This is a genomic window from Sphingomonas echinoides ATCC 14820, assembly GCF_000241465.1.
GTDB lineage: Bacteria > Pseudomonadota > Alphaproteobacteria > Sphingomonadales > Sphingomonadaceae > Sphingomonas > Sphingomonas echinoides.
In genome coordinates this window covers 690,588-746,897 of the sequence record NZ_JH584235.1, presented here as the reverse complement: position 1 = coordinate 746,897, position 56,310 = coordinate 690,588, and the positions used below count along the sequence as shown (strand labels likewise).

Below are 56,310 nucleotides of genomic sequence, written 5' to 3'. Positions count from 1 at the left end.
CGAAAAGCCCCGACAAGGTGACGCTGGAGGGCGGCTGGAGCGGCCAGCCCTTCGCGCTGCCGATTCCCAACGGCACGGCCACCGCGACCGTCACCGATGGCGGGAATTGCTTCAACCTCAACAGCCTGGCCATTGAAGTAACGCCGGGCGTCTACGCCGCTTATACCCCGGCGCGGACGCAGTTCGCGCGCTTGATCGCGCTGGTTGATCCGACCGCGCGCTCGCCCGATGCGATTGCGGCGGCGGCGGCGGACTGGATCGACAGCGACAACAGTCCGCTCGATGGCGGTGCCGAGGATAACGTCTATGGCGGCGGTAAGCTCGCCTATCGCACCGCCAACACGCTGATGACCGATCCCAGCGAATTGCGCTCGGTCGCCGGCGTGACGCGGCTCGATTATGAGCGGCTTCGACCTTGGCTGTGCACGCTGCCCGTCGCGACGCCGTCGAAAATCAACGTCAACACAGTGCTGCCGGAACAGGCACCGTTGATTGCGATGCTGGGCCAGACCCTGTCGGTCGAGGCCGTGCGCCAGGCGCTGTTGCAGCGCCCGCCAAAAGGATTCGCCAATGCGGGGGCGTTCTGGTCGCAATCGGCGCTCGCTGGCGGGGCGGGCGCGACCGGTGCGGGGCAGACCGATGTCAAAACGACGTGGTTCGCGCTGCGCGTCGATGTCGCATTGGGCAGCACTCGGCTCGAACAAACTGGTCTGATTGACGCAACGGCCCTTCCCGCGCGGCTGGTATCACGCCAATGGGGTGAGCGACCATGACCGACACGCTCGTCCTCTTTGTTCCGACGCATGACACCGCGTGGCGCTGGCTGCGGATCGCGGGCGATGGGGTGACCGGGCGGGGCGAGGGGATGCCCGTGTTGGCCGCAGACGGCGAGGAGCACCTCGTCGCAGTGGTGCCCGCCGACGCGGTGACGCTGCACTGGGCCGAGCTGCCCGATCGCTCGCTTGCGCAGGCGGTGGCAGCGGCGCGCTTGCTCGCCGCCGATGCCAGCGCAACGCCGATCGGCGAAATGCACGTTGCGGTGGGGCGCGAGGATGCGCTGGTCGAACGGCCGATCGCCGTCGTGGCGGTGACCCAGATGCGCGACTGGCTCAGCGTCCTCGCAGACTATTGTATCGATCCCGATGTGCTGCTGCCCGCGCCGTTGCTGTTGCCGCGACCGGAGACGGGTTATGTCCGCGCGGACATTGGCGGGGCGGGCGTGGTCCGCGGGCCGACCAGCGGCTTTGCCGACGAGGCCGGGCTGACCGATCTCATCACCGGCGGGGTCAGGCCCGAGATTTTGCCGCGCGACCAAATGGAGGCTGCGATAATCGCGGCGGCCCATGCGCCCGTACTCAACCTGCGGCAGGGGCCGTTCGCGAAGGTGGTGGCCACGGCGATCGATTGGGCGTTGATCCGGCGGCTTGCTTGGCTGGCCGGGGCGGTGCTGGCGATGACCTTGCTCATCACCTGCGTTCAACTGCTGACTTATTCGCTCGCCGCCGATGATCTCGAACGCCGGGCCGATGTGCTGGCCCGCAGTGGCCTCGCGCGCGGCGAGGCGGTGAACGACGCTGACCGGCAGCTTAGCGCGCGGCTGGAGCGGTTGCGCGGCGGCGGGCTCGGCTTCAGCCGCACCGCCGCGACCGTTTTCGCGGCGATGCGCGCGACGCCCGGTACAGAGATCCGCACGCTGTCCTTCGATTCGAACGGCGCGATGCGCGTGACAGTGGGCGTTCAGAATGAGGGGCAAATCCTCGATCTCCAGCGCCGGATCGAGGCGAGCGGGCTCGGTGCCACGCCGATGGGGCAGTTTCAGTCGGTCGGCGGGCGCGTGACGGGGGACATCATGGTGAAGCCGCGATGACCGAGCGCTTGCTCCTCTGGTATCGCGCCCGCTCCCGGCGCGAGCAGTATCTGCTGCTGGCTGGTGCGGCGATGGCGGTGCTGGCCTTATGCTATTTCCTGGTCGTGCCGCTCGGCGATGCGCTCGAATCGGCCAGGACGCGCCATGCCGATGCGGTGATTCGCCTGGGCGAGACGCAAGCGCGGGTCGATGCGGTGAAGGCCGCGCAGGCCGACCGCGCCGCGCCGCTGGCCGGGCCGCTCGAAGCGATGGTGCGGACGCGCGCCAACGATGCCGGTTTCGCACTCGCCAGTGTCGTGCCGCAGGGGGGCGACCGGGTGCAGATCACCATCGCCTCGGCCAGGCCCGGGGCTTTGATCGGCTGGATCGCCGATCTCGAAGCGTCGGGCATGCTGGTCGATCGCTTGGGAACGACCGACAATGGCGATCGCACGGTGGCAGTGCAAATGACGTTGAAGGCGCAGGGGCAATGATCCGTCTGCGCACCGGACCGGCGGCGCTGTTCGGCGCGATCTTTGTGCTGGCGTTGATCCTGCTGTTGCCGCTGCGGTTCGCGCTGGCGTGGTTCGATCTGGATGCCACCGGCTTTGCCGCGCGGGCCGCCAGTGGCAGCGTGTGGGCGGGGTCGTTGCGCGAGGCGCAACTGGGCAGCATCGCTTTGGGCGATGTCGATGCCGCATTGTCGCCATGGGCGTTGCTCGCCGGGCGGGCGCGACTCGCGCTGGACGGCCATCCGTCGGGCACCGGGCGTGCCCTGCACGGGGCGGTCAGCGTCTCGCGGCACAGCGTGGGAATCGAGCAGATGACCGCTGGCGTACCCGTCGGGGACGCGTTCGCGCCGCTGCCCATCACCGCCATCGATCTGGACGATGTCAGCGTGCGGTTTGTGGACGGGCGGTGCGAGCGTGCCGAAGGGCGCGTCAAGGCAACGCTGGGTGGCGATATTGCGGGAATCACGCTGGGGCAGGGCCTGGCGGGCGCGGCGCGGTGTGACGCGGGTGCGCTGCTGTTGCCGCTCGTCAGCCAAGCCGGGACCGAGCAAGTGACGGTGCGGTTGTGGGATTCGGGACGCTTTCGCGCCGAGTTTTTGGCCAAGCCAAGCGACGCTGCGGCCACGCAAAAGCTGGAGCGCAGCGGGTTTCAGCACATGCCCAATGGATATCTTCTCGCGGTTGAGGGGAAATTTTGAGCTTGTATTCTTGACGCTGGCCCCTGCCGCCCGCTAGGGGCGCTTGCTCTGCGGCGATCGTAGTTCAATTGGTTAGAGCGTCGGCTTGTGATGCCGGATGTTGCGGGTTCAAGTCCCGTCGGTCGCCCCACTTCTTCAAGCAGCCAGGAATTCTAGCGTGACCAGCGGCTGGGGCTTCCCCGATTTCGACGATCATGAGGGCGTACACCTCTTCACCGATCCTGCCTCGGGGCTTCGTGCGGTCATTGCGATTCACTCGACCAAGCTGGGTCCTGCAGCGGGCGGCGTGCGCTTCTGGCATTATGCCGATAGCGACGGCGCGATCACCGACGCGCTGCGCCTATCGCGCGGGATGAGCTTCAAGAATGCGATGGCGGGCCTGCCCATGGGTGGCGGCAAGGGCGTCGTGCTGGCGGCAAAGCCGGGCGATTCGATCAGCCAGGCGCAACTCGAAGCCTTTGGCCGCGTGGTCGAGTCGCTGGGCGGGCGCTACGTTACGGCAGAAGACGTCGGCATGTCCGAAGCGAGCATGAAGACGATCGCGACGATGACCAAGCACGTGTCGGGCCTGCCGGTCGCGGCGGGCAGCGCAGGTGGTGATCCTGGACCTTATACCGCGATGGGCGTCTATCTCGGCGTCAAGGCTGCCGCCAAGCGCGGTCTGGGCGCGGACGTGATGAAGGGCGTGCATGTCGCGATCCAGGGTGTCGGCAGTGTTGGCGGCGGTCTTGCGCGTTTGCTCGCCAAGGATGGCGCGCGGCTGACGTTGGCCGACGTCAATGCCGATCGTGCCAAGGCGCTGGCGGCCGAACTGGGCGCAGAGACGGTCGCGGCGGACGCGATCCTGGGCATCAAGGCCGATATCGTCAGCCCCAACGCGCTGGGCGCGATCCTGACGCCCGAATCGATTGCGGCGCTGCAAACCACGGTTGTCGCCGGTGGCGCGAACAACCAGCTCGCGACCAAGGCTGAGGGCGCGGCGCTGCAGGCGCGCGGGATCCTCTACGCACCCGATTACGTCATCAATGCAGGCGGCATCATCAATGTCGGGCTCGAATATCTCGGGCAGGGTGACCAGGCCGAGGTCAACGCCCGCATTGCGCGGATTCCGGATCGCCTGATCGAAGTGTGGGACGAGAGCGACCGCACTGGCGCGCCTGCCGCCGACGTGGCCGACAGCATTGCGCGCCGCTTGATCGGTCGGGGCTAACGTTTCGGCAGGCAGGCGATCATCGCCCGCACGGCGGTGGCGGTTTCCGCCACGTCGCGCACCGCGATCGTGTCCATGCCCGCCGCGCGCACCGCATCGTCATTCCCGCCGGGATAGATCGCGTCGCCCAGGAACAGCATGTCCTCGGTCACGATGCCCGAATGTTCGGCGAGCCGCCGCATCGCATAGGCCTTGTCGATTCCCGCATGGGTGATGTCGAGCGAGGTTGATCCACCGATATTGACCGAGAGATCGGGCAGGGCCTTGCGCAGCAGCACCTGCATTGCCTTGCGCTTGGCGAAATCGGGGTCCCAGGCTTTTTTGGCGTCGAGCGGGGCTTCCTGACCAAGCCCGGAAAAGGTGATCTGGCTGCCACGATCCTCGACGCGCTCGCCCCAGATTTTCTCGTCGGCAAAGCCTGCTTTCTTTGTCGCTTCGGTCAGCGCGCTGAGGATGTGGTCACGCTCGGCCGGCGCGAAGATTTCGGCATAGACCGGGCGCCATGTACCATCGCTAAAGCGATACAGCTTGGTGCCGGTGGTTGGCATAATGAACAGATGCTCGATCGCGGCGGTGGCGGGCAGGGCAGCAACCACCTGCTTCTCGAATTGCGGCCAATCCCCGCCGGAAATGACGGCAACCGACACGCGCGCGAGCAGCTGGTCGAGCAGCCCGGCCATTTCATCCCCGACCTTCTGCTTGCTCTCGGCCAGCGTCCCGTCGAGGTCGAAGGCGATCAACTGTTTCACGATATCGATTCCTTGCACCGTTTGGGGGCGAACGCGCGGGGCCGACATGGGGTTGCGCGTCGACGCGACGACAAAATGGCCTAAAGTGGCGCGATGGCAAGCGCGATGGGTCTGATATGAACGGCTGGGTGTCCTTGGTGCTGATCGCTGCGCTGGTCGCGCTCATCCTGTGGCGCGCGGGTGTCTCGCGGCACGTATTGGCGATCGCTGCGCCGGTCATTGGGCTCGGCATATTCGGCTACGCCCTGCAGGGCCGGGCCATGCTCCCGGGCAGCCCCGCGCAAGCGGATGCCGCAACGGTTGCGATCGATCCCTCGATCGTCGATCTGCGCGGGGCGCTGCTCGGTCGATTTTCGGGGGATGGGGCGTATCTGATCGCATCCGATGCGTTGATGCGGCGTGGCAGCCGCGACAGCGGCGTGCAGGTGGTGCTGATGGGGCTGAACCATTATCCGCGCAGCCTTACCCTCTGGGTCGGGCTCGGCACCGCGCTGGCGCAACATGACGGCATGGTTTCGCCTGCAGCCCGCTTTGCCTTCAACCACGCGACCCAGATCGCGCCCGATCACCCAGCGCCTCCCTTTTTCGAAGGCCTGGCCTATGTCGAGGCAGGCGATTTCCGCGCCGCGCAGCCTTATTGGGCGCGGGCGCTGGCGCTATCTCCGCCTGCGATATCGTATCGCCGCGACATTGCGGTGCGGCTGTACGCGCTCAATATCGCGCTTGCGCAGCGCGGTTATTGACCCAACGAAAAAGGGCGCTCCCCGCGAAGGAAGCGCCCCATTCGTCAGACTGGGGTGAAACGCCCCGACAGTCTTACTTGGTAACGTTGTCAGCCTTGGCTGCGCCTGCGTCACGGACGTTGTCCGCCTTGTCGTGCAGTGCGTCAGCCGAGTTTGCGATCACGTCTGCGGCTGCAGCGTTCGAGGTGTTCGACGCAACGTCGTCGAGGACCGAAGCGTTGTTGTCGATGCCGTCGGCGATGACGTCGGCATTGTTCTCGATGGCGGCAGCTTCAGGGTTCTTGTGGCACGCAGCGAGCGACAGGGCACCGGCGGCAACGAGAACAAGGGCGATCTTCTTCATGCAATTGCTCCCAAGCAAATTAGCAGTTTCACGAGCGGCCCAACGCCGTCGCGAAGGCTGGTGGCATAACGTCCTGTTGCGGTGCGTCAATCTTAAATTCGCCATAAGTTACCGCAAATGCCACCTTTCCGCCACATTTGCGACGGGTTGAGTTATGGTTACTTTTTCGGGGTTACCGGCCCCATCGCTTCGGGCGCGTCCGCCACGATGGCGAGCATCGTCGTCCAGGCCGCGACGTTCTGCCGCAATTGTTCGGGGTCGATCCGGTCGAGCGTGTCCTCGGGCGTGTGGTGATAATCGAAATAGCGCAGGCCCGATTGGTTAAGATCAACCGCCGGAACGCCGGTCTTGAGCGTCGGGCCGACATCGGTTCCGTCGCCGCCGACACCCGCACCGCGCACGATGCCGAGCGGGGCGAGTGCGACCGCGAGACGATCGCCAACCGCTTTGGCGCTTTCCGGCAAATTGGTCTCGAAACGCCACACGCGATCCGCCCCGAAATCGGATTCGGAGGCCAGAGCATGGGTTTCCCCGGCATGCGCCTTGGCATAGGCCGCGCCGCCAAAGCCGCCCGTTTCCTCGTCTCCAAACCCCACGACGCGGATCGTGCGGCGATGCGGGCCCGAATCGAGCAGATGCTTGGCCGCCGCTGCGGTGATCGCGATGCCCGCGCCATCGTCGATCGCGCCGGTGCCAAGATCCCAACTGTCGAGATGCCCGCCGATCAAGATCGTGCCCGCCGCAGGATCGGTGCCGGGCACTTCGGCGACGACATTGCCCGACATGCGGCTGGGCACCACCGTCGGCGTCAGCGTGAGGTGCAGCTTAACTTGCTTGTCGAGTTTGACGATCCGCTCGAGATTTTCGGCGTCGGCAACCGACAGCGCGGCGGCGGGGATCGGCGTTACGCCGGGCGCGAAGTTGGTCGTGCCCGCATGCGGCCCACGGCCATGGTCGGTGCCGATCGAGCGGATCACGATCGCGCTCGCGCCCTTGCTGGCGGCAATATTTGGTCCGACGAAGCGCGCCATGCCCTGGCTGCCATAGCTTGACCCGTCCTGCGTTGGTTGCATCGCATTGGAGACGAAGGCGATCTTGCCAGTGAGGCTGCCGGCAGGAGCGAGCAGCAAATCATTGAAGCTGGCGAAATAGGCGACGGGCAGCGTCAGCCCCGCAGCGGGCGTGGCACCCGAATTGCCGAGAGCGGTCAACCGCAACGGCTGCGCATAGCTGCCCAGAACTTCTGCGGTTTCAACGCCGCGCACCCATACGTTCTTGAGTTCATAGGGTTCGATTCGCACGTTCTTGAAGCCGAGTGCGTTCAGTTTTGCGACGGCCCATTGCCGCGCGCGTTCTTCGGCGGGGGAGCCATCCGGGCGCGGGCCGACCTCGGTGGTGATGCCCGATACGATATCATAGGCAACATCGTCCTTCAGCGCCGCATCGCGCAGCGCGGTCACCGTCGGTGCGATCGCCACCGCAGGCGGCGCGACGCGCTGGGCGAGCGCGGGTGTCGCCAGCACCGTGGTGGCGAGAAGCATCGTGGCAGGGGCGAAGGCGCGAAGCTTGATCAAGGGCGGTTCCCGTCTGTTGGCAAAGGGTTGATGCGGAAAGCACCGAGCGGCGTTGCCGCGCGGCGGGTGGAAGGTTGGTCAACACCAGAGTAAGACCAAGACACGCGGCGGTTGCAACGGGAATCGCATGGGACCGTTGAAATCCGCCTTTGAAGATTGCGCCCCTGTCGCTGAGCGGTACCTCTGTCGTCGGCGCGTTGCCAATCGCGCTGGCGGTCGCTATCTGCCGCCACTCAAATCCATCCTTCTCGATCCCGGAGCCCGCAGCCGATGGCCGTGCAGTACAGCTATGTAATGAAGGGCCTGACCAAGACCTTCCCCGGTGCGCCCAAGCCGGTGCTCAACAACATCCATTTGCAGTTCCTGCCTGACGCGAAGATCGCGATCATCGGGCCGAACGGCTCGGGCAAATCCACGCTGATGAAGATCATGGGCGGCATCGACCCCGATTTCACCGGCGAAGCCTGGGCGGCCGAGGGCATCAAGGTCGGCTATCTGCCGCAGGAGCCGCAGCTCGACCCGACCAAGACGGTGATGGAAAACGTCAAAATGGGCGCGGGGCCGATCGCCGACATGGTCGATCGCTATAACGAGATCGTCGCGATCATGGGCGATCCGCCCGAGGATTGCGATTATGACGCGCTGCTCGGCGAAATGGGCGAGTTGCAGGAAAAGATCGACGCCGCCGATGGCTGGAGCCTCGACAACCAGCTTGAAATCGCGATGGAAGCGCTGCGCTGCCCACCGGGCGACAGCGCCGTCACCAACCTGTCGGGTGGTGAAAAGCGCCGTGTTGCGCTGTGCAAGCTGCTGCTCGAAAAGCCCAACATCCTGCTGCTGGACGAACCGACCAACCATCTCGACGCCGAAAGCGTTGCGTGGCTGGAAAATTACCTGCGCGATTATGTCGGCAACGTGATTCTCGTCACCCACGATCGCTACTTCCTCGACAATGTCGTCAACTGGGTGCTCGAGCTCGATCGCGGGCGCTATTACACCTATGAATCCAACTACTCGGGCTATCTCGAAAAGAAGGTGAAGCGGCTCGAGCAGGAAGAGCGCGAGGAGCAAGGCAAGGCCAAGGCGATCGCCGACGAGCTGGCATGGATGCGCCAGACCCCCAAGGCGCGCCAGACCAAGTCCAAGGCGCGTATCCGCGCATTCGACGAGCTGATGGAGAAGCAGGAAAACCGCGCCGTCGGCAAGGCGCAGATCCTGATCCAGCTGCCCGAACGGCTTGGCGGCAAGGTGATCGAGGCCAAGGGCCTGACCAAATCCTATGGCGACAAATTGCTGTTCGAGAATCTCGACTTCACGCTGCCGCCGGGCGGCATTGTCGGCGTGATCGGGCCGAACGGCGCGGGTAAGTCGACGCTGTTCAAGCTCATCACCGGCCAGGAAACGCCGGACGAAGGCACGATCGAGGTCGGTCAGACCGTGAAGCTCGGTTATGTCGACCAGTCGCGCGACGACCTCGACCCGAACAACAATGTCTGGGAGGAAATCTCGGACAAGCTGGAGGTCTTCCGCTTCGGCAAGCAGGAGCTGGGCACGCGGGCTTATGTCGGCGCGTTCAACTTCAAGGGGCAGGACCAGCAGAAGAAGGTCGGCCAGCTTTCGGGCGGTGAGCGCAACCGCGTCCACCTCGCCAAGATGCTGAAGGAGGGTGGCAACGTCCTGCTGCTCGACGAACCGACCAACGATCTCGACGTCGAGACGCTGCGCGCGCTGGAAGAGGCGCTCGAATCCTTCGCCGGATGCGCCGTGGTCATCAGCCACGATCGCTTCTTCCTCGATCGCCTCGCCACGCACATCCTGGCGTTCGAAGGCGACAGCCATGTCGAATGGTTCGAGGGCAATTTCGAAAGCTATGAGGAAGACAAGCGCCGCCGCTTGGGCGATGCGGCCGACCGACCGACGCGGCTCGCCTACAAGAAACTGACGCGATAAGGTCCGGAGGAGCGGCGTGGAAGTGCCACGCCGCTCCCCGCGCTGGTCATGCGGTGAAGCGCTTGGTGAACCCCTTGGGGACGCGCTCGCTATCGGCATTGGCTTCCAGATGATCGACCCGCGCGAGCGGAGGGCCCTGTCGGCACGCCTCGGTCATGGCGGTGACGGCGTCGTCCTCGCCCGCGATGAGCATTTCGATCCGCCCGTCCTTCAAATTGCGCACCCAACCGGTTACGCCACATTCCTGCGCGCGGCGCACCGCCCAGTCCCGAAAACCCGTATTTTGAACCTTGCCGGTGACGAACACCCGCTGCACCACTGCCATTGTCATCAACCTTATATTCGCCGCATCGTCTTACGCGCGATCACCGTGCTGTAGCATCACGTGCGCGAAGTCATCGTCGTTCCTGCCGGTTCCGTCGTAAATCCTGCAGTTTCCGTCGCGTGTTCGCGTTTCTTCACGGATAGGAGATCGCAATCACCTCATATTGTCGCTCGCCCGCCGGGAGCGTGACACGGCGCACGTCGCCGATTGCGGCCCCGCGCAGCGCCCGCGCGATCGGCGCATTCCAGCCGATCCGTCCCGCAGCGGCGTCGGTCTCGTCGTCCCCGACCAGCGTCAGCGTGCGTTCGGCGGTGTCGCTAAAGTCTTCAGGGTCGGCGATCGTCACCGTCGCCCCGAACCATACGCGCCCCCGGTCCGGCTGCGCTGCTGGGTCGATCACCTTCGCCGCCTTCATCCGCCGCGCCAGAAACCCCAGCCGCCGGTCGATTTCACGGAGGCGCTTGCGACCATAGATATAGTCGCCATTCTCGGAACGGTCGCCATTGCCCGCCGCCCAGGAGATGACGTCGACCAGCTTGGGGCGCTCCTCGCCCAGCAACTGCTGATATTCGGCACTCAGCGCGGCATAGCCCGCCGGAGTCATGTAATTTGGGCGATCGTCCATTGTGGATGCTACACCACAGGTGCCGGTGCGCTGTCATCCCCAAGATCGGGTGTTTCAGCCCGGTATGGTCTTGCCCAGATACCAACTGATCCGGTTCGCACCCGAAGACCGCGCGCGGCTCGGGTTCATCAAATCATAGACCACGGCGTTTTCGAGCACGCGCTGCACGTAATTCTTGGTCTCGTAGATCGGGATCGCTTCGATCCAGTCGACCATGTCCACGCCCGGCAAGCGCGGATCGCCATTGGCGCGCAGCCACTTGTTCACATTGCCGGGTCCGGCATTGTACGCCGCGACGGCGAGCGGATAGCTGCCGTAAATCCCGTAAATGTGCCGGAAATAGGTCGATCCGACCATGATGTTGTAATCGGTGTCGGTGGTCAGAGCCGACGGATCGTAGCTGAGCCCGAGCTTGGTGGCGGTGTCGCGGGCGGTGCCCGGCATCAACTGCATCAGCCCGCGCGCGCCGGCATGGCTGATCGCGGCGCGATCGAACTGGCTTTCCTGGCGGGCGATGGCGTGGATCATCGTCCAGTCATCCTGGCTGGCCACAGGCACGCGGACATTGGGGAAGCCGACGGTCGAGTATTCGCTCAGGCCGTTTTGCAGGGCGCTGCGCCCGACCATCACGCCCAGATCGGGGCGCCCAAGCGTGCGCGACAATTCGGTCGACAGGACATGGTCGCTATCGGTCTTGGCGTCGATCGCGATCTGGCGGACGAAGGCGGTCTGGTCGACCCATGCCGCCGTCGTCCCAAGATATTGCGCGGCGCGTACCGTCTCGCGGGCGTAGAAAGCCGCGCGCACATCCGGCCCGACCGGGCGCAGGATCGGGTCGCCCGGCGGGTTGAGCGGCTGGCCGATGCGTTCGCTCGCCAATTGGCCATAGAACAGGTCGCGGAAGCCCGCTGCGCGTGCATAATAGCCATTGGCCTCGTCGCGGTGCCCGGCGGCTTCTGCCGCGCGTCCGGCCCAGTACAGCCCCTTGGACTGCGTCGTCGGCGTGCGCGATGCGCTGGCGTAGAGCAGGAACAGCGGTACGGCATCGGCAGGGCGGGCGAGTTGCTTCAGCGCGGTCTGCCCGGCCAGCCAGGTGAGGCTCGTATAATCGTCGCGCTCGCCATAGGGGCGGGTGCTGACATCGGTGCCGGCGGGATAGGCATCGCTGACCTTGCGCGCGATGTCATAGGCCAACGTCGCCTGACCATCCGCAGCCGCAGCCTTGGCGTTGGTCAGCAGCACTTCGAACCATTGTCCCGGGCTGCCGGGCGTCATCGCCAGCGCGGGGCGCTGCGCCAGCAAGGTGCGCGCGCTGGCCGAGGCACCGGTGCTCCGCAGCCAATTGGCGCGATCCGCCAGCCAGCCCGGATCGGCCGCGCCATATTGCTGGGTCGCTGCGGCACGTTCGGCTGCATCAGGGGCGTTGGTGCGGAAGGCAAGGCGGGCGGCGAACACCGGCTGCCACGCAGGGCTGACCAGCGCCATCTGCCGCTGCGCCGCTGCAAGCGCGCCCTGCCACAGCAGCATGTCCATCCGCGCATTGTGATCGGACGGGGTCAGCGCATTCGCAAAGCCGGTGATGATCCGCGCTTCATCGGCGGTCGAGAGCGAGCCCGCGACCCAGGCCGCACGCGCAGCGGCATTGGCCTCCTCACGCGAGCCCGTGGCTGCCAGCGCTTCGGCAAAGCGCGTGCGGCCCGACCCCGTCAAGGCCGGGAAGCGGTGGAAAAACGATACGACGGTCGAGGGTGACCAGCCGCCCAGATCGAGCGACCGCTCCGCCGCGCGCCGCAGCCCCATCTCCCCGGGCCAGCCGGGATGGGCGAGCAGAAAACGGGCATAGCGTTCGAAGCTATACCCGCTGGGCTGTTGCAGCGCCTTCCACTCGACGATCGATGCGGCCAGCGCGGCGTTATTTGCGGTCGTGCCCGCCAGCACCTGTGTCGCACGACCCCAGCCAAGCTGATCCTGTGCGTCGCTCGACGTCACCGCGATGGTGGAAACCCCTGCCAGCAACAGGGCTGATTTAAGGAGCGAAGCAATCATATAGACAGAATATGCCTTTCGTCCGTATTTGTCGCGCGACAAATCTAAAAATGCGACGGAATTCCGTCTCTCAGGAGCAGCTTAACCATGTTTTCGGGATCGATCCCGGCGCTCGTCACGCCGTTCTCCGCCGACGGCGCGTTTGATGAGTCGGCCTATCGCGACCTGGTTGAATGGCAGATTGACGAAGGTTCGACGGGTCTGGTGCCGTGCGGCACCACCGGCGAAGCGGCCACGCTGAGCGCGGAGGAGCATTTCCACATCGTCGGCATCTGCGTCGACCAGACCAAGGGCCGCGTGCCGGTGATTGCGGGGGCAGGCTCCAACGATACGCGCGTGGCGATCCACAATATCAAGGCGGCCAAGGCAGCGGGTGCCGATGCCGCGCTGATGGTGCCGCCTTATTACAACCGGCCCAATCAGGAAGGCATCTTTCGCCATTTCGAGGCGGTGGTGCAGGCGTGCGACTTGCCGATCGTGCTCTACAATGTGCCCGGTCGCACCGTAACCGACATTGCCGTCGAGACGGTCGCGCGGATCGCGCATGCTTTTCCCAGCGTGGTCGGCATCAAGGATGCGACGGGGGTGATCCAGCGCGTATCGGCGCAGCGTGGGGCGTGCCCGGCCGGGTTCGTGCAGCTTTCGGGCAATGACGACATGGCGCTGGCGTTCAATGTAACGGGCGGGGTGGGGTGCATCTCGGTGACCGCCAATGTCGCGCCTGCGCTATGCGCGGCGTTCCAGGCGGCGTGCGCGGCGGGGGAGTATGCGGCGGCGCTGGAGTTGCACGACCGGCTGTTTGCGCTGCACGTGGCGCTGTTCACCGATGCTTCGCCGGGGCCGGTCAAATATGCACTGAGCCGGGTGCGGCCCGACTTTCCGCAGGCGTTGCGCTTGCCGATGACTTGGCCGAGCGAAGCGAGCCAGCGCGTGGTGGATGCGGGGCTGGCGGCGGCTGGGTTGGTTTGAGGGCGGGGGCGTAGCGGTTGGGTGGAGAGCCGACGCTGTGGCTTAGCCGTCAAAGCGGGACGAGGCTCTGGCTATGAATAAGATCGGTCTCTTACTTAGCGTGATGATGTTCTTGGGCGGCTGTCATCACCAGACGACCTACGCCGAGGGATGTGGTCGTTTGCCTGCGAACTGGATAACTCCGCGTGATGGACGGGGCGTGATGTCGCTTATGAGTGTCATAGCGGTTCGCGCGGACGGCTCACTACAATGGAATGGGATAGGCGTCTCGGATGCTACGCTCAAAGATTATTTAAAGGAAACTGCGACGCTGAACCCCGTGTCGGTGGTGCAGATCAAGTTTGCGCCGGACGTTGATTGCGACGAAGTGGCTCGGCTGCGTCGGCTTGTATCCGACACTCTAGATTGCAAGTTTGGTCAGTGTGCAGAAGGTAGTGGGAAATGGTGGCGCATTGGCGACGTCGGTCCCCCCTTTAAAGCCTACGATCCGCAACCAGTGGTGCCTCACGAGCAATAAGCAGCCTGTCCGCAACTGGGCGAAATTATCCATGCTCGCTTTGGCAATACCGCACCGCAGCAGATCGCCCTACCTTCACCGTTCGTTTCGAGCGTAGTCGAGAAACGGCAGCTTGCGTTGCGCGGGGTTTCTCGACTTCGCTCGAAACGAACGGTCGAGGGGCGTTACGTGCGCGCCCAGCTCAATCCTTCGCGAAGAAGCGGTCGATCACGTCGCGGGCGAGGCGCGCCGGGCGCAGGGTGGTGGCGTCGAGGCAGCACCAGCTGGATTTCACTTCGGCGAGCACCTCCTCACCGCGCTTGATGATCGTTTCGTAGAAAGCACGCGCGCCCTGCACCTTTTCGAGCAGGACGGTGGCGATCACTTCGTCATCAAGGAAGGTCGGTTTGCGATACGTAATCTCGTGCTTCAGCGCGACCCAGGCGTGAGTCGCCAGCGCTTCGGCCGGCGCAAAGCGCTGCCAGTGACTGATCACCGCGTCCTGCACCCATTTGAGATAGGAGGCGTTGTTGACATGGCCCATGAAATCGATGTCGGCGGCATCAATGGCGATGGCGAAGCTGTGCGTCGCGAATTTGGGGCTCAGGCACTCGGTCATATCATCACCTTATAGGATTGGTGCGCGCATAGCGAGCGAACAACGCGCGCGACCGGCGCAAAATGTGCGATCTTGCGCCGTGTCGTTGCTAATCCGCGCTTGTGGCTTTTGTTTCGCAGCGACAGCGCCTACATCGCCGCTCTTATGGCCCGTCCAAAGCCCCCCGTTTTCGAAAAAACCAAGATCGTCGCCGAGAACCGGCGCGCCCGCTACGATTATGCGATCGACACCGTCTATGAGGCGGGCATCGCGCTGACCGGCACCGAGGTGAAGAGCTTGCGCAGCGGCACCGGCTCGATCGCTGAAAGCTATGCCGAGGTGAAGGACGGGCAGGTGTGGCTGATCAATTCCAACGTGCCGGAATTCAGCCATGGCAACCGCTTCAACCATGAGCCAAAGCGCGCGCGCAAGCTGCTGCTGCATGAGCGCGAGATCAACAAGATGCACGGAGCGGTGGCGCGAGACGGCATGACGCTGGTGCCGTTGATGGTCTATTTCAATTCCAAGGGCCGCGCCAAGGTCGAACTGGCGCTGGCCAAGGGCAAGAAGGCGCATGACAAGCGCGACTCGATCAAGGAGCGCGACTGGAAGCGCGAGCAAGGGCGGCTGATGCGCGACCGTGGTTGAGGCCGTGGCCCGGCTTAGCGCGATGGCGCGGCTGTCCCGCTGGGTCGGTCGCCATGTGCCGACGCGCGAAAGTGTCGAGGCCAACCGCTATCTGCGACCCGTCGCCCACCGCATCCTCGCACCGGCGCTGTGGCGCTTTACCCGGCGATCGGTGCCGCGCGGGGTGGCATTGGGGCTGTTTACCGGGGTGCTGTTTCCCTTCGCGCATATGCCGCTTGCAGCAGTCACGGCCTTGCCCGTGCGCGCCAACGTGCCCGTCGCGGTGGGCACGACGCTGCTCCACAATCCGATCACCACCGTGCCGCTATTCTGGGCGGCGTATCAGCTCGGGCACTGGGTCTTGCGGTTCGATCGCAGCGTGCCCGGCGCGCCGATTGCAAGCAATGTGAAGGCCAATGTCGGATTGTTGCACTGGCTGGTGTCGCAAGGGGGGCCGTCGACGATCGTCGGGCTGGTCCTCATCGCCGCGATCCTTTCGGTTTTGGGCTATTTCCTGACCGGGCTCGCCTGGCGGATCCGAATCGGCCGAAAATGGCGCAAAAGAGCCGCGCGAAAAGGGCCGAAACAAGCGATTTGACGGAATGTGTCTTGGGGTTACAACACGCTCCATTCAATTTTCGATGAGAGGATTTTTGCATGCGTCGTTCGTTCGTCATGGTTTCCTTGCTTGCCTCTGCGGCCTTGGTGGGGGTGACCCACGCAAATCCGGCACCCAAGGCCAAGGTGGCGGCAAAGGCGGAGCCCGCGCCGAAGGCGACCGGGGCTGAAATCGGCGCATTCGGGCTCGATCTTGCCGGCATGGACACCAGCGTGCAGCCGGGTGACGATTTCGTGAAGTTCGCCGGCGGCAAGTGGGAAGCGGCCACCGAGATTCCCGCGGACAAGGCGACGTACGGCATGTTCAACCGCTTGGCTGACCGCTCGCTGGAACAGACCCGCACGATCCTGGATGCGGCGGCGAAGCGCCCCGGCGACAAGATCGGCGATTTCTATGCGAGCTTCATGGATGAGGCCGCGATCAACGCCAAAGGCATCGATCCGATCAAGCCCTGGATCGCCGAAATTCGCGCAGCGGGGGACAAGACCGCGCTGGCGGCCGAAATGGCCAAGCTGCAGCGCACCGGCGTCGGCGGCCTGTTCCGCATGGGCGTGGGCCAGGACGACAAGGCACCCGACACCTATATCGTTGGGCTCAGCCAGTCGGGCATCGGCCTGCCGGACCGCGATTATTATCTGAAGGACGATCCCAAGCTCGCCGACACGCGCGCAAAATATCAGGCCTATCAGGTGCAGATGCTGGGCCTGGCGGGCGTCGACGATGCCGCCGCGCGCGGCGCAGCGGTCTATGCCTTTGAAAAGGCGCTGGCGACCGCGCATTGGGACCGCATCAAATCGCGCGATTCCGATCTGACCTACAATAAGTGGTCGGCGGCTGACTTCGCGACCAAGGCCCCGGGCTTCCCGTGGGAGGTCTATATGAAGACGGCTGGGACCGCAGGACAGGCCAATTATCTGGTCGGGATGCCAAGCGCGCTGACCGACGAAGCCAAGGCCTTTGCCGATGCCCCCGTCCAGGTGGTGCAGGATTTCCTGATCCTGCGCTTGCTGCGCAGCTACGCCGGCGTTCTCGCCAAGCCGATTAACGACGCCAATTTCGCTTTCTACGGCACGGTGCTGAGCGGCGCGCCGCAGCAGCCGGTGCGGTGGAAGCGCGGCGTGGGGATCGTCAGCGGGGCGATGGGCGAACAGGTCGGCCAGGCATATGTCGAGCAATATTTCCCGCCCGCGACCAAGGCGGCAGCGGACCAGCTCGTCAAGAACATCATCGCGGCGATGAGCGTGCGGCTCGACAATCTCACTTGGATGGCCCCGGAAACCAAGGTGAAGGCCCATGCCAAACTGGCGGCCTTCACCCCCAAGATCGGCTATCCGTCCAAGTGGCGGGACTATTCGGCGCTGACGGTCAAGCGCGACGATATCGTCGCCAATGTCGCGGCGGCGAACGCGTTTGAATATGAGCGCGATCTGCACAAGCTCGGCCAGCCGATCGACCGCACCGAATGGGGCATGACCCCGATGACGGTGAACGCCTATGCCAATCCGCCGATGAACGAGATCGTATTCCCGGCCGCGATCCTGCAGCCGCCGTTCTTTGATGCCAAGGCCGATCCTGCGGTCAATTATGGCGGCATCGGCGTGGTGATCGGGCATGAATTGAGCCATCACTTCGATGATCAGGGCCGCAAATATGATCCGACCGGCAAGCTGACCGATTGGTGGACGGCTGAGGACGTCAAGCGCTTCACCGCGATGACCGACAAACTCGTCAAGCAATATGACGCCTATGAGCCGCTGCCGGGCCTGCACATCAAGGGCGGGCTGACGCTGGGCGAAAACATGGCGGATCTGGCCGGGTTGGCGCTGGCTTATGATGCGTATCACCGTTCGCTCGGCGGCAAGCCCGCGCCGGTGATCGATGGGCTGACCGGCGACCAGCGCTTCTTCCTGGGCTACGCACAGGTCTGGCGGATCAAGTTCCGCGAGCCCGCTTTGCGCTCGCAAGTGATTTCGAACGAGCATTCGCCGGGCCCGTTCCGCACCGTCGAAGTGCGCAACGTCGATGCCTGGTACAAGGCGTTCGGCGTGAAGGCGGGCGAGAAGCTGTATCTGGCCCCGGCTGACCGCGTCAAGGTCTGGTAAAGGCCATATGCTGCACCGCGCCGCCCGGCATGGGTGGCGCGGTGTAAGCGTGTCTGGCCGCTTTGCCCTTGACGCTCCCGGCGCATCGCCCAATGCAGGGGACGATGGCATCGCTTCCAACGTCCCCGACCGCGTCGCGCGGCGCAGCCTTGATCGCGGTCACCTGCGGCTGCGCGGCTGCGGCGATCATTCTGGTGGTGATAGGCAGCGCGCCGATTGCGGCAGCGTTTCTGGCGACCGCACTCGTCGCGACCGGGGCGATGCTGCTGTTCCGTCGCCTGTTCCCGCGCACGACGGAGCTTGGTGCCGAGCCGGACTGGAGCGTCGCGCGCACGGTCGCCGAAAGCAGCCCCGATGCGATTGCGGTGACCGATCGTGCCGGGCGGCTGGTATGCGCCAACAATAGATACGAAACGCTGTTCGGCGGTTTTGCGACGCCACCGGGCCTCCCCTTCGACGCGACGGGGGTGGAGCTTCTGGGGGCGGCCGGGCGCGCGGCATGGCGCGACGGGACCGCTGGCGTCGCGCGTCTCCTGATCAAAGGCGCGCAATTGTCCGCCGAAGTGACGCGGGCCGGGGAAGACGGGAATCTGCTGGTCTGGCGCTTCCACGCCACGCAGGGCCTGGATCTCGCCCAGACCATGGAAAATCTGATCTCAGGGGGAACGGGCGATCGGCTTGGCAGCGCCGGGATCATGGCGGCGCTGATCAATCCCGATGGACGGATCCGGGCGGCCAATCGCGTGCTGCGCGCGCGCGCGATGGGCCATGAGGAAGGCGCGATCGTCGGACGCGACTTTGCGCGCTTTCTGATCACCGATTCGCACGGCATGGCGCGGTTCGAACGCGAAGGGTTGGCCCGCAACCCGTTGCGCGTTCTGCAAATTCCCTTTCTCGATGGCGAAGACGCGCCGATGCTGGTCGCGCTGATCGACGAGGAAGAGAACAGCCAGCCCGCCATCGGTGAAAGCGCCGCTGCGCATATCAAGAGTCTGGTTTCGTTGATGCCGTTCGGCGTTGCCTTGATTGGGGCCGATGGCCGCTTTGTGCAGATGAACGATGCCTTTGCGCGGGCGGCGGCGGTCGATCCGCACAGCCCGCCCATCTATCCCGGCGATCTGCTGGTGCGCGAAGACAAGGGCGTGGTCGCCGATGCGATCCGGCGCTTTGCCGGCGGCGCGACGCATTCGACCGATCTTGCGGTGCGGTTGAAGGACCATCCCGATGAACCGGTGGCCCTGTCGATCGCGGGCGCGCGCGGGCTCGGCAATTCGGCGGTGCTGCTGAGTCTGAAGGACAATAGCGAGGAAACGCGGCTCAAGCGCGAAGTGGCACAAGCAACCAAGATGCAGGCGGTAGGGCAGCTCGCCGGTGGCGTCGCGCATGATTTCAACAATATCCTGACCGCGATCATCGGGCATTGCGACTTGATGCTGATGCGCCATTCGCCCGGCGACAGCGATTATGACGACATCCAGCAGATCCGCGCCAATTCCAACCGCGCCGCCAGCCTGACGCGCCAATTGCTCGCCTTTTCGCGGCAGCAGACGCTCCGCCCGCAAGTGCTGCAACTGCCCGACGTGATTTCGGAAGTGACCAATTTGCTCAAGCGCTTGTTGGGCGAGAGCGTCACGCTCACCGTCAAGCATGGGCGCAATCTCGGGCCGGTGCGTGCCGATCCCGGGCAACTCGAGCAGGTCGTCGTCAATCTCGCGGTGAATGCGCGCGATGCGATGATGTCGAAGGATCCGCGCGGCACCGGTACGCTGGCGATCCAGACCTATGCGGTCACCACCGCCGAAGTGCGCAAGCTCGCCTCCGATATCCTCCCGGCGGCCGATTATGTCGTGCTGGAAGTGGCGGATACCGGTGGCGGCATCCCGCCCGACGTGCTGCCCAAGATCTTCGAGCCGTTTTTCACCACCAAGGAAGTGGGCAAGGGGACGGGCCTCGGTTTGTCCACCGTCTACGGGATCGTCAAACAATCGGGCGGTTATATCTTCGCCGATAATGTGAAGGCCGGGTCGCGCGGACCGGCGGGGGCGGTGTTCACCATCTATCTGCCGGTCCATACGGCGGGCACCTTGGCGGAGGCACCACCGGCGCGGATTTTGCCGCGCGAGAAGCCGGTCGATCTGTGGGGTACGGGGACGATCCTGCTGGTCGAGGATGAGGATATGGTGCGCGCCGTCGCCGAGCGGACGCTGACGCGGCAGGGCTATACCGTGCTTTGCGCCGAACATGGCGAGGCGGCGCTGGAGTTGCTGGCATCCGGCCCAAAGCCCGATCTGCTCATATCGGACGTGATGATGCCGCTGATGGACGGGCCGACCATGGTGCGTCAGGCACGCGCGCGCTATCCCGATCTGCCGATCGTGTTCATGTCCGGCTATGCCGAGGAGACGATCCGCAAGTCGATCGACCTCGACAATGTCGCTTTTCTGGCAAAACCGTTTTCGGTGCAACAGCTTGCAGAAGCGGTGCGGGCGGTATTGGGTGCGAAATGATTTGGTGCATTACGGCATGCCCGGCTAAGGGCCTATCATGAGCGGGCCACAGACTATTTTGATCGTCGAGGACGAACCCTTGATCGCGATGATGATCGAGGATTTTCTCGATGTCTTGGGAAAGCGTCACGGCGGCACGGCCGATACGGTTGTGGCGGCGCTGGCATTGATCGAAGCCGGTGGTATCGACGCCGCCATCCTCGACGTGAACTTGCGTGGCGGCGAAAAGAGCTTTCCGATCGCGGCGGCGCTCGCCGAAAAGGGCATTCCCTTCGTTTTTGCGACCGGCGGCTCGCACGATAGCGTCGCCGACGCGTATCGGGATCGTCCGACCCTGGCCAAGCCGTTCACCATGGACGGGGTTTCCAAGGCGTTGGCCGCCCTGGCCTGATCTGGATTACCCAAACAAACCTGGCTGATCGCGGACCCATAGCGAGGCTGCGCCGTTTCTCCTGCCACAATCCCGGCACGGAGACCGATCGTGGCATTTTCCAGTACAGACCTTTCCCCCGCTGCTTTGACGGACCCGCAAACGGTGGGGCCGAAGCCGCCGTTCGAGCGCCAGAGCCAGCCATGGCCCGGCCTCGCGCGCGATATGCGACCCCGGCCCGACCATGGCGAATCGAGCTATCGCGGCTCCGGTCGCCTGGCAGGTCGCAAGGCGCTGATCACGGGTGGAGACTCGGGGATGGGACGCGCTGCCGCCATCGCCTATGCGCGCGAAGGGGCCGATGTTGCGATCAACTATCTGCCCGATGAAGAGGCGGATGCGCAGGAGGTGATCGACCTGATCCGCGCGGCGGGCCGCACGGGCGTCGCAATCCCGGGGGATCTGTGCAGCGAAGATTTCTGCAAGACCCTGGTCCAGACCGCCATCGATGCGCTGGGCGGGCTGGACATTCTGGTTAGCAATGCCGCCCGGCAACAAACGCACGCCTCGATCCTGGATATTTCCACCGAGGAATTCGACCGGACGATGAAGACCAACATCTACGCGCCGTTCTGGCTGATCAAGGCGGCGCTGCCGCATCTGGCACCAGGATCGGCGATCATCGGAACGACGTCGGAACAGGCAACCGACCCCTCCGAAGACCTGTATGACTACGCGCAGACCAAGGCGGCGACGACCAATTATGTGCGCAGCCTCGCCAAACAATTGGCGTCGCGCGGGATCCGCGTGAACGGCGTTGCACCCGGACCGATCTGGACGCCCTTGCAAGTGTCCGGTGGCGCGACGATGGAAAAGCTCGAACAGTTTGGCGGCCAGACACCGCTCGGACGCCCCGGACAACCGGGCGAACTCGCCGGAATTTACGTTCTGCTGGCCGAAAGTGGTGGCAGCTACGCCACCGGCCAAGTCTATGGCGCAGCGGGCGGTAGTGGGATGCCGTAACCGCGCAAATTTTTTGAAAGAGGCTGTCGTTCTACTCTTGTTCCGAAAGAACAAACGCGATACACACTGCATCACGCATTGAACGCACCCGGCGTTCGGTCTAGCGCAGGAGGCTACCAATGGCGGTATCGTTGAAGGTCATCGACAGCAAAATGGCAGCCTCAGACAAGCAAGCAGACAAAGCCACCGCAGAACGCGCCAAGGCGCTGGAAGCGGCGCTCGCACAAATCGACCGGGCGTTTGGCAAGGGGTCGGCGATGAAGCTCGGCTCCAAGCAGACGATGCAGGTCGAAGTGATCTCGACCGGCTCGCTCGGGCTCGACATCGCTTTGGGCGTTGGCGGCTTGCCGCGTGGCCGCGTTATCGAGATTTACGGGCCGGAATCGTCGGGCAAAACCACGCTGGCGCTGCACGTCATCGCCGAAGCGCAAAAGGGTGGCGGCACGGCGGCTTTCGTCGATGCCGAGCATGCGCTCGACCCAGTTTACGCCAAGAAATTGGGCGTCAATATCGATGAGCTGATCGTGTCGCAGCCCGACACGGGCGAGCAAGCGCTCGAAATCGTCGATACGCTGGTGCGCTCCAATGCGATCGACGTGCTGGTGGTCGATTCGGTCGCGGCGTTGGTGCCGCGTGCCGAAATCGAAGGCGAGATGGGCGACAGCCATGTCGGCTTGCAGGCGCGGCTGATGTCGCAATCGCTGCGCAAGCTGACCGGCTCGATCAGCCGCTCGCGCTGCATGGTGATCTTCATCAACCAGCTGCGCATGAAGATCGGCGTGATGTACGGCAACCCCGAGACGACGACGGGCGGCAATGCGCTGAAATTCTATGCCTCGGTTCGCCTGGATATTCGCCGCACCGGGCAGATCAAGGATCGCGACGAGATCATCGGCAACACCACGCGGGTGAAGGTGGTCAAGAACAAGGTCGCGCCGCCGTTCAAGCAAGTCGAATTCGACATCATGTATGGCCAGGGCGTGTCCAAGATTGGCGAGATTCTCGATCTGGGCGTCAAAGCCGGGTTGGTCGAGAAATCGGGCGCGTGGTTCAGCTATGACAGCGTCCGCATCGGGCAGGGGCGTGAGAACGCCAAAACCTTCCTCAAGGAAAATGTCGAGATGTCCGATCGTCTGGAAAAGGCGATCCGCGCGCGGACCGACAAGGTTGCCGAGGAAATGATGGCAGGCGCGGAACCCGATGAGGGTGACGACGAGATGTGACTTTCGCCCCGGTCTGCTGCGGCGGACCGGAGCCGGGGATTGCGGCAGTGCACGGCTGCGTCCCCACCCACGATGGCGGTATCGAGCGCTCTCGGTTCCGTCGCAGAGACCGGGAAGGCCCGCCAGCGATGGCGGGCCTTTCATATGGCGGGCTGTGGCCTGCGCAGAGTGTCCGCGTGGCGAACCCGCATTGCGCACCCAAAGCCAGTGTGTGGCTTGGCTGCTGCGCGCCTGCTAGGATGGGGCACCAAGCCGACCCGGAGAGCTCTCATGACCTTGATCGTCCATCATCTCGAAAACTCGCGCTCGCAGCGGATTCTGTGGATGCTGGAGGAACTCGGGCTCCCCTATGAGATCAAGCGCTATGAGCGGAACAAGCAGACGATGCTGGCCCCGCCGGAACTCAAGCGCATTCATCCACTGGGCAAGTCGCCGGTGCTTGAGGACACCGAAATCGGCGATGTGATCGTCGAAACCGGCGCGATCGTCGAGTATCTGGTCGAGCGTGGCGATGGTCGGCTGGGGCCGCCCGCGCACCGCGATGCGGTGCTGCGCTATCGCCAGCTCCTGCACTATGCCGAAGGGTCGGTGATGCCGCCGCTGCTGGTGTTGCTGGTCGTCAACCGCATCCCGTTGCTCGGCAAGACCGCCGCCAAGCGCATCCAGCCGATGATCGACGTCCATCTCGATTATGTCGAAGCCGAGCTGTCGAGCCGTCCCTGGTTTGCGGGCGACACAATCACGGGGGCCGACATCATGATGAGCTTCCCGCTGGAGGCCGCGCGCAGCCGCGCGGGCCTCGATGCGTCGCGCCCGGCGACGATCGCCTGGCTCGACAAGATTCACGCGCGCCCAGCCTATCAGGCCGCGCTCGCCAAGGGCGGGCCCTATGCCTATGCGTGAGACGGCGTAGCGCGGCGACGCGGGATGTTTGCTCTCCGCTCACCGTTCGCCCTGAGCCTGTCGAAGGGCACCCCGCCACAGGCATGCGTTCGCTTCGTGACGACGGGGCTTCGACAGGCTCAGCCCGAACGGTGATTGGGTAGACCTGCCTGCAGACACCACCGCTGGTCTGCATACGGAATGTTAGAAAGCCGCGCCCTTTCCGCGATCCTGCTACGCGTGATCCGCCCGGGGCAGTTCGTTCAAGCCGATCTCGGGCGGCTCGGGCGCTTCCAGCGTCCCCTCCCATTTGGCGATGACGCTGGCGGCGATCGCATTGCCGACGACGTTGGTGGCGGAGCGCCCCATGTCCAGAAAATGATCGACCGCGAGGATCAGCAACAGCCCGGCCTCGGGGATGTGGAACACCGGCAGCGTCGCGGCGATCACCACCAGGCTGGCGCGCGGCACGCCGGCAATGCCCTTGGAGGTGATCAGCAAGGTCAGCAACATGGTGACCTGCGCGCCGATCGAGAGATGGATGCCGTACGCCTGGGCGATGAATAAAGACGCGAAGGTCATGTACATCATCGAGCCGTCGAGATTGAACGAATAGCCTAGCGGGACGACGAAGCCCGCGATCTTGGGCGGGACGCCGAAGCGCTCCAGCGCCTCCAGTACGCGCGGCAGCGCGGCTTCGGACGAGGCGGTGGAAAAGCCGATCATCAACGGCGCGCCGATGTACCGCAGCAAGCTGCGCGTGCGCGGCCCCACGATGAGGTAGCACAGGCCGAACAGCAGCGCCCACAACACCGCCAGCCCGAAATAGAAGCTGCCCATGAAGTAAGCGAGGTTCTTGATGACGCCGGGGCCCTGCTCGGTCAGCGTGGCGGAGACGGCGGCGAACACCGCCAGCGGCGCGAACATCATCACATAATTGGTGACTTGCAGCATCACCGCGACCAAAGCCTCGGTCGCGCGGACGAGCGGGGCGGCTTTCTCCCCGACCGCCGAAATCGCGACGCCGAGGAACACCGAAAACACCACGATCTGCAGGATCTCGTTGGTCGCCATCGCATCGAAGATCGACGACGGCACGACATGGGTAATGAATTTGGCGAGATCGAACCCGGCCTTGTCGAGCCCGGTGCCCTCGGTCACGGGCGGCACGACCAGATGCGGCGTGAGGCCGAGCACTTCACCCAGCGACGCGGTGACATGGAACAGCACCAGTCCGAGCGAGAGCGACAACAGGCTCGCGCCGACGAACCACGCGACGGCGCGCAGACCGATCCGCCCGAGCGCGCCGGTGCCCCCCATATGCGTAATGCCGACGACAAGGGTCGAGAGCACCAGCGGCGCGATGATCATCTTGATCAGCCGCAGGAACACCGTGGTGATGATCGAAATATAGCCGGCAATCTCCTTCAGCCGCGCCGCGCTGGCGGGGGTGCCGTCATCGATCGTGGCGTTGAGCGTCCATCCCACGGCGAGGCCAAGCACCAGCGCGATCAGGATATAGGTCGTCAATCGCTTCGCCACGTGTCACCCCTTTTTACAGTGCGTGTCATCAACGGGAGAAAGTGCGAGCGGTCAAGCCGAAGTGCCGCGATGCTGCGTTGCGGCGGCCACCTGCCGCTGGCACAGTTGCGCTAACGATGAGGGGGCGCGAGACGATGAAGATGCTGACGCGGCGTGGGTTTGCAGCCGGAGCGGCGGTGCTGCCGGTGCTTTCGGCCAGTGGCGTTCTGCGCGCGGCCGAACCGGATCTCGGTGGCTTGCGCAACCTCGCCAGTGGCGCGACGCCGATCGGGCCGGACGAGCGCCGCGCGCGCATCGCCCGCGCGCAGGCGCTGATGAAGGCGCACGGCATTGGCGCGGTGCTGATCGAATCGGGATCGAGCCTGGTTTATTTCACCGGCGTGATGTGGTTTCGCAGCGAACGGCTGACCGCGGCGATCCTGCCGGTCGAGGGCGAGCCGTGCATCGTCACGCCGTTCTTCGAGGAACCCTCGGTCCGCCAGACGCTGGGGGTCGCGGCGGATGTGCGCGTGTGGCAGGAGGATGAGGATCCGCTGAAGCTGGTCGCGGGCTTCCTGCGCGAACGCAAGCTGGACGCGCGGCCGATCGGCATTGAGGAAACGGTGCGCTATTTCGCGGTCGATGGCCTGGCGCGGGCGCTGCCGGGGGCGAAGATCGTCTCGGCCAATCCGGTCGTGCGCGGGGTGCGGATGCGCAAGACCGCGCCCGAGATCGCGCTTATGCAGACCGCGACCGATGTGACGATCGCCGCTTACCGCTGGACCTGGCCGCGCGTCGAAAAAGGCATGAAGCCCGCCGACATCGCCGCGCTGATGAACGCCGCCACGCGGCACTTGGGCGGCGCGCCCGAATTCGCGTTGGTACTGATAGGCCCCGCCGCGGCCTATCCACATGGCAGCCGCGACCCGCAAGTCGTGGCGGACGGGCAGATCGTGCTGATGGATTGCGGCTGCACCGTGCAGGGCTATCAGTCGGACGTCTCGCGCACCTTCGTGTTTGGCAGCGCGAGCGCGGAACAGCGCATGGTGTGGGATCAGGTCCGCGCTGGCCAGGCCAAGGCCTTCGCCGCCGCACAGATCGGCACGCCGGCGGGGGCGGTGGATGATGCCGTGCGCGGCTTCTATGCCTCGCTCGGCTATGGGCCGGGCTATCGCTTGCCCGGCCTGTCGCACCGCACCGGCCACGGCATCGGGCTTGACGGGCATGAGCCGGTCAACCTCGTCCACGGCGAAACCATGCGGCTGGCCGAGGGCATGTGTTTTTCGGATGAGCCGGGCCTGTATCTGCCGGGCAAGTTCGGCGTGCGGCTGGAGGATTGCTTCCACATGACCGCGACCGGGCCGAAATGGTTCAGCGTGCCGCCGATTTCGATTGATGCGCCGTTGGGGTGAGGGGCGGGGATGTGAGATTGTGTCGAGGTTGCCGGATTGGTGGGTAATGGCCCTAGGGGAGCGGGCCACTGCCTTGGATGGGAATTCGCTTTTCAATGATCTTTTGTCCCAGGTAGCTGCCGCCCCTGAGTTGCAAGCACTGCGGCGTCTCAAAGTCCCCTTTTCGGGCAAAGATGAGACTTTTCATCTGATAGATTGACTTGGCTGGCTGCGCTTTCAGCAAAGCTTTGACGGCATTGGCATTTCCCAAATCAATGCCCTCCAGCTTTGGTTCTGTCCCGACGTTGGTATCCTTCCCGCTCGAGCATTCGACAACATAAACATGAGGATACACCTCTGAGTGAGAAATGCGCTGAACGTCTTTCTTTTCTAATAATGCCGTGAGTAGCACCCATATCCCGAAGCCATAAGGCTTGCGTGATGCCGCTTCGGCGTCATTCTGAAATTCAGTCGGCGAGGCCGGTCGAACAATTGCATTCCTGGCATCGATTTCGACCGAACAGCCTGTTAGCAACATTGCGCCAGCCGCCACGATGGAAGATGAGAAAGGCTTCATAGCTCCTATCTAACGGCTATCTCCGATGTCGTATATTGGTCGGAAAGAGATTTCCCGCAGTTTTGATGCTATGATCAGTTGCGCCACACCCCGCTTCCCCGGCGAAGGCCGGGGCCCAGTGGTGGGCGGGGTATGGCGGGGGCTGGTCTTTCTTGCATCCGTCCTACCTACTGGGCCCCGGCCTTCGCCGGGGAAGCGTGTGGTGGGTAGGCGTGTTGGCAGCGGCCCGCTCCCCTCAGATCAACGCCGCGGTGAAAGCACTCTTGTCGCCGTGCCACCGCGCCACCGCCGCCGCGCGGTCCTTTTCCGCCGCCGCCGTCTGCCCCAGCGCGGTCAGCGCGTCGGCCCTTACCGACAGGCTCACCGGGTCGAGCGGGAAGCGGGTGAGGGCGGCGTTGGCTTGCGCTAGCGCTTGCTGGGTGTCGCCTGCGGCCAGCAAAGCGGCGGCGAGGCTGCGTTCGGTCGGATACCACCACACGGGCGGATCGTCGAAATGGGTCAGGACCTTGGAGGTCTCGATCCTGGCCGCCGTACGATAGGCCTTCACGGCGTCGGCGGGACGGTGTTCCAGCATGGCTGCGCGGCCTTCCAGCACGGATTTGGCGATGCGCATCAGCGCGGTTGCCTGCAGGCTGGCATCCTCCTTGTCGGCAGGGCCGGCGCGCAGCGGGATCGCCGCCGCTTCGGCACGGACTGCGGCTGCGTTGCCGAGGCGCGCGTACGCTTCGCCGCGCGCATAATGGCGATAGGCGCGCAGGAAACCGTATGCCGCGCCGGGTTCGGGCAGCGCCAATACCGCTGCCGGGTCGGCGAAGCGGCCTTGGGCGAAATAGGCGGTGCCGCCGACCATTTGCTGGAACGGATCGGATTTCGGCGCGCGCGACAGTGCCCCGAGGACGGGCGCGGACAGCGCGAGCGCATCTTTCGCGTCGCCTGCGATCAACGCGCCGCCAATGCCGAAATGGACATTGTGCGCGTGGTAAGGCTGGCGGAACACGCCGTCTGGCTCGGGCGCATGCGCGGCTTTCGCATCGGCCACGCCGATGGCGGCAGCGCGGACATTGGCGTCAGCGGCATCCTGATAGCGCCCGATCCAGTAATAGGTATGGCTCGGCATGTGGATCAAATGGCTGGCGGCGGGGGCGAGCGCGGCGAGGCGGTCGGCATAGGGCTCGGCGCGCGCCGGAAAGCCGCTCATCTCGGTCGCGTGGATGTAGAAATGGATGGCGGGGGTGAAATCCGGATTGCGCTTGAGCACCGTCTCCAGCAGCGCGACCGCGCGCGGCAGCGTGTCGCTGCGCTCGCCCAGCGCCGCCGGGATCATCCAGGCATCGGCGGCGAGCGTCAGCAGTTCGTCACTATCGGGATGCGCGACCGCGATCGCCTCCATCGCGCGGGCGTAGGCGATATCGCCCGGGCCCTTGCCGCCGCCATTTTTGTAGCGCAGCGCCAGCGCCGCGAGCAGTTGGCGTTCGAGCAGCGGGCCGGTGGCGGCCAGCGGGATCGCCGCATCGACCAGCTTGCTCATTTTCACTTGGGTGGCGGCATCGACGGGAAAGTTGATCGTCGGGCCGCCCGACCAGGCTTCGCCCCAGCGGCACATTGCGCAGGCCGGATCGAGTCGCGCTGCCTCGGCAAAGGCGGCGCGCCCGGCATCGTGCGCGAAGGCGTGGCTGAGTTGCAGGCCGTTGTTGAAAAACGCCTGGGCTTGCGGTTTGGCGGTGCGGATCGGGAGTGCGCCCGTGCCGAAGCCGGGCAGGAGGCGCGCAACGCTGGGAGCGATCGTGTCGTCGCCGCAAATCGCGTGCGGCGGCGCGCCGGCGGTGGCGCGCGTCACCTCCGCCGTGGGGGCGAGCAACAGCAGCAGTGGCGCAATCTTCAACACGCGCATCATGGGTCCCCGGGCAAGTTCCGTGCGCGATAGCGGATCGCGACGAACCGAGCCATGCTTGAGATACGCTCGCGCCTCGCCTAAGCACCGGGCATGACCCAGCTCTCGCTCTCGACCAACGACATTCGTCGCAGCTTCCTCGACTATTTCGCGGCCAATGGCCATGCGAAGGTTCCGTCCGCGCCGTTGGTGCCGCAGAACGACCCGACGCTGATGTTCGTCAATGCCGGGATGGTGCCGTTCAAGAACGTATTCACCGGCCTGGAATCGCGGCCTTATTCGACCGCGACGTCTTCGCAGAAATCGGTGCGCGCGGGCGGCAAGCACAATGACCTCGACAATGTCGGCTATACCGCGCGGCATCACACCTTTTTCGAGATGCTCGGCAATTTCTCGTTCGGCGATTATTTCAAGGAACGCGCGATCACGCTCGCCTGGAATTTGCTGACCAAGGAATGGGGGATCGACCCCAACCGGTTGACCGTCACCGTGTATCACACCGATGACGAAGCATTTGATTTGTGGCGCAAGATCGCTGGATTGCCGGAAGAGCGCATCATCCGCATCGCCACCAACGACAATTTCTGGTCGATGGGGGACACGGGCCCGTGCGGGCCGTGCTCGGAAATCTTCTTCGACCATGGCGACCATATTTATGGTGGCCCGCCGGGAAGCCCCGAGGAAGATGGCGACCGTTTCGTCGAGATCTGGAACCTCGTCTTCATGCAGTTCGACCAGGCGGCCGATGGCACGCGCACGCCGCTGCCGCGCCCGTCGATCGACACCGGCATGGGGCTGGAGCGCGTGGCCGCCGTGCTGCAGGGCGTGCACGACAATTATGATACCGACACCTTCAAGGCGCTTATCGCGGCCTCGGTCGCGCTGTCGGGTGCGTCGCTGACGCCCGAGACGCAGGCGAGCCACCGCGTGATTGCCGATCATCTGCGCTCGTCGGGCTTCCTCGTCGCCGATGGCGTGCTGCCCGCCAATGAGGGGCGTGGCTATGTGCTGCGCCGGATCATGCGCCGCGCGATGCGCCATGCGCATTTGCTGGGCGCGAAAGAGCCGTTGATGCACCGGCTGGTGCCGGCGCTGGTTTCCGAAATGGGCGCGGCTTACCCTGAGCTGGTGCGCGCGCAGGCGTCGATCGAATCGACCCTGCTGCAGGAAGAAACCCAGTTCCGCCGCACGTTGGTGAACGGGTTGCGGCTGCTGGAAGAAGCGACCGCTGGGATGGCCGAAGGCGACACGCTGCCGGGCGAAACCGCGTTCAAGCTCTACGACACGTTCGGTTTCCCCTATGATCTGACCGAAGATGCGCTGCGGCGGCAGGGCTTCGGCGTGGATCGCGCCGGGTTCGACACCGCCATGGCCGAGCAGAAGCGCGCAGCGCGGGCCGCGTGGAAGGGATCGGGCCAGCGCGCGTCGGACGATGTGTGGTTCGACATTGCCGAAGCGAGCGGCAGCACCGAATTCATCGGGTACGCCAGCGAAGAGGGCGAGGGGCAGGTCGTCGCGATCGTCAAGGACGGCGCACGGGTCGAGCGCGCCGGGCCGGGCGAGACGGTCGAGATCGTCGTCAATCAGACGCCTTTTTATGCCGAGAGCGGCGGGCAGGTCGGCGATACCGGCACGCTGACGGCAAGCGGCGTGCTGGCGCATGTCGAGGATACGCGCAAATATCTCGGTCGCCTGTTCGCGCATCAGGCGAAGATCGAGCAAGGCGAAATCGCGATTGGCGATGCGCTGCATCTGACGATCGACAGCGGGCGGCGCGACCGCATCCGCGCCAACCATTCGGCGACGCATTTGCTGCACGAGGCGCTGCGCCAGCGGCTCGGCTTGCATGTCGCGCAAAAGGGCAGCCTGGTCGCGCCCGAGCGGTTGCGCTTCGACTTTTCGCAACCGACCGCGATCGACCCCGCCGCACTGGCGCAGGTTGAGGTGGATGTGAACCACCAGATCCGCGCCAACGGCCCCGTCACCACGCGGTTGATGACGCCTGACGAGGCGATCGCGGAAGGCGCAATGGCGCTGTTCGGCGAGAAATATGGCGACGAGGTCCGCGTCGTGTCGATGGGGCGCGAGGGCGATGAAATCTACTCGCTCGAACTGTGCGGCGGCACGCATGTCCGCGCATTGGGCGACATTGGCCTGTTCACCGTGGTGAGCGAAGGCGCGGTGTCGAGCGGTGTGCGCCGGGTCGAGGCGCTGACCGGGGAGGCGGCACGATCTTACCTCACCTCGCGCGACGAGAAATTGCGCGAGGCGGCGACGGCGCTGAAATCCTCGCCCGATGAAGTGCCCGCGCGCGTGGCGGCCCTGGTCGAGGATCGGCGGCGGCTGGAGCGTGAACTCGCCGAAGCCAAGAAGGCGCTGGCGCTGGGTGGCGGGGCCGGTGCGGCTGCGGCGGGACCGGAAGAGATTGGTGGCGTGTCGTTCCTTGGCCAGGTGGTCGAGGGGCTCGACCCCAAGGGCCTGCGCGGCGCGGTGGACGAGATGAAGCAGCGGGTTGGCTCCGGCATTGCGATGATCGTCGCGGTCAATGAGGGCCGCGCTTCGGTCGCGGTTGGTGTGACCGCCGATCTGGTCGCGACGCGCAGCGCGGTCGATCTGCTCAAGATCGCGGTGGCGACGCTGGGCGGGCAGGGTGGCGGTGGCCGCCCCGACATGGCGCAGGGCGGTGGGCCGGACGGCGCGAAGGGGGCCGAAGCGGTCGCCGCGGTGAAGGCGGCGCTGGCAAGCTAAGCGGTTACGCCGCAGTCTCAGTTGCCTGCGGCGGTTAGTCCTTGCTCAGGCGCGCGCGGATCAGGCGCGGCGCGACCTCCAGATCGGCGGCGGCCTTGATCTCCTGGCGCAATTCGGCGCGCTTCTCGTGGATCGAGACGATTACCGGGCCGACCGCGACGCCGAGATCGGTCAGTACTGCCTCGGCCAATTGCAGCGAGCTTTCCAGCGTCTCGGGCACTGCGTCGCTCGCGCCTGCTTTGTAGAGTTCGGCGGCATGGGCGGTGTCGCGTGCGCGCGCGATGATCGTCAGATCGGGCACCCAGCCGCGGACCCGCCGCGTAAGCGCAACGCTCAGCACCGGATCGTCCATCGTCAGGATCAGCGCGCGCGCGCGGCCGAGATTGAGCCGGTCGACCAGTTCCGGGCGCACGACATCGCCGAAGATCACCGGATAGCCATCGGCACGCGCCGCCTTCACCGCATCGATATCGGCCTCCACCGCGACATAAGGCTGGCCGTGGACCTTCAGCATGTCGCATACCATCCGCCCGACGCGACCGAAGCCGATCACGACGGTGCCCGGGCCTTCCTCCGGGATCGACGCCTCCGGTGAATCGCCCTGGCGACGCTCGATTCGCTTGGCCGCGCGTTTGCCGAGCAAGGCGAGCAAGGGCGTGATCGTCAGGCCGATCGCGGTGACGGTCTGCCAGAAGCTGGCGAGACCCGGCGCGAGCAGTTGCGCCTGGCCCGCCGCCCCCAGCACGATCAGCGTCGTTTCGGACGGGCTGCCCATCAACATGCCCGTCTCCGCCGCCACGCCGCCGCGGATCCCGGCCAGCCGCAGCAAACCGAAAGTGACCAGCGCCTTGATCGCGACCACGCCGACGATGGCGAGGAAATACGACCCCCAATTGGCGAGGATCGCGCCAAGATCGACACTCATGCCGACGGTGATGAGGAATACGCCGAGCGCCAGGCCCTTAAACGGTGCCGTCATCACTTCGACTTCGCTGTGATAATTGGTTTCGGCGATCAGCAGCCCGGCGATCAGCGCGCCGACGATCGGCGACAGGCCCGCTGCCGTCGTCGCCAGGCTGGCGGCGATCACCACCAAGAGCGACGCGGCGAGGAACAACTCCGGGCTTTTGGTGCGCGCCGCCTGGGCGAACAATTTGGGCAGGAAGAAGCGCCCGCCAACGAACAGAATCGCGACGGTCAGAATCGCGCCGCCGCCAACGCGCGCGAACCCCATCCAGCCGCCCGCCGCCGCCATCGGCCCCAGCGCGCCCAGAATGAAGATGATCGGCACCAGCGCCAGATCCTCGAACAACAGCATGGCAAACGCCGTACGCCCGACAGGGCTCGACGTGCCCGCGATCGGGAGCACCAGTGCGGTGGACGAAAGCGCAAGCGCAATACCCAGCGCGAACGATCCGGTCCACGCCACGTCCGTCAACAGGTGCAAGCCGGTACCGAGTATCAGCCCCGATCCGATCAATTCCGCCGCACCGGTGCCGAAGACAAGTCGGCGCATCGACCACAAGCGTTTGAACGACAACTCGAGCCCGATCGAAAACAGCAGCAGCACGATGCCGAATTCGGCAAAAGGCTCGATCGCGTGCGGATCGGAAATGGTGATGTGGTAAAGCCAGGGATAGCTGGGGACGAGCGCGCCCAGCCCCGACGGGCCGACCAGTAATCCGACGAGAATGAAACCGATGACCGGGCTGATCTTGGCCCGGGCAAAAGCGGGGATAACGAGCCCGGCTGCCCCCAGGATTACGAGGGCGTCGCTGAAACCGGTGGAGTTTAGGGGAGATGCCATTGAGCCACTGTACGCAACACATTGGCGGCTTGTCAGCTTTTGACTGACAAAAAAGACCTTTAGTGGCCGAAAGACGGTTCGGCGGCCACGGGTCCGTATCGGACGCGGTGGCCGCCAAGTAGATTTGGGAGGAGGGTTAGGCCGAAGCGCCCATCGCCTGCTCGAGATTGACGCGAACTTGCTCGAAGAACTGCTCGGTCGTCATCCACGGCTGATCGGGGCCGATCAGCAGCGCGAGATCCTTGGTCATGTGACCATTCTCGACCGTCTGAATGCAGACGCGCTCGAGCGTTTCGGCGAACTGGGTCACTTCGGGAGTGCCGTCGAACTTGCCGCGATATTTGAGGCCACCGGTCCAGGCGAAGATCGACGCGATCGGGTTGGTCGAGGTTGCCTTGCCTTGCTCATGCTGGCGGAAGTGGCGCGTGACGGTGCCGTGCGCGGCCTCCGCCTCGACCGTCTTGCCGTCGGGGGTGAGCAGCACTGAGGTCATCAGGCCAAGCGAGCCGAAGCCCTGTGCAACCTGGTCCGACTGCACGTCGCCGTCATAATTCTTGCACGCCCAGACGAATTCGCCGTGCCACTTCAGCGCCGATGCGACCATGTCGTCGATCAGGCGATGTTCGTAGACGATGCCGGCTTCCTTGAACTTGTCCTTGAACTCGGTCTCAAAGACTTCCGCGAACAGATCCTTGAAGCGCCCGTCATAGGCCTTGAGGATGGTGTTCTTGGTCGAGAGATAGACCGGCCATTTCAGGTTGAGGCCATAGTGCATCGAGGCGCGTGCGAAATCGCGGATCGAATCGTCGAGATTGTACATCGCCAGCGCGACGCCGGCCGACGGGAACTGGAACACTTCGCGGTCGATCACTTCGCCGTCATCACCGTCAAACACCAGGCGCAGCTTGCCCGGGCCGGGGACAAGGAAGTCGGTCGCGCGATACTGATCGCCAAAGGCGTGGCGGCCGACAACGATCGGGTGCGTCCAACCCGGAATCAGGCGTGGCACGTTCTTGATCACGATCGGTTCGCGGAAGATGGTGCCGCCGAGGATGTTGCGGATGGTGCCGTTGGGCGACTTCCACATCTTCTTCAGGCCGAATTCCTCGACGCGGGCTTCGTCGGGGGTGATCGTCGCGCACTTTACGCCGACGCCATATTTCTGGATCGCTTTGGCGCTGTCGACCGTGATCTTGTCGTCGGTCGCGTCGCGGCTCATCATGCCGAGGTCGTAATATTCCAGATCGATGTCGAGATAGGGGAGAATGAGCCGTTCGCGGATCCATTGCCAGATGATCCGCGTCATCTCGTCGCCATCGATTTCCACGACGGGCGTCTTCACCTTGATCTTCGCCATCACGATCTTTCCTATGGGAGTTTCGAGGTGCGTCTAGGAGCATGGCGCGCGGCGATCAACCCGGCGCGGAACGACAGGTGCGCGGGATGATGATTGTGGCGCGGGGAAGCGTGGGGTAGGGAAGGGGGATGCTTCCACCCGAAACACCAAATTCATCCGCCGAAGCCGTGAAATGGCGTATCCCCGATCTGCACCCGGAAGGGCGCAAATATGTCGCGATCGCCGGGGTGATCGCGCTGGTTGCGTTGATCTGGTTCGGTTGGTTCGTGGCGTGGCCGCTGATCGGCATCACTTTATGGGTCGCGTTGTTCTTCCGCGATCCGGTCCGCGTGACACCGAGCGGCGATGGGCTGATCGTGTCGCCTGCCGACGGCCTGGTGTCGATGATCCAGCGTGTCCCCGTACCACGCGAACTGGCCGGGCCGAATGGCCTGGGCGACGCGCCGCTGGTGCGCGTGTCGGTGTTCATGTCGGTGTTCGACGTCCACATCAACCGCACGCCGATTGCCGGCACGGTGAAGCAGGTCGTCTATATCTCGGGCAAGTTCGTGAATGCCGAGCTCGACAAAGCGAGCGAAGACAATGAGCGCCAGCATATCGTCGTCGAAGGTCGCCCGGGGGCGGACGGCACCGTGCGGCGAATTGGCTTTACGCAGATCGCTGGTCTGCTCGCGCGCCGGATCGTGCCGTTCGTCAAGCCGGGCGACATGGTCGCAGCTGGGCAGCGTATTGGACTGATCCGCTTCGGCAGTCGCCTCGACGTCTATCTGCCCGATGATTGCACCTGTCAGGTGGTGCTCGGCCAGCGCAGCGTGGCGGGCGAGACCATCCTTGGTCGAGTCGGCGGCACAACGGCGACCGGGATCGCGCAGTGACGCTGCGGATTGCGGGCGTATGAGGTCGCCGTCTCGCAGGGCCGCAGCACGCGGGCTCCCCTTGCGCGCGGTCGCACCCAATGCCGTTACCGCGCTCGCTTTGTGTTCCGGCCTGACCGGAATCCGCTTTGCGATCGCCGGGCAGTGGGAAACCGCTGTCGTCATGGTGATGATCGCCAGCGTGCTCGACGGGATTGATGGCCGGATCGCGCGCATGGTGCGCGGCGAGAGCCGCTTCGGGGCCGAACTCGATTCGCTGTCAGATGCCATTTCGTTCGGCGTATCGCCGGCGTTGATCCTCTATCTGTGGTCGCTGAAGGAACTTCCCCGCGTCGGCTGGCTGTGCGCATTGGTGTTCGCGGTGTTTTGCGCGCTACGCCTGGCGCGGTTCAATGCCGCGATCGATGTCGTCGACCAACCGCATAAATCGGCGGGTTTCCTGACGGGCGCGCCGTCGCCGGTCGGAGCCGGGCTGGCGATGCTGCCGCTCTATCTGTGGTTCTGGACCGGGCTCGACTGGTGGCGGTCGCCGCTGATCGTTGCGCCTTGGGTTGCGCTGATGGCGGCGTTGATGGTGTCGAGCGTCGCCACCTTCAGTTGGTCGTCGCTGCGCCTGCGCAACAATATCCGCTTCGAGGCGATCGCGGTGGTCGTTCTGCTGGGCGCGGCGCTCATCTCGGCACCCTGGCACACGCTCAGTTTCCTGTGCGTTGCCTATCTGGCGACACTACCGTTCAGCATCGCCGCTTACGCCCGGATCAAGCGGCTGCGCGGAGCGGTGCCCGGGCCAGCGTCGGCGCGGACGTCACCCGAAGGCGCAGGCGCGGCTCCCTGACGGTTGCCTGGATTTGCGGGGCTGCGAGCGGATCGGCCCCATCGCGCAGGATTGCGATGATCCGCGGCAATGCAGGTGCCAAGGTGAACCAGAAAACAGCGATGCTTGCGGCGAACGCACTCGCAAAGACCAAAAACCCGACAACAGCCATCGTTCAACTCCGTCATTCACGGTGAAGAGTCACAAAGTCGCAACATATACGGGCCGTGTTCCGTTCCACGTTCCGCTCTGAGACACGTTATGTTCTCATTGCGTTCCATCGTCAAGCGCTTTGACGGACTTGATTTGAAAGGGCGTCTCGGATAAAGGGCGCGCCTTCACACCGCATGGGAAGCACACATCACCGGTGTCTGCGCAGGGTTCGCCCTGTCGGATTACTCGCTTCCCAGAGGATCAACCGGAAAGGAACTATCTTATGGCGGCACCTGTCGTCTCCATGCAGCAATTGCTCGAAACGGGCGCGCATTTCGGTCACCAGACGCATCGCTGGAACCCGAAGATGAAGCCCTACATCTTTGGCGACCGCAACGGCGTCCACATTCTCGATCTGTCGCAGACCGTTCCGCTGTTCGCGCGCGCGCTCGAATTCGTCGCCGCGTCGACCGCCGCTGGCGGCAAGGTGCTGTTCGTCGGCACCAAGCGCCAGGCGCAGGAGCCCGTTGCTGAAGCGGCGCGCCGTTCGGGCCAGCACTTCGTCAACCACCGTTGGTTGGGCGGGATGCTCACCAACTGGAAGACCATCTCGGGCTCGATCAAGCGCCTCAAGACGCTGGAAGAGCAACTTTCGGGCGACACGCACGGCCTGACCAAGAAGGAAGTGCTGCAGCTCACCCGTGAGCGCGACAAGCTCGAACTGTCGCTCGGCGGCATCCGCGACATGGGCGGCATCCCCGACGTGATGTTCGTGATCGACGCGAACAAGGAAGAGCTGGCGATCAAGGAAGCCAACACGCTGGGGATCCCCGTCGTGGCGATCCTCGATTCGAACGTTTCGCCCGACGGCATCGCCTTCCCGGTTCCCGCGAATGACGATGCCAGCCGCGCGATCCGCCTGTATTGCGAAGCGATTGCGATCGCGGCGACTCGTGGTGGCAATGAGCAATTGTCGCGCCGCCAGGACATCGGTTCGATGGAAGCGCCGCCCGCAGAGGAAGCGCTGAGCGTTGCACCGGCCGCTGCTGCCGACATCACGCCCGCGACCGATGCGGCGCTGCAGGCCGAGTTGGCCGCTGAGACCGAGCGCCAGATCGACGCGTAAGCGTCGCTGAATTGTAACGAGGGTCGCCTAGCGGCCTTCCCATTGCCGTTCGTGCTGAGCTTGTCGAAGCACTGCTCGCCTCCTCCCTTATGGGGCGAGTGCAAGCAGCCTTTCGACAGGCTCAGGGCGAACGGATTTTAGCATAAGGATAAGCAAGATGGCCGAGATCACGGCAGCTGCGGTAAAGGATCTGCGCGAAAAGAGCGGCGCGGGCATGATGGATTGCAAGAAGGCGCTGACCGAAGCCAATGGCGACATGACGGTGGCGATGGACTGGCTGCGCGCCAAGGGCCTCGCGGCGGCCGCCAAGAAGTCCAGCCGCACCGCGGCCGAGGGCCTGATCGGGGTCGAAGTGTCGGGCACCAAGGGTGCTGCGGTCGAAGTGAACTCGGAAACCGATTTCGTCGCCAAGAATGAGCAGTTCCAGACCTTCGTTCGCGACGTGACCTCGGTCGCGCTCGAACTGGGTGACGATCTCGCGACGATCAAGGCCACCTCGCTGGGTGAAAAGACCGTCGAGGAAACCCTGACCAACAACATCGCCACGATCGGCGAGAACCAGAACCTGCGTCGCGCCAAGCGCCTCGAAGTATCGGCTGGCGCGGTTGTTCCGTACATTCACAACGCGCAGGCCCCCGGCCTTGGCAAGATCGGCGTGCTGGTCGCGCTCGAGAGCGAAGCGGGCAAGGACGTGCTCGAGCCGCTCGGCAAGCAGATCGCCATGCACATCGCAGCGGCCTTCCCGCTGGCGCTGAACGAAGACGGCCTCGACCCCGAGATCGTCGCGCGTGAGCGCGCAATCGCGACCGAAAAGGCAGCCGAAAGCGGCAAGCCCGCCGACATCGTCGCCAAGATGGTCGATGGTGCGATCGCCAAGTACCGCAAGGAAAACGCGCTCGTCAGCCAGTTGCTGGTGATGGACGGCAAGACCAAGATCTCGGACGTCGTCGCCAATGCTGCCAAGGCAGCCGGCACCGCGATCGTGCTCAAGGACTATGTCCGCTTCCAGCTCGGCGAAGGCATCGAGAAAGAAACGAGCGATTTCGCAGCGGAAGTCGCCGCCGCTTCGGGCGTGCCGCAGGCGACTGCATAACGTCCGGCCACGCCAGCGCGCGAGGCCAGCAAAATACCGAGGGGCCGTGCCGATGAGGTGCGGCCCTTCGTGTGTTCGATCTGCACGGTTTCCGCGCTTCCAATCGTGGTGCGTGCCCGATAAGGTCCGCGCCGCACGCCCCTAGGGCGATCATGACCCTTTGCAGTCTGGAATGCCGTGACCACCCCGCACTTTAAACGTATCCTGCTAAAATTGTCGGGCGAGGTCCTGATGGGGGCCGGTGGCCTCTCGATCGACCCTGACGTCATTGCCCGTGTGGCCGCCGAAATCGCCGATGTGAAGCACCAGGGGTATGAACTCTGCGTCGTAGTCGGCGGGGGTAACATCTTCCGGGGCATTTCCGGCGCGGCGCGCGGCATGGACCGCGCCACCGGCGATTATATGGGGATGCTGGCCACCGTGATGAACGCGCTCGCCGTGCAGAACGCGCTGGAAAAGATCGGCGTCGAGACGCGCGTCCAGTCCGCGATCCCGATGGCGTCGGTGTGCGAGCCTTTCATCCGCCGCCGGGCCGAGCGCCATCTCGAAAAGGGGCGGATCGTTATTTTCGCAGCGGGCGTCGGCAGCCCGTTCTTCACCACCGACAGCGGTGCTGCTTTGCGCGCCGCCGAGATGAAATGCGATGCGCTGTTCAAGGGCACCTCGGTCGACGGCGTCTATGATGCGGACCCCAAATTGGTCCCGACCGCCAAGCGTTTCGAAACCGTTAGTTACGGCACGGTGCTGGCACAGGATCTCAAGGTGATGGACGCGAGCGCGATCGCCCTTTGCCGCGATAACAAAATCCCGATCGTCGTCTTCAACATCCGCGAGCCCGGCAATCTTGCCGCGGTTCTGCGCGGTGAAGGCGTGTCGACGGTCGTCCAAACCACAGCAGGAGATTAAGTCATGGCCGCTTATGACAAGGCCGATCTCGAACGCCGCATGGCGGGTAGCGTCGAGTCGCTGAAGGGCGATCTCGGGGGGCTGCGGACCGGTCGTGCATCGACATCGCTGCTCGATCCCGTCACGGTCGAGGTGTATGGCGCGCAAATGCCGCTCAACCAGGTTGCGACCGTGTCGGTACCCGAGCCGCGCATGCTGTCGGTGCAGGTGTGGGACAAGGCCAATGTCGGCCCGTGCGACAAGGCGATTCGCTCGGCCGGGCTGGGTCTCAACCCGATCGTCGACGGCACCACGCTGCGCCTGCCGATCCCCGATTTGACCGAGGAGCGCCGCAAGGAACTGGCCAAGCTCGCCGGAAAATATGCCGAGGATGCCCGGATTGCCGCGCGCAACGTGCGCCGTGACGGCATGGATTCGCTCAAGGTCGACGAAAAGAAGGGCCTGTTCGGCGAGGACGAGCGCAAGAAGCTCGAAACCGAAGTGCAGAAGCTGACCGACAAGACGATCGCCGAGATCGACGCGGCCGCCAGCGCCAAGGAAAAGGAAATCCTGGGCAAGTGAGGCCGTTTGCCGCCTCTGCTCCAGAACTGGTGACCGGCAAAGGCGCGGGGGTGTTGCCGCGCCATGTCGCGATCATCATGGATGGCAATGGGCGCTGGGCCAAGCAGCGCCACTGGCCGCGCTTTGCCGGACATAAACAAGGGGTGGAGGCGGTACGCCGCATCGCGCGCGCCGCTCGCGCGATGGGGATTGAGGCGCTGACCCTTTATGCCTTTTCGAGCGAAAACTGGCGACGCCCCGAGAGCGAAGTCAGTGACCTGATGGGGTTGCTACGGTTATTCATCCGTAACGACCTCGACGAGATGGTGCGCGACAACGTGCAGCTGCGGGTGATTGGTGATTATCGGCGGTTCGCACCCGATCTTGTCGCGTTGATCGATACGGCCGTCGCGCGGACCGCGGTCAACACTGGGCCGATCCTGGTGATCGCGCTCAATTATGGCGCGCAGGCGGAGATTGCAGCCGCCGCGCGGCGGCTGGCAGAACGTGCGCAGGCCGGCACGCTCGATCCGGCGACGATCGATGAAGCGATGTTTGAGGACGAGCTCGACACGCGCGACTTGCCGCCGCTCGACCTGTTGATTCGCACCTCAGGGGAGGTTCGCTTGTCCAACTTCCTGTTGTGGCAGGCGGCCTATGCCGAATTGCTGTTCGTCGACACGCTGTGGCCCGATTTTGACGCCGATACGCTGGCCGCTGCGGTCGAGATCTTCGGCCAACGGCAGCGCCGGTTCGGGGGCCTGTGACGCCACTTCCTGTGACGCCGCCTGCAGAGCCGCGTGGCCCGTCCAATCTGACGCTGCGCATCATTGTCGGCATTGCGCTGGTCGCGGTCGCGTTGACGGGCGTGCTCCTGGGCGGGATCGTATTCTGGCTGCTCTGCGTCGTGCTCGGCATCGTTATGATGGGGGAGTGGGCCGGCCTGCAATCCGCGCCGCACGAGACCAAGCGCCTCGCGCAATATGCACTGTCGGTGCCGCTGGCGATCATGGCCCCCGGGATCGGCGCAGGGGCGGGGTTTCTCACGCTTGGGTTGCTGATCGGTGCCGCCTTCTTCGTGGTGATCGTGACCGGACGGCGCGGGCTGGCGCAGGGCATTTTCTATGTCGGACTGCCGATCATGGCGTTGCTGGTGATCCGGCGGCAGGATGCGGGCATTCTCTTCACGCTGTGGGCGCTGGCATTGGTGTGGGCGTGTGACATCGGTGCCTATGCGGCGGGTCGCGTTATAGGCGGGGCGAAAATTGCGCCCGCCATCAGCCCCAACAAGACTTGGGCTGGGCTGGTCGGCGGCGTTTTGGCGGCAAGCCTGTTCGCGGCGTTCCTGCATTATCGCTATGGCTTGCCGCTGCGGATGACGCTGGCGACGCCAGTGCTGGCGGTGTTGGCGCAAGGCGGGGATTTTTACGAAAGCTGGCTGAAGCGTCGCGCAGGCGTAAAAGATAGCGGAACGCTGCTGCCCGGGCATGGCGGCGTGCTGGACCGCCTTGACGGGCTGGTGCCGGTCGCGCCCGTCGCTGCATTGCTGGTGCTGTTACCGAAGGTATATTGGTGGTGAAGACGATAACGATCCTTGGGGCGACGGGCTCGATCGGTACCTCGACACTCGATCTGGTCGAGCGCGAGCCGGACCGCTTCGAAGTGCTGGCGCTGACCGCCAATCGCGATGTTGCGGGTCTGGCGGCGGCGGCGATCCGCACGCGCGCGAAGCTGGCGGTGGTGGCGGACGAGGCGTGCTTGCCCGAACTGCGCGCGGCGCTGGCGGGCACCAATATCGGCGCGGCCGGCGGGCGTTCGGCAGTGGTCGAGGCGGCAAGGCTTGGGGCCGATGTCACCATGGGCGCAATCGTCGGCTGCATCGGGCTGGAGCCGGTGATGGCAGCGATTGCGGGCGGCAAGACCGTCATCCTCGCCAATAAGGAACCTTTGGTGTCGGCGGGCGACGTCGTGCTGGCGGCGGCGGCCCGGCATAAAGCGACCCTGCTGCCAGCCGATTCCGAACACAATGCGATCTTCCAATGCTTCGATGCCGCGCGGCCCGAGCGCGTGCGCCGCATCATCCTGACGTGCAGCGGCGGCCCGTTCCGCACCTGGACGACCGAGGCGATGCGTTCGGTCACCCCAGAACAGGCGGTCGCGCATCCCAACTGGTCGATGGGGGCGAAGATCTCGATCGATTCGGCAACCTTGTTCAACAAGGGGCTGGAACTGATCGAGGCGGCGCGATTGTTCCCGGTGGCGCATGATTCGATCGAAATCGTCATCCATCCACAATCGGTGATCCATTCGCTGGTCGATTATATCGATGGCTCGGTGCTGGCGCAAATGGGCCCGCCCGACATGCGCACGCCGATCGCGCATTGCCTTGCCTGGCCCGACCGCATGGCGACGCCGATGGCTCCGCTCGATCTGGTGGCGATCGGGCGGCTCGATTTCGAGGCTCCCGATGCCGAGCGCTTCCCCGCGATCCGGCTGACGCGCGCGGCACTCGATGCAGGCGGCGCGCGTCCGGCAATATTGAACGCCGCGAATGAGGTAGCGGTCGCGGCCTTCCTGGACCGCGAAATCGGCTTCCTCGAAATTGCCGCAATCGTCGAAGATACCTTGGCGGCATACGATCCGGCCGCACCGGAAAGCGTGGATGAGGTCCTGGCGGTCGATGCCGAAGCACGCAGCATGGCGCGCAGGCAGATTACGGTTCGGGGCGGGGCATTAAGAGGGACGAATGTGAAGGATATCGTCGCTTGAGCCATTCTCCGGGATTGCTGGTCACCTTAATCGGCTTCGCGCTGGTGATCGGCCCGCTCGTCTTCCTGCATGAGATGGGGCATTATCTGGCTGGACGGATGTTCGGCGTGAAGATCGATGCTTTTTCGATCGGCTTCGGGCGGGAGCTGTTCGGCTGGACCGACCGGCGTGGAACGCGCTGGAAGTTCAGCGTGCTGCCGCTGGGCGGCTATGTGAAATTTGCAGGCGATCTCAACGCCGCCAGCACGCCCGACCCTGCATGGCTGGAATTGCCCGCTGAGGAGCGCGCCCGCACCTTGCAGGGGCGTCCGGTGTGGCAGCGCGCGATCGTCGTGGCGGCAGGGCCGATCACCAATTTCGTCGTCGCGGTGGTGATTCTCGCAGCGTTCGCGATGGCCTATGGCGTCGATCGTACCCCCTCCATCGTTGGCGGCGTCAGCCCCGGCAGCACGGCGGCCGCGATCGGGCTTCAGACCGGCGACAGGATTACCGCGATCGACGGGCGCACGATCAACACGTTCGAAGACGTCTACGAATATGCGGTGTTACGGCCGGGCTATCCGGTCGTGATCGAATATGACCATGCTGGCAGCCGGATCCGGCGCGCGACGGTCCTGGGCACCGCCGTTCAGACGGACAGTTTCGGCAATACCTTCAAAAAGGGCCTGTTGGGCATCGCGCCAACCACGCCGGTGCCGCATCGCGTGGGCCTGTTCGAAGCACCGGTGGTCGGCATCGAAATGACCGGTCGAATCCTGCGTTCGACGGTCGAGGGTTTGGGCCAGATCCTGAGCGGCCGACGCTCCACCGACGAACTTGGCGGCCCTTTGCGCATCGCCAAAGTGTCGGGCGAGCAATTCTCGCTTGGCTGGCCGGTGTTGATCTATTTCATCGCCGGGGTGTCGATTAATCTGGGATTCATCAATCTCTTGCCAGTCCCTCTGTTGGACGGCGGCCATTTGTTTTTCTACGCAATCGAGGCGATCCGGCGCAGGCCGGTCGCACCGAATGTGCAGGAATGGGCGTTCCGGGGTGGACTGGCGGCGATTCTCGCCTTGATGGTGATGGTAACGTTTAACGATCTCGGCGCTTTCGGCCTGTGGAAGGCTCTGACCGGCTTGATCGGTTGACGCAGGTGAGGCAGGGCGGGCCGACGAGTTTTCGGCCACGCGGAATTTTCTCCGATTTGGGGTGGGATGTGACAGCAATCAAGGTTTCCAAATACGGCGCACGGGCCACCGCCGTGTTGCTCGCAGGCACGATGCTCACCGGCGTGCCGGCCGTCGCGGTCGCGCAGACGACGGGCCAGCCCGCTGCAACGCCGCAGCCGGCCCCGGCACCCGCGCCGACCCCAGCCGTCGCGCCGGTCACCCGCACGATCAAGGCGATCCGCGTCGAAGGTGCGCAGCGTCTCGAGCCCGAGACGGTGCTGTCCTACACCAAGCTGCGCACCGGCCAGGTTTTCACCAACGAGACGCTCGATCAGGCGATCAAGGATCTTTACGCCAGCGACCTGTTCGCCGACGTGACGATTGGCGGGGCGGAGACCGGCGACATCGTGCTGCGCGTGCGCGAAAACCCGATCATCAACCGCGTCATCTTCGAGGGCAATAAGCGGCTGAAGGAAGACAAGATCAAGAAGGAGGTGAAACTCGCCCCCCGCCAGATCTTCACCCGTACCGCCGTGCGCCAGGACGTGGCGCGGATCATCGAACTGTATCGCCGCCAGGGCCGCTTCGCCGCAGTGGTCGATCCCAAGATGGTGTCGCTCGACCAGAACCGCGTCGATGTCATCTTCGAGGTGAGCGAGGGCCCGAAGTCCAAGGTCCGCCAGATCAATATCCTCGGCAATGAGGTGTTTTCGGACAGCAAGCTGCGCGAGCAGATGGCGACCAAGCAGGCCCGCCTGACGACGCTGCTCAGCTCGAACACCAGCTATGACCAGGATCGCCTGGCCTATGACCAGCAGAAGCTGCGCCAATTCTACCTGACCGAAGGCTATGCCGACTTCCGCGTCACCTCGGCTGTGGCCGAGCTGACTCCGGACAAGAAGGACTTCATCATCACCTATGTGGTGGAGGAAGGGAAGCGCTACAAATTCGGTGACATCACGGTCGACAGCGACATTCGCGACTTCGACAATAAGCGGCTCGCCGCCAATCTCGGCGTCAAGAAGGGCGACTGGTACAACGCCAAGAAGGTCGAGACCTCGATCGATTCGCTCAGCGAAGCGGCTGGCCTGTTCGGCTACGCCTTCACCGAAGTGAACCCCGACTATGCGCGTGACAAGGACACGCTTACGATGGGGCTCAACTTCCACATCGCCGAAGCCAAGCGCACCTATGTCGAGCGGATCGACATTAACGGCAACACGCAGACCCAGGACAAGATCATCCGTCGCGAAATCCGCTTGTCGGAAGGCGATGCGTTCAACAGCTTCCAGGTCAAGCGCTCGCAGGACCGCATCAACTCGCTCGGCTTCTTCCAGGACAAGTTCGAGATCAAGCAGACCCAAGGCTCGGCACCCGACCGCGTGGTGCTGACGGCGGATGTCGAAGAGAAATCGACCGGCGAATTGTCGTTGTCGGCGGGCTATTCCAGCCTTGAACAGTTCATCATCCAGGCGTCGATCAAGCAGCGCAATTTCCGCGGCAAGGGTCAGGAACTGCGCGCCAGCGTGAACTATTCGACCTATTCCAAATCGGTCGAACTGGGCTTTACCGAGCCCTATCTGTTCAACAAGAATATCGCGATCGGCGGTGACATTTTCCGGCGCGATTACAACGCGTTCAATTATCTCGGCAATACACGTCAGACGACCTACACGCAGGTATCGACCGGCTTCCAGGTGCGTTCCGGCGTGCCGTTGACCGAATATTGGCAGCTGGCCGGGCGCTATGGCCTGAGCTATGACGAAGTCGGGCTCGACAAGAGCACGTACTTTACCGACAAGAATAACGACGGCATCCGTGGCAATTCCAGCGCGGACACCTGCGAGCCGCTGCTTGCCGGACGCTATTTGTGCGACGCGATCGGCAATCGCTGGACGTCGTCGGTCGGCTATTCATTGGTCTATGACAGCCTCAACAGCCGCCTGCGCCCGACCGCTGGCCACCAGCTTATTTTCAGCCAGGATTTTGCCGGCCTTGGTGGCGATGTGAAGTACATCCGCACCAAGTTTGAAGGGTCGAAGTTCTTCAACATTGGCAGCGGTTTCATCGGCTCGCTCAAGGCGGAGGGCGGCTATATCCATTCGCTGGAGAAGAGCCGCGGCGTCGGGATCGACAATGTCCGCATCACCGATCGCTTCTATTTGGGCGAACCGGACTTCCGCGGCTTCGACATCCGCGGCGTCGGGCCGCGTGTCCAGCGTATCGGCTATACGACCGACGCGGCGGGCAACCAAACGCTGGTGACCGACCGGACTCAGTTCGTCGATGACGCGCTGGGTGGCCGCGCCTATTATCTCGGCAAGTTCGAAATCGAGATCCCGCTTGGCGCGGGCGCGCGCGAGCTTGGGCTGCGGCCGTCCATCTATGTTCAGGCGGGTGCGCTGTTCGGCATCACCTCGCCGGTCCTGTCGGGCAGCCAGTTCCCCACCACGGTGGACCCGGTGACCGGGCGCGTAACCTATCAGCCGCTCATCTCACCGGTTTATGCGACCAACGGCCAGCCATATTACACGGTGCCGACGACCGATGCCACCAACCCGGGCGCAACCACGACCTGCCAGACCGGTTATTCCGCGACGATCGGCGGCACCTGCATCGGCACATCCACCAACACGCCCTACACCACGTCGCAGGCTCCGTTCAAAGAAGTCTTCGGCGGTAACTCGGCGCGGCCGCGCATTTCGGTCGGCGCGGGCGTCAACTGGAACTCGCCGTTCGGGCCGCTGCGTATCGACCTTGCTTACGCTGTCCTCAAGGACAAGAGCGACGACTCCAAACTCATTACTTTCAACGTAGGGACACAGTTCTGATGAAAATGTACCAAAAGCTTATGCTCGGTTGCGCACTGATCGCGCCGACGCTTGTCGTGGCGAGCTCTGCGCAGGCGCAGGTTTCGGGCGTGGCGATTGCCGATCCGGAAACCGTAATCCTCACCGCCAAGGCGCTCGACGCGGCCAACACCTCGATCGCGACGACCTATAAGGCGCAGCTCGACCAGGCCAATGCGCGCCAGCAGGCGTTGCAGACCGAACTGAACACGCTGTACGCGCCGCTTGACCTCAACAAGGACAAGAAGCTCGACGACGCCGAAATCGCCGCTGCCGAAGCTGCGAAGAACCCGGCACTGGCCAAGATCGAAGCGGCGCAGAAGTCGGCCCAGACCGATCTCGCTCGCTTGCGCGGCCCGGCGATCCTCGCCCAGGCCTATGCGATCGAACAGATCTCGCAAAAATATTCGGCAGCGATGAACGCGGTTGTCACCGCCAAGAAGATCAGTCTGCTGCTGTCGGCTAACACGGTGCAGTTCAGCACCCCTGCCGTCGACGTGACCGACGACATTAAGGCCGAACTCGACCGGACCAACCCGTCGGTTCCGATCACGCCGCCGGCCGGTTGGCAGCCGAGCCAGCAGACCCAGCAGCTGCTCCAGCAATATTTGCAGCAGCAGCAATATGCGGCCGCGATCCAGGCACGCCGCGCTGCGGCTGCTGCTCCGGCACCGACCGGCAAGGCACCGCAGGGCCGCTGAGCGACACGATGGCGGATGCAGACGAAGCAGGGCGGGGCGCGATCGGTCCGCTCGACATCGGGCGGGTGATGGCGGCACTGCCGCATCGCTACCCGATGCTGTTGGTCGACCGTGTCGAGGATCTGATTCTCGACCGGTCGATCACCGCGATCAAGGCGGTGACGATCAACGAGCAGTTCTTCCAGGGGCATTTCCCGGGACGTCCGATCATGCCGGGCGTGTTGATCGTTGAGGCGATGGCACAGGCCGCAGGGATCCTCGCGGTTGAGTCGCTCGGGCTCGCAGGCTCGGGTAAGCTCGTCTATTTCATGGCGATCGACGGGGCGAAGTTCCGCAAGCCGGTGGAACCGGGCGTGCTGCTGAAGCTCGAGGTCGAATTCGTCCAGAAGCGCTCTAGCGTGTGCAAATTCGCCGGACGCGCGACGATCGATGGTCAATTGGCGGCCGAAGCGAACTTCACCGCGATGATCGCCGATCCGCCCAAGGCCTAATCGCCGCACAAGATGCATTGCTACACGGCGCGGGCTCTGATAGGGCCCGCGCCTTCGCTGCTGGTCGGTAACCAGCGGCCCTTCGGAGATTTACGACGTGAAAAAAGGCATTCACCCCGATTATCACACCATTACGGTGCAGATGACCGACGGCACGCAGTTCCAGACCCGCACGACCTGGGGCAAGGAAGGCGATCTGATGACGCTCGACATCGACCCGCTGGCGCATCCGGCGTGGACCGGTGGTCGCGGCACGATGCTTGACGCAGGCGGCCAGGTCGCGCGCTTCAACAAGCGTTTCGGCGCGATGTCGTCGATCGGCAAGAAGTAAGCTTTTCCGCGTCGTTAACGGCGCATTAGCGATAGTGGCCTAAGTCTTCCCTCCTCGCGGTTTGTCGCGAGGAGGGATGTTTCATGATCGCCGCCGAATTCGAACCCGTCGTCCAGACCGATCGCCGCCGCAGCCCGCGTGCGCCGATCTCGCTCGACGCGAAACTGGGGCGGGGCGGTCTGGATCGTGCGCTGTGCAAGGTGACCAACGTGTCGCTGCACGGTGCCAAATTGCATACATATTCCCCGATGAAAAAGGGGGCCAGGATCTGGCTGACCTTGCCGCGGATCGGGCAAGTCATCGCCACGATCGTCTGGGCCGATGATTTCGAAGCCGGTTGCCAGTTCCAGGAACCGCTCGACGACACCACCTTTGCGGCATTGACCGGCGCGAACGTCGAGTTCGTCTAAGGCCGCTTGCGCGCCCGCGCTGTGCGGGTGTCCCGGATTTAGACGGCGGTAACCAAAAGAAGCACTGGCCGAAATCGTAAACGCGGCGTTAACCTGTTGCCATGCAACGGACCCTTTTGCTCGCCGCGCCCAGCGCCCGTCACCCGTTTCGCCGCTCCGTCGTAACCGGGCAGGTGGAACGCGCGCGCGTCCGCGACGAAAGCGACGTCAGGCTGTTCGCCCTGAGCTTCGCCGCGTTCTTCGTGTGCTTCTACACGTTCATTTTCTGAAGCGACGACACGGCGTCGTTTGATCGCGGCGCTCAGTCGCAGGCGAGGTGCAGCTTTTGCGCCAGCCACGCCGAGACCGGGCACATCGCCGCCACAATCAGCAGCATGTTTTCGGGGGAGAGCCCGGCAACGGCCAGGCCTTGCACCGCCACCGCACCAATCGTCATCGCGCCGGCATTGACGACGTTGTTGGCGGCGACCGTGCGGGCGGTCTGGTCCTTGGTCACCGTGGTGGTGAGGAAGGCGTAAAGCGGCACGACGAACATGCCGCCAGTCACCGCAATCCCCATCAGAGCCACGATCACCAGCACCGCGCGCGGGATCTCGATAAAGGTCATAACGTCGTATAGCGTGCCGTGCGGTGCAGCCGGCCAGTGGCGGCAGAGGAACGAGAAAGCGACGATAAACGCGCCCATCGCCAGCACCGAGGCGGGGGCATATTTGGCCGAGGTATGACCCTTTAGCAGCGCGTTGATCAGCACCGACCCAACCGCGACGCCAATCGAAAACAGCGCGATCATCAGCGTGAGCACATGCTTGTCGGCTGTCAGCACGTTCTTGGCGAGCGGCTGGAAGATGATGATCAACACCGCGCCCATCGTCCAGAAGAAGCTGATCGCGCAAATGGCGAGGAACAGGCGGCGGATGTGCATCGTCGCCGAAATCAGCCGCCAGGAGGATGTGAAGGGATTGTAGCTGACGACCAGTTCACGGCCTTCGCGCAGTGCAGGCGGAATTTGCAGCGAGGCGACCCATCCGACCGCCGCGACCACCAGCACCACGATCGCGGCGTGCTGCACGGCGATGAATCCGCCAAGCACGGTGCCGATCAGGATCGCGAGATAGGTGCCCGATTCGACCAGTCCCGTGCCACCCAGAACTTCGTCTTCGTGCAGATGCTGCGGCAGGATCGCATATTTGATCGGCCCGAAAAACGCGGAGTGCACGCCAAGGAACAGCACGGCCGCCAGCATCAGCACCAGCCCGGCGGTGGTATAGCCTGCCCAGGCGATCATCAGCCCGCTCGCGCCGACGATCATGATGCCGATCTCGGCGGTTTTCACCAACCGGATGATCTTGGCCTTGTCGTGCGTATCTGCCAATTGCCCGGCGAGCGCGGACAGCAAGAAGAACGGCAGGATGCCAAGCGCGGTCGCGAATGCCGTGAAATTCTGCTCCAGCCGCTGATCGGCGAAAATCCGATAAATGGCGAATTGCACCATCACCGTCTTGAACAGATTGTCGTTGAACGCCCCGAGAAACTGCGTGACGAACAAGGGCAGAAACCGGCGCTCTTTCAGCAAGCCGAGCGCATTGAGCATGGTGTGTTTCGAGGCCTCGATATGGCGAAATAAGGACCGCCCATAGACCAGCGGGGATAGGGCCAGCAACCCGCTTGTCATGTTGAGGTCATGTTGGGGTTTCGCGCGCGGGATCGGGCGAGTAGAGCGGGGCTGTGTTGACCTTGCCCAACCTGCTCACCCTGTCGCGGATTGTCGCGGTGCCGCTGCTCGCCTGGTTCCTGTGGTGGCCCGGCTGGGCGGAGGGCTATGCCGCCGGATTCGCGCTCTACTGCTTAATGGGCATCACCGATTATTTTGACGGCTATCTCGCGCGTTCCAACGGAACGGTGTCGAAGCTCGGCGTGTTTCTCGATCCGATTGCCGACAAAATCATGGTGGCGGCGGTAATTTTGCTGCTGGTGGGCGCCCGCGATGCGCACCCGGCGGTGATCCAGGGCGTCCATCAGATTGCCGCGCTCATCATTTTGCTGCGTGAAATCACGGTCTCGGGCCTGCGCGAGTTTCTCGCGCAGTTGCAAGTGTCGGTGCCGGTGTCACGCCTCGCCAAATGGAAGACGACGTTGCAGATGGTGTCGCTGGGCGCGCTCATTCTGGGGGGCGCGGTACCCGCTTATCCCTGGGTGGCCGAGGTTGGCCTCCTCACCCTGTGGCTCGCGGCGGTGCTGACGGTCATTACCGGATGGGATTATCTGCGCGTTGGCCTGAAGCACATGGACTGAACGGTGGCGATCGAAATGCTTTATTTCGCGTGGGTGCGCGAGCGCATCGGGCGTGGCAGCGAGGTGGTCGATCCGCCGGGTGAGGTGGTGACGGTCGCCGATCTGATCGGCTGGCTTGCGGACGGCAGCGCGGTGCACAGCGCGGCTTTTGCCGACCGGACGCGCCTGCGGGCTGCGCTCGATCAGGTGTTCGTGCCGCTCGAGGCTGTGTTGGGATCGGCGCGCGAGGTTGCCATTTTCCCGCCGGTGACTGGCGGATGATCGTCGTCGGCCCAGCCCGAATCAATGCCGCCGAACAGTTCGCAGCTTTGTCTGCAGGCGGGGCAGGGGGCATTGCCACCTTTGTGGGTCTCGTCCGTGCCGACGATGGTGTCGCCACGCTCGAGCTAGAACATTATCCGGGCGCAACCGAGGCGGCGCTACAAAGGCTGGTGGACGAAGCGCGCGAGCGCTGGGGCCTGATCGATGCGCGGATCACGCACCGGGTCGGCGCGATGGCCCCCGGCGACGTGGTGGTGTTCGTCGGCACCGCAGCGGCGCACCGCGCGCCCGCACTGGAGGCCTGCGCCTTCCTGATAGATCGTTTGAAGACCGACGCGCCTTTTTGGAAAAAGGAAACGCGCGGTGGCGAAACCCGCTGGGTCGAACCGCGCGGCAGCGACGATGCCGCCGCCGCGCGGTGGAGTGTTTAGCCGAGCTTGGGCGACAGCACGCCGTTGACGACATGGACCACGCCGTTCGACTGGGCCACATCGGGGGTTTCGATATAGCTCTTATTGCCGTTGACGTCGGTCAACTGCACGCCACCGCCGACCAGTTCGATCGTCAGCGGTTCACCCTCGACCGTCGTCAGCACGGCCTTGCCGCCGCCTGCGGTCACCTTGGCCTGGATGTCGGCCAAGGTCAGCGTCCCCGGTACGACATGATAGGTCAGCACCTTGGCCAGCGTCGCCTTGTGCTCGGGCTTCAGCAGCGTGTCGACCGTGCCCGGGGCAAGGCGGCTGAACGCGTCATTGGTCGGCGCGAAGACGGTGAAGGGGCCAGGGCCCGCCAGCGTGGTGGCGAGGCCCGCTGCCTTCACTGCGGATACCAAGGTGGTGAGGTTCGGAGCAGCGGCGGCATTGGTGGCGATCGGCTTGGTCGCATCCATTACGGCACCGCCTACCGTCGGGTTGGGCGCGGGGGCTGCTGCCGGGGCTGCGGGTGCTGCCGGTGCGGCGGGGGCAGTCTGTGCGGTAGCTGCTGCACCAAAGGCGAGCGCACCAGCAACGGTTGCCAGATACAGGTTGGTCTTGAACGTCATCAGTTTCTCCACTGGATCAGGGAGCCTCGATTACAGGAGGCACCCCCAAACTACGGTCGAGCGGCAGAATAGTTTCGTCAAGCCGGTTCCGCCAAGGCTGTCGCCAGCAGTTGGAAGTCCTTCTCGCGCGGCGACCCACGCCGCCAGACGAGCGCGATCTTGCGGGCGGGATTGGCGGCATCGAGCGGGCGCGAGACCAGACCGGTATGATCCAGGATCCCGGCTTTCAGCGCCATTTCGGGTAGCATCGTCAGCCCCAGGCCATTGTCGATCATCTGCACGATCGTGTGCAGCGACGTGCCCATCATCGTTGCCTCGGCGCGGAGTTCGGGCCGCGCGCACGCGGATAGCGCATGGTCTTTAAGGCAGTGCCCATCCTCGAGCAGCAACAGCCGCGTCTCGTCAATTTCGGCAGACGGCATCGCATGGGCGATATTGCCCATCTCGCCCGGCTGCCCCGCCACAAACAAACGATCCTCGAACAGCACCTGTGCGCTCACCTCGCCGCACGCGAACGGGAGCGCCAGCAACACGCAATCGGCGCGCCCGTGGTGCAGCCCCTCACAAGCCGCGCCGCTGGGCTCTTCGCGCAGGAACAGTTTGAGGTCGGGATAATCGCGCCGCAAACGCGGCAGGATGCGCGGCAGCATGAAGGGCGCGATCGTCGGGATCACGCTCATCCGCATCTCGCCCGACAGGGGGCGTCCGGCGGCACGCGCCATATCGCCCAGCTCATCGGCCTCGCGTAGCACGCGGCGCGCCTTGTCGGCGATGCGATCGCCCAGCGGGGTGAAACGGACGACGCGGCGGGTGCGCTCAACGAGCGTTACCCCGATCAAGGTTTCGAGCTCGCGAATCCCCGCAGACAGGGTGGATTGGGTGACGAAACACGCCTCGGCAGCCCGCCCGAAATGGCCATGATCCTGCAAGGCCGCGAGATATTGCAACTGTTTCAGGGTCGGCAGATAGGTCGCCATTTATCGCTCCACTCGATCAACAGCGTGTAAATAACCCATTGGATCGATAAGAACAGGCCCTATATGGCCCTTGCAACAGACGGCGCAGCAAGCGCCGCGTGTGAGGATGCCAGAAGAGGCCCCAATTTTTAGGAGGCCCAGACTATGTTGACCATTGGCGATAAGCTCCCCGATTTCACCGTTCCCGTCCAGCAGGGCGTCAACGCGCTTCCCGCCGGTGAAACGCTCAGCCAGGATGCCTTTCCGGGCAAGTGGAAGGTGCTGTTCTACTGGCCGAAGGATTTCACCTTCGTCTGCCCGACCGAGATCGTCGGTTATGCAGGCCTGAAGGGCGATTTCGAAGATCGTGACGCCGTGCTGATCGGCGCTTCGACCGATACGGCGCACGTCCACCTGGCATGGCGCAAGTCCGATCCCGATCTGGCGGCGGCCGATTTCCCGTGGCTGGCCGACAATGGCGGCGTGCTCGCTTCGCAGCTCGGCATTCTCGACAAGAACGAGCATGTCGCGTTCCGCGCGACCTTCATCATCGATCCCGACAACGTCATCCAGGCGGTCCAGGTCAACGGCCTGAACGTCGGCCGCAACCCGGCGGAAACGCTGCGCGTGCTCGACGCGTTGCAGACCGACGAACTGTGCCCGTGCAACTGGAACAAGGGCGACGACGTCCTGAAGATCGCGGCGTAAGCCAATCAAGTTCCCCTCCCGCTGTGCGGGAGGGGCTAGGGGAGGGGCGTGCCGTAGTCCGGAGCGCCCCTTTTCTATGTCAGGCCCTCCCCCAACCCCTCCCGCAGGCGGGAGGGGAGTTAGAAAGTGGAACCCCATGTCACTCAAGGATTTCGCCGGGACGCTCCCGGATTTTGCCAAAGATATTCGCCTCAACGTCGGCTCGCTGCTCAATGAGGCGCATTTGCCCGACCAGCAGAAATATGGCCTGTTCCTGACCTGCGCGCACGCCACCGGCTACAAGCCGCTGGTCGACGTGACCGAGACCGAAGTCGCCGCCAAGCTCACGCCCGAGGCGGCCAATGCAGCGCGCGCGGCGGCGGCGGTGATGGCGATGAACAATGTGTACTATCGCTTCACCCACCTCGCCGGGAATGCCGAATATCAGACGATGCCGGCCAAGCTGCGCATGAACGTGATCGGCGCGCCGGGGATCGACAAGGTCGATTTCGAGCTGTTCAGCTTGGCCGTCAGCGCGATGAACGGCTGCGGCATGTGCATCGACAGCCATGAGCAAGTGCTCAAAAAGGCCGGTGCCACGGCCGAAGCGATCCAGACCGCGGTGCGGATCGGTGCGGTGATGAAAGCGGTTGCGACGGTTCACGCCGCCGTAAACTAACTTCGGCGAGACAGGCGTTGGCCCCATCAGGAAGGCGCTTGTCATCGCACAGCGGACCGATCCCTCACCGTTCGCGCGGGGGATCGGGCTGCTGCCCGAAGGTTTCGTAACGCCGCCTGCCACGGCGCTTTTATAAATCCTACAAAGATGGTAGGAGTTTACCGCGCGATCTTCCTGAAAAGGGGGTCCTTTTATTCGGCGTAGCGAGCCCCTAGATTATCGTCGATAATAAGGGGACAAGGCCATGATGGGACGATTGCTCGCCTATCTCGACTCGATTAAGGCGCGCGATCCGGCTCCCCGGTCGCGACTTGAAATCCTTACCTATCCGGGTGTCTGGGCGCTCGGCTATCATCGCATCGCGCACCGGCTGTTCAAGGCGCGGCTGTTCTTCCTGGCGCGCGCGGTAAACCATTTCTCGCGCTTCCTCACCGCAATCGACATTCATCCCGGTGCCACGATCGGGCGCAACTTCTTCATCGATCACGGTTTTGTCGTGATCGGCGAGACGGCTGAAATCGGCGACAATGTCACCATCTATCAGTGCGTGACGCTGGGCGGCACCAGCCCCGACAATGGTGTGGCGGGCAAGCGCCACCCGACTTTGTGCGACAACGTCATCATCGGTTCGGGCGCGCAGGTGCTGGGGCCGATCACGCTTGGCAAGGGATCGCGCGTCGGGGCCAATGCCGTAGTGACCAAGGATGTCGTCGAGGGCGCGGTGATGGTCGGCATCCCGGCGCGCGCGACGATGGTCGAGGGCGGGCAGAAGCCGGCTGGCTTCCTCGCTTATGGCACGCCGTGCAGCGACATGTTCGATCCCGCGACGCAGAAGGTGGAATTGCTGCGCTGCGA

At 64.2% G+C, this 56,310-nt stretch carries 56 protein-coding genes and 1 tRNA gene (2 of these 57 running past the window's edge); 42 read left to right on the top strand and 15 right to left on the bottom strand.

Going from position 1 to position 56,310, the window contains the following annotated elements; all coding sequences use genetic code 11:
- From gspK to ON00_RS03450, 6 genes are all read left to right on the top strand, one after another.
- A protein-coding gene (gene gspK, locus ON00_RS03475; protein WP_010403183.1) for a type II secretion system minor pseudopilin GspK crosses the window boundary here: on the top strand, nucleotides 1-773 show its 3' portion. The gene continues 211 nt to the left of window position 1, outside the view; only the last 773 of its 984 coding nucleotides appear in the window; the start codon falls outside the window, past its left edge; its stop codon occupies nucleotides 771-773.
- Nucleotides 770-1,867, top strand: a complete 1,098-nt coding sequence (gene gspL / locus ON00_RS03470) for a type II secretion system protein GspL (protein WP_010403181.1) — start codon at nucleotides 770-772, stop codon at nucleotides 1,865-1,867. The genes gspK and gspL overlap by 4 nt, the downstream gene beginning before the upstream one ends.
- The gene (gene gspM / locus ON00_RS03465; RefSeq protein ID WP_010403178.1) at nucleotides 1,864-2,340 is read left to right on the top strand and encodes a type II secretion system protein GspM; all 477 of its coding nucleotides are present in this window, start codon (nucleotides 1,864-1,866) and stop codon (nucleotides 2,338-2,340) included. Before gspL ends, gspM begins: the two co-directional genes overlap by 4 nt.
- Nucleotides 2,337-3,056, top strand: a complete 720-nt coding sequence (gspN, locus tag ON00_RS03460; RefSeq protein WP_010403176.1) for a type II secretion system protein N — start codon at nucleotides 2,337-2,339, stop codon at nucleotides 3,054-3,056. The genes gspM and gspN overlap by 4 nt, the downstream gene beginning before the upstream one ends.
- Before the next feature lie 53 nt (nucleotides 3,057-3,109).
- A tRNA-His gene (locus tag ON00_RS03455) sits at nucleotides 3,110-3,186 on the top strand.
- Nucleotides 3,187-3,213: 27 nt separating this feature from the next.
- Nucleotides 3,214-4,266, top strand: coding sequence for a Leu/Phe/Val dehydrogenase (locus tag ON00_RS03450; protein WP_010403175.1), 1,053 nt, complete (start codon nucleotides 3,214-3,216; stop codon nucleotides 4,264-4,266).
- On the opposite strand, the gene ON00_RS03445 is transcribed toward ON00_RS03450, so the two are convergent.
- Nucleotides 4,263-5,015, bottom strand: coding sequence for an HAD-IIB family hydrolase (locus ON00_RS03445; RefSeq protein WP_029622405.1), 753 nt, complete (start codon nucleotides 5,013-5,015; stop codon nucleotides 4,263-4,265). The two genes, ON00_RS03450 and ON00_RS03445, sit on opposite strands and share 4 nt — an antisense overlap.
- 116 nt (nucleotides 5,016-5,131) lie before the next feature.
- Here ON00_RS03445 and ON00_RS03440 point away from each other — a divergent pair, with 116 nt between their 5' ends.
- On the top strand, nucleotides 5,132-5,758 hold the full coding sequence (locus tag ON00_RS03440) for a tetratricopeptide repeat protein (protein ID WP_010403173.1): 627 nt from the start codon (nucleotides 5,132-5,134) through the stop codon (nucleotides 5,756-5,758).
- 73 nt (nucleotides 5,759-5,831) lie between these two features.
- Here ON00_RS03440 and ON00_RS03435 read toward each other — a convergent pair whose 3' ends face one another.
- Entirely contained in the window at nucleotides 5,832-6,101 is a 270-nt protein-coding gene (locus ON00_RS03435) for a hypothetical protein (protein WP_010403172.1), read from the bottom strand.
- 158 nt (nucleotides 6,102-6,259) lie between these two features.
- Entirely contained in the window at nucleotides 6,260-7,675 is a 1,416-nt protein-coding gene (locus ON00_RS03430) for a M20/M25/M40 family metallo-hydrolase (RefSeq protein WP_010403171.1), read from the bottom strand.
- Nucleotides 7,676-7,945: 270 nt separating this feature from the next.
- On the opposite strand from ON00_RS03430, the gene ettA reads away from it, so the two are divergent.
- A complete protein-coding gene (gene ettA / locus ON00_RS03425; protein WP_010403170.1) occupies nucleotides 7,946-9,625 on the top strand; it encodes an energy-dependent translational throttle protein EttA in 1,680 nt (559 codons plus the stop codon).
- A gap of 46 nt (nucleotides 9,626-9,671) precedes the next feature.
- Here ettA and ON00_RS03420 read toward each other — a convergent pair whose 3' ends face one another.
- The 3 genes from ON00_RS03420 to ON00_RS03410 form a co-directional block, all read right to left on the bottom strand.
- Nucleotides 9,672-9,956, bottom strand: a complete 285-nt coding sequence (locus ON00_RS03420; protein WP_154651272.1) for an acylphosphatase — start codon at nucleotides 9,954-9,956, stop codon at nucleotides 9,672-9,674.
- 127 nt (nucleotides 9,957-10,083) lie between these two features.
- Nucleotides 10,084-10,575: a GreA/GreB family elongation factor gene (locus tag ON00_RS03415; RefSeq protein WP_010403166.1), complete on the bottom strand. Its 492-nt coding sequence runs from the start codon at nucleotides 10,573-10,575 to the stop codon at nucleotides 10,084-10,086.
- A 54-nt stretch (nucleotides 10,576-10,629) separates the two neighbouring features.
- Nucleotides 10,630-12,621 carry a lytic transglycosylase domain-containing protein gene (locus tag ON00_RS03410; RefSeq protein ID WP_010403164.1) on the bottom strand — a complete coding sequence of 664 codons (1,992 nt, stop codon included), beginning with the start codon at nucleotides 12,619-12,621 and terminating at the stop codon, nucleotides 10,630-10,632.
- A gap of 87 nt (nucleotides 12,622-12,708) precedes the next feature.
- Between ON00_RS03410 and dapA the strand changes: the two genes are divergently transcribed.
- On the top strand, nucleotides 12,709-13,590 hold the full coding sequence (gene dapA, locus ON00_RS03405) for a 4-hydroxy-tetrahydrodipicolinate synthase (protein ID WP_010403162.1): 882 nt from the start codon (nucleotides 12,709-12,711) through the stop codon (nucleotides 13,588-13,590).
- Nucleotides 13,591-13,663: 73 nt separating this feature from the next.
- A complete protein-coding gene (locus ON00_RS20505) occupies nucleotides 13,664-14,107 on the top strand; it encodes an ExbD/TolR family protein (RefSeq protein WP_154651271.1) in 444 nt (147 codons plus the stop codon).
- Between the two features lie 181 nt (nucleotides 14,108-14,288).
- Here the strand turns inward: ON00_RS20505 and ON00_RS03400 are convergent, their stop codons facing one another.
- Complete coding sequence (locus tag ON00_RS03400) at nucleotides 14,289-14,705, bottom strand: acyl-CoA thioesterase (RefSeq protein WP_010403160.1); 417 nt, start codon at nucleotides 14,703-14,705, stop codon at nucleotides 14,289-14,291.
- A 144-nt stretch (nucleotides 14,706-14,849) separates the two neighbouring features.
- Between ON00_RS03400 and smpB the strand changes: the two genes are divergently transcribed.
- From smpB to ON00_RS03360, 8 genes are all read left to right on the top strand, one after another.
- Nucleotides 14,850-15,332 carry an SsrA-binding protein SmpB gene (gene smpB, locus ON00_RS03395; RefSeq protein ID WP_010403159.1) on the top strand — a complete coding sequence of 161 codons (483 nt, stop codon included), beginning with the start codon at nucleotides 14,850-14,852 and terminating at the stop codon, nucleotides 15,330-15,332.
- 22 nt (nucleotides 15,333-15,354) lie between these two features.
- Nucleotides 15,355-15,909 carry a DUF2062 domain-containing protein gene (locus tag ON00_RS03390; protein WP_029622403.1) on the top strand — a complete coding sequence of 185 codons (555 nt, stop codon included), beginning with the start codon at nucleotides 15,355-15,357 and terminating at the stop codon, nucleotides 15,907-15,909.
- Nucleotides 15,910-15,968: 59 nt separating this feature from the next.
- On the top strand, nucleotides 15,969-18,032 hold the full coding sequence (locus tag ON00_RS03385; protein WP_010403157.1) for a M13 family metallopeptidase: 2,064 nt from the start codon (nucleotides 15,969-15,971) through the stop codon (nucleotides 18,030-18,032).
- Between the two features lie 104 nt (nucleotides 18,033-18,136).
- On the top strand, nucleotides 18,137-20,539 hold the full coding sequence (locus tag ON00_RS03380; RefSeq protein ID WP_010403156.1) for a response regulator: 2,403 nt from the start codon (nucleotides 18,137-18,139) through the stop codon (nucleotides 20,537-20,539).
- 37 nt (nucleotides 20,540-20,576) lie between these two features.
- Nucleotides 20,577-20,930 (top strand): response regulator, encoded by a 354-nt coding sequence (locus tag ON00_RS03375; protein ID WP_010403155.1) that lies wholly within the window; start codon nucleotides 20,577-20,579, stop codon nucleotides 20,928-20,930.
- Between the two features lie 90 nt (nucleotides 20,931-21,020).
- On the top strand, nucleotides 21,021-21,932 hold the full coding sequence (locus ON00_RS03370) for an SDR family oxidoreductase (protein ID WP_281047976.1): 912 nt from the start codon (nucleotides 21,021-21,023) through the stop codon (nucleotides 21,930-21,932).
- Between the two features lie 119 nt (nucleotides 21,933-22,051).
- On the top strand, nucleotides 22,052-23,155 hold the full coding sequence (gene recA / locus ON00_RS03365; RefSeq protein ID WP_010403152.1) for a recombinase RecA: 1,104 nt from the start codon (nucleotides 22,052-22,054) through the stop codon (nucleotides 23,153-23,155).
- A gap of 270 nt (nucleotides 23,156-23,425) precedes the next feature.
- Complete coding sequence (locus tag ON00_RS03360; protein ID WP_010403151.1) at nucleotides 23,426-24,058, top strand: glutathione S-transferase family protein; 633 nt, start codon at nucleotides 23,426-23,428, stop codon at nucleotides 24,056-24,058.
- A 213-nt stretch (nucleotides 24,059-24,271) separates the two neighbouring features.
- On the opposite strand, the gene ON00_RS03355 is transcribed toward ON00_RS03360, so the two are convergent.
- Nucleotides 24,272-25,579, bottom strand: a complete 1,308-nt coding sequence (locus tag ON00_RS03355; protein ID WP_010403150.1) for a dicarboxylate/amino acid:cation symporter — start codon at nucleotides 25,577-25,579, stop codon at nucleotides 24,272-24,274.
- A 134-nt stretch (nucleotides 25,580-25,713) separates the two neighbouring features.
- On the opposite strand from ON00_RS03355, the gene ON00_RS03350 reads away from it, so the two are divergent.
- Entirely contained in the window at nucleotides 25,714-26,970 is a 1,257-nt protein-coding gene (locus ON00_RS03350) for a M24 family metallopeptidase (RefSeq protein ID WP_010403149.1), read from the top strand.
- Nucleotides 26,971-27,022: 52 nt separating this feature from the next.
- Here ON00_RS03350 and ON00_RS03345 read toward each other — a convergent pair whose 3' ends face one another.
- Both ON00_RS03345 and ON00_RS03340 read right to left on the bottom strand, forming a co-directional pair.
- The gene (locus ON00_RS03345; protein ID WP_010403148.1) at nucleotides 27,023-27,526 is read right to left on the bottom strand and encodes a hypothetical protein; all 504 of its coding nucleotides are present in this window, start codon (nucleotides 27,524-27,526) and stop codon (nucleotides 27,023-27,025) included.
- A 235-nt stretch (nucleotides 27,527-27,761) separates the two neighbouring features.
- Nucleotides 27,762-29,417 carry a hypothetical protein gene (locus tag ON00_RS03340; protein ID WP_245535527.1) on the bottom strand — a complete coding sequence of 552 codons (1,656 nt, stop codon included), beginning with the start codon at nucleotides 29,415-29,417 and terminating at the stop codon, nucleotides 27,762-27,764.
- Nucleotides 29,418-29,510: 93 nt separating this feature from the next.
- Here ON00_RS03340 and alaS point away from each other — a divergent pair, with 93 nt between their 5' ends.
- A complete protein-coding gene (gene alaS, locus ON00_RS03335) occupies nucleotides 29,511-32,165 on the top strand; it encodes an alanine--tRNA ligase (RefSeq protein WP_010403146.1) in 2,655 nt (884 codons plus the stop codon).
- Nucleotides 32,166-32,199: 34 nt separating this feature from the next.
- On the opposite strand, the gene ON00_RS03330 is transcribed toward alaS, so the two are convergent.
- Together ON00_RS03330 and ON00_RS03325 are read right to left on the bottom strand one after the other, a co-directional pair.
- A complete protein-coding gene (locus ON00_RS03330) occupies nucleotides 32,200-33,972 on the bottom strand; it encodes a cation:proton antiporter domain-containing protein (protein WP_010403144.1) in 1,773 nt (590 codons plus the stop codon).
- Nucleotides 33,973-34,108: 136 nt separating this feature from the next.
- Nucleotides 34,109-35,329 carry an NADP-dependent isocitrate dehydrogenase gene (locus ON00_RS03325; protein ID WP_010403143.1) on the bottom strand — a complete coding sequence of 407 codons (1,221 nt, stop codon included), beginning with the start codon at nucleotides 35,327-35,329 and terminating at the stop codon, nucleotides 34,109-34,111.
- Between the two features lie 128 nt (nucleotides 35,330-35,457).
- Here ON00_RS03325 and ON00_RS03320 point away from each other — a divergent pair, with 128 nt between their 5' ends.
- The 16 genes from ON00_RS03320 (at nucleotide 35,458) to ON00_RS20835 (ending at nucleotide 49,807) form a co-directional block, all read left to right on the top strand.
- A complete protein-coding gene (locus ON00_RS03320; RefSeq protein WP_010403142.1) occupies nucleotides 35,458-36,204 on the top strand; it encodes a phosphatidylserine decarboxylase in 747 nt (248 codons plus the stop codon).
- 19 nt (nucleotides 36,205-36,223) lie between these two features.
- A complete protein-coding gene (locus ON00_RS03315; protein WP_086010564.1) occupies nucleotides 36,224-37,039 on the top strand; it encodes a CDP-alcohol phosphatidyltransferase family protein in 816 nt (271 codons plus the stop codon).
- 415 nt (nucleotides 37,040-37,454) lie between these two features.
- Entirely contained in the window at nucleotides 37,455-38,297 is an 843-nt protein-coding gene (gene rpsB / locus ON00_RS03310) for a 30S ribosomal protein S2 (RefSeq protein ID WP_010403140.1), read from the top strand.
- A 157-nt stretch (nucleotides 38,298-38,454) separates the two neighbouring features.
- Entirely contained in the window at nucleotides 38,455-39,390 is a 936-nt protein-coding gene (gene tsf / locus ON00_RS03305; RefSeq protein ID WP_010403139.1) for a translation elongation factor Ts, read from the top strand.
- Nucleotides 39,391-39,567: 177 nt separating this feature from the next.
- On the top strand, nucleotides 39,568-40,296 hold the full coding sequence (gene pyrH / locus ON00_RS03300; RefSeq protein ID WP_010403138.1) for a UMP kinase: 729 nt from the start codon (nucleotides 39,568-39,570) through the stop codon (nucleotides 40,294-40,296).
- A gap of 3 nt (nucleotides 40,297-40,299) precedes the next feature.
- A complete protein-coding gene (gene frr / locus ON00_RS03295; protein ID WP_010403137.1) occupies nucleotides 40,300-40,857 on the top strand; it encodes a ribosome recycling factor in 558 nt (185 codons plus the stop codon).
- Nucleotides 40,854-41,603 (top strand): isoprenyl transferase, encoded by a 750-nt coding sequence (locus tag ON00_RS03290; protein ID WP_154651270.1) that lies wholly within the window; start codon nucleotides 40,854-40,856, stop codon nucleotides 41,601-41,603. Before frr ends, ON00_RS03290 begins: the two co-directional genes overlap by 4 nt.
- An 11-nt stretch (nucleotides 41,604-41,614) precedes the next feature.
- Nucleotides 41,615-42,415, top strand: coding sequence for a phosphatidate cytidylyltransferase (locus ON00_RS03285; protein ID WP_010403133.1), 801 nt, complete (start codon nucleotides 41,615-41,617; stop codon nucleotides 42,413-42,415).
- Nucleotides 42,412-43,605 (top strand): 1-deoxy-D-xylulose-5-phosphate reductoisomerase, encoded by a 1,194-nt coding sequence (locus tag ON00_RS03280; protein WP_029622401.1) that lies wholly within the window; start codon nucleotides 42,412-42,414, stop codon nucleotides 43,603-43,605. The genes ON00_RS03285 and ON00_RS03280 overlap by 4 nt, the downstream gene beginning before the upstream one ends.
- Nucleotides 43,602-44,735, top strand: coding sequence for a M50 family metallopeptidase (locus ON00_RS03275; RefSeq protein WP_010403131.1), 1,134 nt, complete (start codon nucleotides 43,602-43,604; stop codon nucleotides 44,733-44,735). Before ON00_RS03280 ends, ON00_RS03275 begins: the two co-directional genes overlap by 4 nt.
- A 68-nt stretch (nucleotides 44,736-44,803) precedes the next feature.
- Nucleotides 44,804-47,587, top strand: coding sequence for an outer membrane protein assembly factor BamA (bamA, locus tag ON00_RS03270; RefSeq protein WP_029622400.1), 2,784 nt, complete (start codon nucleotides 44,804-44,806; stop codon nucleotides 47,585-47,587).
- Entirely contained in the window at nucleotides 47,587-48,306 is a 720-nt protein-coding gene (locus tag ON00_RS03265; protein WP_010403129.1) for an OmpH/Skp family outer membrane protein, read from the top strand. Before bamA ends, ON00_RS03265 begins: the two co-directional genes overlap by 1 nt.
- 8 nt (nucleotides 48,307-48,314) lie before the next feature.
- Complete coding sequence (gene fabZ, locus ON00_RS03260) at nucleotides 48,315-48,797, top strand: 3-hydroxyacyl-ACP dehydratase FabZ (protein WP_010403128.1); 483 nt, start codon at nucleotides 48,315-48,317, stop codon at nucleotides 48,795-48,797.
- Between the two features lie 97 nt (nucleotides 48,798-48,894).
- On the top strand, nucleotides 48,895-49,128 hold the full coding sequence (gene rpmE / locus ON00_RS03255; RefSeq protein WP_010186706.1) for a 50S ribosomal protein L31: 234 nt from the start codon (nucleotides 48,895-48,897) through the stop codon (nucleotides 49,126-49,128).
- Nucleotides 49,129-49,211: 83 nt separating this feature from the next.
- On the top strand, nucleotides 49,212-49,538 hold the full coding sequence (locus ON00_RS03250; protein ID WP_010403126.1) for a PilZ domain-containing protein: 327 nt from the start codon (nucleotides 49,212-49,214) through the stop codon (nucleotides 49,536-49,538).
- A gap of 101 nt (nucleotides 49,539-49,639) precedes the next feature.
- A complete protein-coding gene (locus ON00_RS20835; protein WP_010403125.1) occupies nucleotides 49,640-49,807 on the top strand; it encodes a hypothetical protein in 168 nt (55 codons plus the stop codon).
- A 32-nt stretch (nucleotides 49,808-49,839) separates the two neighbouring features.
- Here ON00_RS20835 and ON00_RS03245 read toward each other — a convergent pair whose 3' ends face one another.
- Nucleotides 49,840-51,129, bottom strand: a complete 1,290-nt coding sequence (locus ON00_RS03245; RefSeq protein ID WP_010403124.1) for an MFS transporter — start codon at nucleotides 51,127-51,129, stop codon at nucleotides 49,840-49,842.
- A 134-nt stretch (nucleotides 51,130-51,263) separates the two neighbouring features.
- On the opposite strand from ON00_RS03245, the gene pgsA reads away from it, so the two are divergent.
- The 3 genes from pgsA to ON00_RS03230 are packed head-to-tail and all read left to right on the top strand — an operon-like array spanning nucleotide 51,264 to nucleotide 52,522.
- Nucleotides 51,264-51,830 carry a CDP-diacylglycerol--glycerol-3-phosphate 3-phosphatidyltransferase gene (gene pgsA, locus ON00_RS03240; RefSeq protein ID WP_010403123.1) on the top strand — a complete coding sequence of 189 codons (567 nt, stop codon included), beginning with the start codon at nucleotides 51,264-51,266 and terminating at the stop codon, nucleotides 51,828-51,830.
- A 3-nt stretch (nucleotides 51,831-51,833) separates the two neighbouring features.
- Complete coding sequence (locus ON00_RS03235) at nucleotides 51,834-52,091, top strand: MoaD/ThiS family protein (RefSeq protein ID WP_010403122.1); 258 nt, start codon at nucleotides 51,834-51,836, stop codon at nucleotides 52,089-52,091.
- Complete coding sequence (locus ON00_RS03230) at nucleotides 52,088-52,522, top strand: molybdenum cofactor biosynthesis protein MoaE (protein ID WP_010403121.1); 435 nt, start codon at nucleotides 52,088-52,090, stop codon at nucleotides 52,520-52,522. The genes ON00_RS03235 and ON00_RS03230 overlap by 4 nt, the downstream gene beginning before the upstream one ends.
- On the opposite strand, the gene ON00_RS03225 is transcribed toward ON00_RS03230, so the two are convergent.
- On the bottom strand, nucleotides 52,519-53,133 hold the full coding sequence (locus ON00_RS03225; protein WP_010403120.1) for a fasciclin domain-containing protein: 615 nt from the start codon (nucleotides 53,131-53,133) through the stop codon (nucleotides 52,519-52,521). The two genes, ON00_RS03230 and ON00_RS03225, sit on opposite strands and share 4 nt — an antisense overlap.
- A gap of 77 nt (nucleotides 53,134-53,210) precedes the next feature.
- A complete protein-coding gene (locus ON00_RS03220; RefSeq protein WP_010403119.1) occupies nucleotides 53,211-54,110 on the bottom strand; it encodes a hydrogen peroxide-inducible genes activator in 900 nt (299 codons plus the stop codon).
- Between the two features lie 144 nt (nucleotides 54,111-54,254).
- On the opposite strand from ON00_RS03220, the gene ON00_RS03215 reads away from it, so the two are divergent.
- From ON00_RS03215 to epsC, 3 genes are all read left to right on the top strand, one after another.
- On the top strand, nucleotides 54,255-54,797 hold the full coding sequence (locus tag ON00_RS03215) for a peroxiredoxin (protein WP_010403117.1): 543 nt from the start codon (nucleotides 54,255-54,257) through the stop codon (nucleotides 54,795-54,797).
- Between the two features lie 136 nt (nucleotides 54,798-54,933).
- Nucleotides 54,934-55,455, top strand: a complete 522-nt coding sequence (gene ahpD / locus ON00_RS03210) for an alkylhydroperoxidase, AhpD family (protein WP_010403116.1) — start codon at nucleotides 54,934-54,936, stop codon at nucleotides 55,453-55,455.
- Nucleotides 55,456-55,699: 244 nt separating this feature from the next.
- On the top strand, nucleotides 55,700-56,310 hold the 5' portion of the coding sequence (epsC, locus tag ON00_RS03205) for a serine O-acetyltransferase EpsC (protein WP_029622399.1). The gene runs 70 nt beyond the window's last position; only the first 611 of its 681 coding nucleotides appear in the window; the start codon lies at nucleotides 55,700-55,702; its stop codon lies beyond the right edge, outside the window.

Coding starts and splice junctions, on each gene's coding strand:
- gspL (WP_010403181.1), top strand. CDS start 770: ATGACCGACACGCTCGTCCTCTTTGTTCCGACGCATGACACCGCGTGG.
- gspM (WP_010403178.1), top strand. CDS start 1,864: ATGACCGAGCGCTTGCTCCTCTGGTATCGCGCCCGCTCCCGGCGCGAG.
- gspN (WP_010403176.1), top strand. CDS start 2,337: ATGATCCGTCTGCGCACCGGACCGGCGGCGCTGTTCGGCGCGATCTTT.
- ON00_RS03440 (WP_010403173.1), top strand. CDS start 5,132: ATGAACGGCTGGGTGTCCTTGGTGCTGATCGCTGCGCTGGTCGCGCTC.
- ON00_RS03435 (WP_010403172.1), bottom strand. CDS start 6,101: ATGAAGAAGATCGCCCTTGTTCTCGTTGCCGCCGGTGCCCTGTCGCTC.
- ettA (WP_010403170.1), top strand. CDS start 7,946: ATGGCCGTGCAGTACAGCTATGTAATGAAGGGCCTGACCAAGACCTTC.
- ON00_RS03420 (WP_154651272.1), bottom strand. CDS start 9,956: ATGACAATGGCAGTGGTGCAGCGGGTGTTCGTCACCGGCAAGGTTCAA.
- ON00_RS03415 (WP_010403166.1), bottom strand. CDS start 10,575: ATGGACGATCGCCCAAATTACATGACTCCGGCGGGCTATGCCGCGCTG.
- ON00_RS03410 (WP_010403164.1), bottom strand. CDS start 12,621: ATGATTGCTTCGCTCCTTAAATCAGCCCTGTTGCTGGCAGGGGTTTCC.
- dapA (WP_010403162.1), top strand. CDS start 12,709: ATGTTTTCGGGATCGATCCCGGCGCTCGTCACGCCGTTCTCCGCCGAC.
- ON00_RS20505 (WP_154651271.1), top strand. CDS start 13,664: ATGAATAAGATCGGTCTCTTACTTAGCGTGATGATGTTCTTGGGCGGC.
- ON00_RS03400 (WP_010403160.1), bottom strand. CDS start 14,705: ATGACCGAGTGCCTGAGCCCCAAATTCGCGACGCACAGCTTCGCCATC.
- smpB (WP_010403159.1), top strand. CDS start 14,850: ATGGCCCGTCCAAAGCCCCCCGTTTTCGAAAAAACCAAGATCGTCGCC.
- ON00_RS03390 (WP_029622403.1), top strand. CDS start 15,355: ATGGCGCGGCTGTCCCGCTGGGTCGGTCGCCATGTGCCGACGCGCGAA.
- ON00_RS03385 (WP_010403157.1), top strand. CDS start 15,969: ATGCGTCGTTCGTTCGTCATGGTTTCCTTGCTTGCCTCTGCGGCCTTG.
- ON00_RS03380 (WP_010403156.1), top strand. CDS start 18,137: ATGGCATCGCTTCCAACGTCCCCGACCGCGTCGCGCGGCGCAGCCTTG.
- ON00_RS03375 (WP_010403155.1), top strand. CDS start 20,577: ATGAGCGGGCCACAGACTATTTTGATCGTCGAGGACGAACCCTTGATC.
- recA (WP_010403152.1), top strand. CDS start 22,052: ATGGCGGTATCGTTGAAGGTCATCGACAGCAAAATGGCAGCCTCAGAC.
- ON00_RS03360 (WP_010403151.1), top strand. CDS start 23,426: ATGACCTTGATCGTCCATCATCTCGAAAACTCGCGCTCGCAGCGGATT.
- ON00_RS03350 (WP_010403149.1), top strand. CDS start 25,714: ATGAAGATGCTGACGCGGCGTGGGTTTGCAGCCGGAGCGGCGGTGCTG.
- ON00_RS03345 (WP_010403148.1), bottom strand. CDS start 27,526: ATGAAGCCTTTCTCATCTTCCATCGTGGCGGCTGGCGCAATGTTGCTA.
- ON00_RS03340 (WP_245535527.1), bottom strand. CDS start 29,417: ATGCGCGTGTTGAAGATTGCGCCACTGCTGCTGTTGCTCGCCCCCACG.
- alaS (WP_010403146.1), top strand. CDS start 29,511: ATGACCCAGCTCTCGCTCTCGACCAACGACATTCGTCGCAGCTTCCTC.
- ON00_RS03330 (WP_010403144.1), bottom strand. CDS start 33,972: ATGGCATCTCCCCTAAACTCCACCGGTTTCAGCGACGCCCTCGTAATC.
- ON00_RS03325 (WP_010403143.1), bottom strand. CDS start 35,329: ATGGCGAAGATCAAGGTGAAGACGCCCGTCGTGGAAATCGATGGCGAC.
- ON00_RS03320 (WP_010403142.1), top strand. CDS start 35,458: ATGCTTCCACCCGAAACACCAAATTCATCCGCCGAAGCCGTGAAATGG.
- ON00_RS03315 (WP_086010564.1), top strand. CDS start 36,224: ATGAGGTCGCCGTCTCGCAGGGCCGCAGCACGCGGGCTCCCCTTGCGC.
- rpsB (WP_010403140.1), top strand. CDS start 37,455: ATGGCGGCACCTGTCGTCTCCATGCAGCAATTGCTCGAAACGGGCGCG.
- tsf (WP_010403139.1), top strand. CDS start 38,455: ATGGCCGAGATCACGGCAGCTGCGGTAAAGGATCTGCGCGAAAAGAGC.
- frr (WP_010403137.1), top strand. CDS start 40,300: ATGGCCGCTTATGACAAGGCCGATCTCGAACGCCGCATGGCGGGTAGC.
- ON00_RS03265 (WP_010403129.1), top strand. CDS start 47,587: ATGAAAATGTACCAAAAGCTTATGCTCGGTTGCGCACTGATCGCGCCG.
- fabZ (WP_010403128.1), top strand. CDS start 48,315: ATGGCGGATGCAGACGAAGCAGGGCGGGGCGCGATCGGTCCGCTCGAC.
- ON00_RS03250 (WP_010403126.1), top strand. CDS start 49,212: ATGATCGCCGCCGAATTCGAACCCGTCGTCCAGACCGATCGCCGCCGC.
- ON00_RS20835 (WP_010403125.1), top strand. CDS start 49,640: ATGCAACGGACCCTTTTGCTCGCCGCGCCCAGCGCCCGTCACCCGTTT.
- ON00_RS03245 (WP_010403124.1), bottom strand. CDS start 51,129: ATGCTCAATGCGCTCGGCTTGCTGAAAGAGCGCCGGTTTCTGCCCTTG.
- ON00_RS03230 (WP_010403121.1), top strand. CDS start 52,088: ATGATCGTCGTCGGCCCAGCCCGAATCAATGCCGCCGAACAGTTCGCA.
- ON00_RS03225 (WP_010403120.1), bottom strand. CDS start 53,133: ATGACGTTCAAGACCAACCTGTATCTGGCAACCGTTGCTGGTGCGCTC.
- ON00_RS03220 (WP_010403119.1), bottom strand. CDS start 54,110: ATGGCGACCTATCTGCCGACCCTGAAACAGTTGCAATATCTCGCGGCC.
- ON00_RS03215 (WP_010403117.1), top strand. CDS start 54,255: ATGTTGACCATTGGCGATAAGCTCCCCGATTTCACCGTTCCCGTCCAG.
- ahpD (WP_010403116.1), top strand. CDS start 54,934: ATGTCACTCAAGGATTTCGCCGGGACGCTCCCGGATTTTGCCAAAGAT.